We start from the raw sequence: 56,061 nt of genomic DNA, 5'->3' as shown, positions 1-56,061 counted from the left end.
CGGGGCCAGGGGCGCCGGGCTGCATTCCGGCAGGGCCCCGCCCCCGGGCGCTTCGGGCGGGGCGGCGCCGGACTCGGAAGGTGCCAGGTGAGGGGGCGGCTCAGCGCAGGTCGTACCGGTCCAGGTTCATGACCTTGTCCCAGGCGGCCACGAAGTCGCGCACGAAGCGCGCGCCGCCGTCCTTGGCGGCGTAGATCTCCGAGATCGCCCGGAGCTGGGAGTGCGAACCGAAGACGAGGTCGACCGCCGTGGCCGTCCACCTGACCGTGTTCGTGGCGCGGTCCCGGCCCTCGTACACGTTCTCGGCGGTCGTGGAGGGCTTCCACTCCGTGCCCATGTCGAGGAGGTGGACGAAGAAGTCGTTCGTCAACGTGCCCGGCCGGTCGGTGAGCTGCCCGTGGGAGGACTGCCGGAACCCGGTGCCCAGCGCGCGCATGCCGCCGATCAGCACCGTCATCTCCGAAGCGGTGAGCGTCAGCAGGTTGGCGCGGTCCAGCAGCAGCGTCTCCGGGGAGAGCTTCTCGCCGGGCCGCAGGTAGTTGCGGAACCCGTCCGCGCGGGGTTCCAGGACGGAGAACGAATCCACGTCCGTCTGCTCCTGCGAGGCGTCCGTACGACCCGGCGCGAACGGGACCGCGACGTCGTGCCCGGCGTTCCTCGCGGCCTGTTCGACCGCCGCGCATCCGCCGAGGACGATCAGGTCGGCGAGCGAGACCTTCTTGCCGCCGGTCTGCCCGTCGTCGAACTCCTGGCGGATCCGGTCGAGGACCCGGAGCGTGTCGGCGACCTCGGGCAGGTCGTTGAGCTCCCAGTCCTTCTGCGGCGCGAGCCGGATGCGTGCCCCGTTGGCCCCGCCGCGCTTGTCGGTGCCGCGGAAGCTCGCCGCCGCGGCCCAAGCGGTGGTGGCCAACTGGGAGACCGAGAGGCCCGCGTCGAGGATCGCCGCTTTCAGGGCGTTGACCTCGGCGTCCCCCACCAGTTCGTGGTCGACCGCGGGGACGGGGTCCTGCCACAGCTGCGGCTCCGGGACCCACGGGCCCAAGTAGCGCGACAAGGGCCCCATGTCGCGGTGCAGCAGCTTGTACCAGGCCTTCGCGAAGGCCTCCGCGAGCTTTGCCGGGTTCTCGTGGAAGGACTTGGAGATCGGCCCGTAGACCGGGTCCAGCTTCAGAGCCAGGTCGGTCGTCAGCATCATCGGCGCGTGCCGCTTCGCCGGGTCGTGGGCGTCCGGCACTGTGCCCTGGGCCGACGGGTCCGTGGGGGTCCACTGCTGGGCGCCCGCGGGGCTGGTGGTCAACGTCCACTCGTAGCGGAACAGGTTGTCGAGGTAGCCGTTGTCCCACTTCGTCGGTTCGGAGGTCCAGGCGCCCTCCAGGCCGCTGGTCATCGCGTGGACGCCGCTGCCCGTTCCGCACGTATTCCGCCAGCCGAGGCCCTGCTGTTCGAGCGGAGCGGCTTCGGGTTCCGGGCCGACGCAGGAGGGGTCGACGGCGCCGTGGCATTTGCCGAAGGTATGGCCGCCGATGATGAGGGCGACGGTTTCCTCGTCGTCCATCGCCATGCGGGCGAATGTCTCGCGGATGTCCCGTGCCGCGGCGAGCGGGTCCGGGTTCCCGTTGGGGCCTTCGGGATTGACGTAGATCAATCCCATCTGGACGGCGCCGAAAGGACCGGCGAGTTCGCGGTCGCCGCTGTAGCGCTCGTCTCCCAGCCAGGTGTCCTCGGGCCCCCAGAAGATCTCTTCCGGCTCCCATACGTCCGGGCGGCCGAAACCGAATCCGAACGTGGTGAATCCCATGGATTCCATGGCGCAGTTGCCGGCGAAGACCAGCAGGTCGGCCCAGGAGATCTGCTGTCCGTATTTCTCTTTCACCGGCCACAGGAGGCGGCGCGCCTTGTCCAGGCTCGCGTTGTCCGGCCAGCTGTTGAGGGGCGCAAAGCGCTGTGCGCCGGCGCCGCCCCCGCCCCGGCCGTCGGCGATCCGGTACGTGCCCGCGGCATGCCAGCTCATGCGGATGAAAAGCGGTCCGTAGTGGCCGTAGTCCGCGGGCCACCAGTCCTGGGACGTCGTCATCACCGCGAACACGTCCGCTTTGAGCGCGTCCACGTCGAGGTTCGCGAACTCTTTCCGGTAGTCGAAATCCCCGCCCAAGGGCTCGGACCGGGCGGAATGCTGGCGGAGGACTTGGAGATCCAGCTGCTGCGGCCACCAGTCCCGGTTCGTTCGGGGGCGGGTCGCCACGGGGGTCGGGGAGGGGATCGCGGGATTTTCGCTTTCGCTGCCGGACACTTCCGCCTTCTTCCTCACTCGGTTGTTTCCGTGCGCAGGCGGCGTCCACGCCTGCCGGGCACTCGCTTTCCACCCGGGGCGGACACATGCCTGCCGAGCCCGATATTCGCGCACGGCGAGCCGTACGCCCCTAAAGACACGCGGATCCCCGCATGGTCCCTGCCGCGCGCATCGATTTATGGGAAAGCCGCGGACCGGCACGGCCCGCCCCGGGAAGGCCGTTCGGCGTCAGCCGGGTGTGACGCGTCCGCGCCAGCCGCCCCAGGCCGTGCCGCGCAACTCGATGAACTCCTTGAAGCGCTTCAGGTCGCCCTTGATGCGCAGGTCCAGGACGCGCAGCGCGGCGGCCGCCTTCTCCACGGCGCCCTCCGGGGCCACCTCCATGGTCAGGTCGATCCTGGTGCACGTGTCGTCGACGGGGCGGAACACCACCATGCCGCGCTGGTCAGGGGATCCGCCGATGGTCCGCCAGGTGATGCGCTCGTCGGGCATCTGGTCGACGATCTCGGTGTCGAACTCGCGGTGGACACCGCCGATCGAGGTCTTCCAGTGGTTGTGCCGGGCGTCGAGCTGGCGGACCTCGTCGACGCCTTCCATGAAGTCGGGGAACTCCTCGAACTGCGTCCATTGGTCGTAGGCGGTGCGCACGGGCACGTCGACCTGGATGGACTGGGTCACCTTGGTCATGGCGATCTCCGTTCTCGTCTTGAGCGGACCTGCCCGGCGCCGAGTGCCGCGACGCGCTTCGTGCCGTTCATGCGCGGCGGCTACCCGGCAACGCAGAACAGACACAGGCCACCTGGCCGCAGGTGCTGCGGTCGGGCGAGCAGTGCGCGTACGGCGTCCTCGGCCGCACCGCGTGTGGCGGGCGTGCCGTCCGGTGTGCCGGCGCCGAGGTCGCCGAGTACCGGGGCGATGGTGACGCCGTCTTCGAACAGCTCGATCACCCGCGGACTGATGTACGACGCCCGGCAGGTGTCCTCGTCGGCGATCTCGACGGCCTGCGTCCGGCTGGATTTGCCCGGATAGGTGACCGCGATCTCGCCGCGCCGCATGGTGACGTGCTCGCGCACCAGCGTGGTCAGGCCGTACGAGGCGTTGTCCCGGGTGTAACCCGCGTTGCCGATGCGGAACAGGCCGAGGTCGATGAGCCGCGCCGCGCATCCGACCAGGCCGGCGGGATTGCCGGCGCCTTGATCCGGTCACGTTCGTCAGCGCCGAGCGGCCTGCCGCCCCGGTCGACGTACCGGAACCCGCGCCCGTGGCGCAGCCGCCGGATTCCGGGCGTGTGGATGTCGCTGTGCCGCAGCCGCATGCCGCGCCGCTACCCGGGGCCTCAGGATGCGATGCGGCCGGGCCGTCGGGCGTGTGCTTCGTGCGGGCGCGGGTAGCCGCCGCAGGACGGTGAAGATCGACTCAAGGTGTGTGGTGGAGATGCCCCGCGGTTCCAGCCCGAAGCGGAAGCGGCAGTACGAGCACATCAAGGACAGCGCCAAGAAGCGCGGCGCCAGCACCGGCCGGGCGAAGGAGATCGCGGCGCGGACCGTGAACAAGGAACGCGCCCGCTCCGGAGAGTCCAAGACGGCGAGCCGTTCGTCGACGCACGACACGTCGTCGTCGCGGCGCGGCGGACAGCGCTCGCACTCGGGCTCCGGCGGCCCCACCTACGACCAGCTCTACAACGAGGCGAAGCGCCGCGGCATCAAGGGGCGCTCCTCGATGCGCAAGGCGGAGCTGCAGCGCGCGCTGGGCCGGTGACCAAGCGGACGCAGTCGACCGCGACCGACGACACCCATGCGGTTGCGTACTGATCCGCGGGACACGGCTTAGAGTCGGTTGCATGCCCGACCCGCCGGAAGCACCGCGCCCCGATCTCCGCGGTCTCGCCGCTGCCTACGGACTGGCTCCGCTGCCGGTGGAGGGCGGTCTCTTCCGGCGTACCTGGGCCGGCCCCGCCGACGCCGAAGGGCGCCCGGCAGGCAGCGCGATCATGGTGCTGTTCACGGACGCCGAGGACGGCTTCTCGGCCATGCACCGGCTGCCCATCGACGAGGTCTGGCACTTCTACCGCGGCGACGCCGTCGAGTTGCTGCTGCTCGCCCCGGACGGCACCGGCCGTGTCGAGACCCTGGGCGGGCCTGACACCTACCCGACCGTGCAGTCCGTCGTCCCCGCCGGAACGTGGATGGGCGCGCGGCTGGCCGACGGCGGTACGTGGGCGCTGTGCGGTACGACCATGGCCCCCGGCTTCATGCCCGCCGACTACGAGGGCGGGGACGCCGACGAACTGGCCGCCCGCTTCCCCGAGTACGCGGCGGCCATCCGCGCCCTGTGCCGCGCGGACGCGCCGCTTGCGATGACCGAGGACCCGCACTGAACCGAACGCATCACCGGACGGAACCGAGCCGCACCAAAGGAGCACGATGACCGACGCGAGCCGTCCGGACCCCCGCTACCCGTCCCTCGCCGGGACGGTCGCGCTCGTCGCGGGTGCCTCGGGCGGCATCGGCGCGGGTATCGCAGCGACGTTCGCCCAGGCCGGCGCGGCGGTAGTCGTCCATGGGCACCGCGACCGCAAAGCCGCCGAGCGCACCGCGCAGCTCATCACCGACGCAGGCGGCGACGCGCTCGTCGTCACCGGCGACCTCGCCGACGAGCAGGACTGCGCACGACTGGTCGGCGAGGCTGCTGCGTGGCGCGGCCGCCTTGATGCGGTCGTCAACGCCGCCGGGATCCAGCCCGTCCAGCCGCTTGCCGCGATGACCGCCGCCGACTGGGACGCGGTCCTCCGCGCAGACGCCACCGGAGCGTTCGTCTGCACCCAGGCCGCCGCGCGGCTCATGGCGGACCAGGACGGCGGAGGCAGTATCACGCACATCGCCTCGATCGAGGGCTCCCAGCCCGCGGCCGGGCACGCCCACTACAGCTCGGCCAAGGCCGCACTGATCATGTTCGCCCGCGCCGCAGCCCTCGAGTACGGGCCGCGCGGCGTACGCGTCAACACCGTCTCGCCCGGCCTCATCGACCGCCCGGGCCTTGCGGACCAGTGGCCCGAAGGCGTCGAACGCTGGCACCGCGCGGCCCCCCTCGGACGCCTGGGCACCCCCGAAGACATCGGCGCCGCCTGCGTGTTCCTCGCATCCCCGGGCGCCGCATGGCTCACCGGCCAGGACCTGGTCGTCGACGGCGGCATGAGCACCCACCCGACCTGGTAGAGGACCGGCAGCAGCACGGCAGGTCCCTGACCCCGCCCCAAGATCGCCACACACCTTGGGCGGGCAGAATAGGCGGCCTACGGGTGGTCGTCGGATCGTCCGGCCTTTTCCGGAGGGGGAGTCGGGTTGGCAAAGTTGTTCAGTACGGCCCCTGGAACCATCGGCGAGACCATCATCCGCTTCCTGGCGGTCCCGGCGCCGCTCACCGAAGGCGAGTTCGAGTCCCTCCTGGGATCCCTGGGCTGGCGCGTGCAGGAGCGTGAGGCCAGTCCTCCCGTCTACTGGGTGGAAGCCCATGCCCATCCGGAGTTGCTGGGCAGGGCCGAGGCAAGCGTGGAGAGTGGCGCGCTCGTCTATATCGACCTGCCCGTGACCGAATCGGTCGACGAGGACGACGAGGACGGCCAAGCGCAGTTGACCGAGCTTGCCCGTCGGCTCTTCGCCGAAGTCCCCCGCCTGATTCCCGGACCGCACCGGCAGCACGGGCAGAGGATCACGTGGCCGGGCGCCTGCTATGACGTCTCGCTGTCGAGGGCAGCGGATCAGGTAGGCGTTGTCGTCGAATCCAGGGGCGACTCCCCGACGCCGGCCGTGGATTCCGGCGCGGAGCGTGACCCATGGCGGGAGACCGCTCGCGGGCTCGGTCGCCTCATGAGCGTGCTGTCCGACCTTGATCGGATCGAGCTTCTGGTACGGGGAACCCCAGTCGTGGACATCAGTCGCGCGGCTGACGTCCTCTGGATTCTTGCCACCGGTCCGGATGACTCCATCACACCGGTGGAACTGTCGCCGGCGCAGCGCAGTGCGCTCCTGGAAATGGGCTTCTTCTCACCCGAGGGCGAGGAGTACCCGGGGCAGCCCAACACGCAGAACTACTGGTACGCGGGCGAACTGCCCTCGACCAACGGGTACTTCGACTGGATGGGCCAACTTGTCGTCAGCGCGCTCCGGGACGTCTACGGTGCCGGGGAGCCGGGGGCGGTGTCCTGGTGCGGCGTGGCTCTGAGCGACGACGCGTCCCGGACTCTCCGCTCCCTCGACCTGGCACAAGCGGGTGGTTGAACCCCCCGGTCCACCGGTTGCCGCTCCGGAGATCGACAGCCGAGGTCATCGAGGAGGTGCTCAAGTCCGCCGGTCGAGGTCGGGAGCGGCGATGACGCCTGCCGCTTCGAGGGCGTCCAGGTCGTGCGGGGGCAGGCGAAGGAGCTCGGTGAGGACGGTGCGGGTGTCCTGGCCGACCAGCGGCGGTGCGGTTTCCGGGAGTTCGGGGGCCTCGCTCAGCTTGACGGGGTTGCCGGCGACCAGGACCGGTTCCGCGGGGCCGTCGGTGCGGGGGATGGGCACGAGCATGTTGCGCTGCGCGAGATGGGGGTCGCCGACGACGTCCTCGGCGGAGTTGCAGGGCGCGGCCGTGATGCCCGCCTCGGCGAGGTGCCCGGCGGCGGTGAGGGCCGACATGTCCTTGGACCACTGCTCGAGCGCGGGGCGGATCACGTCGGGCCAGTGGTCGTGCCAGCCGAAGCGGTCCGCGAAACGCGGGTCGGACAGCCAGCTTTCGCGATCGAGGAGGCGGGCCAGGCGTTCGAACTGGTGCTCGCGGCTGACCTGGATGTAGCACCAGCGTCCGCCGACCTGGAACGCGGAGAGGATGTACGGCATCCGCAGGCCGGCATCGGACCCGGTCTCGCCGTCCGGGTCGGCGTCGCGGCGTACGCCCAGCGACCAGAAGTTCGGGACGATGTCGCAGATGGCGACCATCGCGTCGAACATCGCGACGTCGACCAGCTGCCCCCGGCCGGTGTGCTCGCGCTGGCGTAGCGCGGCCAGGACGCCGATCACCCCGAACAGCCCGGAACCGGTGTCGCCGAGGCCGCCCATCGGGTTGATGACGGGCGGCTGCCCCGGGCGGCGGGCATGCTCGTAGATGCCCGACATCGCCTCGGCGACCCCGGCGTAGGCAGGCCAGTCGGCGTACGGCGATGCGCCGTCGGCGCCGAAGCCGGTGATGGACAGGTAGACGACGGACGGGTGTTCGGCGGAGACATGCGGATACCCGAGGCCCAGACGGGCGGCGCGGCCCGGGCCGAGGTTCTCCACGACGACGTCGCAGGAGCGGGACAGCCCGTGGACCAGGTCGCGGCCGCGTTCGGACTTCAGGTCGACGGCGATGCTGCGCTTGCCGAGGTTGTACCGCAGGAACGTGGCGCCGGCCGGGCGCCCGGACGCGTCGAGCACCGCGGGCCTGGCGGCGCGCCCCGACTCCCCGGACGGGGACTCGACCTTGATGACCTCCGCGCCGAGCCGGGCCAGCATCAGCGTCGCGAAGGGTGCCGCCTGCATCTGCTCCAGGGCGAGGACGCGGATGCCGTCCAGCGGCCGGGGCGCGGGGGCCGGAACGGGGCCAGGGTCGGGGGCGGTGTCGTGCGGGGCGGAGGCCATCGGCTGCACGCTCCTGGGGAGGGTCGGTGCCTGTCGGGTCGGACGTCGTACGGGGCCGCGCCGAACTTGCCGAAGATGACCATCGGATTGCGGACAATATACAAGATGCACAGCCGAGGGGAGGGGGCTCGGCGCGGTGCGCGGAGAGTGGTAACTCAGTTTTCGGTGGGGAGGGGCGGTGCTGCCGGGTGGGGGGCTCCTGGTGATGGCGGAGTGAGTACCTGCATGCGGTTTACGGGAGATTGGCCGGCCGGCTGCCGGCGGGCGGCCCCGGAGGCGGCGGGCGGTCCATTGACCAAAACAAGAATCAGGTTTTAGTTTGGGCGCATGTTGCCTCCCGGTTTCCGTGCGTTCGACGCCGACAACCACTACTACGAAGCGCTCGATGCCTTCACCCGGCACATCGAGCCCGAGTTCCGCAAGCGATGCATGCAGTGGGCACAGGTGGACGGCAAGACCCGGCTGCTGGTCGGGGGCAAGGTCAACAAGTTCATCCCGGACCCCACGTTCTCGCGCCTCGCCAAGCCGGGGGTGCTGGAGAAGTGGTTCCGGGGCACCGCCAAGGGCTCGCTCATCGAGCAGTTCGGCGAGTTGGAGCCGACCCGGGCGGAGTACCGGGAACGCGACGCGCGTCTGGAGGCGATGGACGAACTCGGCCTGGACGGTGCGATGTTCTTCCCGACCCTCGGGGTCGGCATGGAGCAGGCCCTGCTCCCCGACATTCCTGCGCTGACCGCCGCGTTCCGCGCGTTCAACCGCTGGCTGGCGGAGGACTGGGGCTTCGCCTACCAGGAGCGCATCTACGCCGCGCCGTACATCACCCTCGCCGACCCGCGGAACGCCGTCGCGGAACTGGAGTGGGCGCTCGGCCAGGACGCCCGGCTCGTCGTCATGCAGTACGGCCCGATCAGCACCGCCTCCGGGTGGACCTCGCCCGGCGACCCGGTGTTCGAGCCGTTCTGGGCACTGGCCGCCGAGGCCGGCATCACCGTCGTCTACCACGGCGGCAACAGCGCATACGGCCGGCTGATCTCGTGGTGGGGCGAGTCGCACGAGATGGAGGCGTTCCGCGCGACCCCGATGCGCGGCCTCATCAGCCCCGAGCCGATCGCGGACACCATGGCCGCGCTGCTCTCGTACGGCGTCCTCGCGCGCCACCCGCGCCTGCGCTTCGCCGCCATCGAGACCGGCGCCGACTGGGTCGCGCCGCTGTTCGCGCGCCTGAAGAAGTCGTACGCCCAGCAGCCGCACGCCTGGGCGGAGGACCCGCGCGAGACGCTCCGCCGGCAGCTCTGGGTCTCGCCCTTCCACGAGAACGACCTCACCGAACTGCGTGAAGTGATCGGCGTGGACCGCATCATGATGGGCTCGGACTGGCCGCACACCGAGGGCATCGCCCAGCCGCTCAACTTCGCGAAGGACCTCGAGCAGGCCGGCTTCTCCGACGCCGAGCAGGTCCAGGTCATGAAGACCAACGCCGAGGCCCTCGTCCAGCGTCTCGATTGACAGGCATCGCACCGTACTTGGACCGGACGAAAGGCCAGCACCGCATGCCGTTCCCCACGGACGTCCCCGTCGTCGACACGATGATCGGCTTCCCGCACGAGGGCTGGGACCAGTACGACTTCATCCGCCGGCAGACCAAGGACCGCCAGTCGCGCGAGGAGTTCGAGTTCCCCGCCGAGTACATGTTCAAAGGCGTGCCGAAGGACCTGCCGACCGACGACCCGGTCGCGTTCACGCTGCACGAGATGGACCGCTTCGGCATCCGCCACGGCATGATCGGGGTCGGCGACGAGACATCGCGCACCGCACTGCGCAAGCATCCGGACCGGTTCGTCGCCTCGTCGAACATCGATCCCAACACCGGGATGGACGGCGTACGCCAACTCGTCGGGGAGCATGAGGAGTTCGGAGTCCGGGCGGCCGGGGTCTTCCCGGCGGGTGCCTTCCCGCAGGTGCCGATCGACGACAAGAAGATGTACCCGTTCTACGCCAAGTGCGTGGAACTCGACATCCCCGTCTTCGTCTGCGCCGGCGTCCCCGGACCGCGCCTGAAGGCCGCTGCCCAGCACGTCGAGCTCATCGACGAGGTCATGTACGACTTCCCTGAACTCCTGATGGTGACCCGGCACGGGTGCGAACCGTGGGTGGATCTCGCCGTCAAGCTGATGCTCAAGTGGCCCAACCTGTACTACTCGACGTCCGCGTTCGCACCGCGCTACTACCCGCAGGCGATCGTCGACTACGCCAACACCCGCGGCGCCCACAAGATCCTGTACGCGGGCTACTTCCCGATGGGCCTCACCCTCGACCGCATTTTCGGTGAGCTGCCCGGCGTCGGTTTCAAGGACGAGGTCTGGCCGCAGTTCCTGTCCGGGAACGCGGCGCGCCTGCTCAAGCTGGACCTCGCCTGACCCTCGTCATCCCTACGGCCCGCACGGCCCGCACGGCCCGCACGACCCCTCTGGCACGCAACAAGTAAGGAATCCCGTGGAGTTCGGCATCTTCCTGCAGGGCTACAACCCCGGCTACCGGCGGCAGGGCAACCCTGACGCCGAGCACGAGGCCCTGATGAACGACATGGCGTACGCGATCGCCGCCGACAAGGCCGGCTTCAAGTACGTCTGGCTGAGCGAGCACCACTTCCTCGACGAGTACTCGCACCTGTCCGCCAACGACGTCATGTGCGGCTACCTCGCGCACGCGACCGAGCGGATCCACATCGGCTCCGGCATCTTCAACCCGCTGCCGCAGGTCAACCACCCGGCCAAGGTCGCCGAGCGCGTCGCGATGCTCGACCACCTCTCCCAAGGGCGGTTCGAGTTCGGCACCGGCCGCGGCGCAGGCAGCCACGAGATCCTCGGCTTCCTGCCCGGCATCGAGGACATGAACCAGACCAAAGAGATCTGGGAAGACGTCATCCGCGAGTTCCCCAAGATGTGGCTCCAGGACGAATACGAGGGCTACAACGGCAAGTTCTGGTCGCTGCCGCCGCGCCGCATCCTGCCCAAGCCGTACGGGCAGGCCCACCCGGCGATGTGGTACGCCGCGGGCAGCCCGCCGTCGTACGAGATGGCTGCGCGCCTGGGCCTCGGCGTCCTCGGCTTCTCGATCGGCGACCTCGAGTCCGCGGAGAAGCTGACCGCGAAGTACAAGCAGGCCATCGCGAGTGCCGAGCCGATCGGGGCGTTCGTCAACGACAACGTGCTGTGCGTCTCGACCGGCTTCGTCGCGAACGAGCGGCGGGACGCGGTCGAGCGGGCGGTCGCGTCGCGCCCGTCGTACCTGATCAGCAACGTGTACCGGTACCACGACACCTTCCCGCACCCGGAAGGGCTGCCGCACTGGCCCGAACTGGTGCCCGACATCAACGCGGACATGGTGGAGTTCGCCGCCGGCGAAGGCGCCATGATCGTCGGCGACCCGGACGCCGCGCTCGCCGCCGTGAAGCGGTACGAGGCGGCCGGCGTCGACCAGCTCGTCCTCGGGCTGGGGCCGGACACGCGCGAGGGCACGCTGGAGACCATCCGGCTCTTCGGGGAGCACATCATCCCGAAGCTGGACACCGAGGCCGAGCACCGCACGACGGTGTTCCGCCGGGCTGCGACCAACGGGACCACCGGGACCACCGGGTCCACCGGAGTCACGGGGAACTGACGCACACGGTTCCTTGCCCCGGCGTGATGCCGACGCATCACGCCTGCCCGGCCGGGGGGGGGCGCCCCCCCCCCGCGCGCACGCCCCCGCCCCCCCCCCGGGGGGGATGCCGACGCAACACGCCGGCCCGGCCGGCGGCGGCCGCCCGCACCAGGGAGGACGGCCGCCGCCGAGCCGGGGCGTTCGCAGGCCCGCGATCCGTGCACGTGCCTTGCGTATGTCTGCGGCGCGGTCAGCGCAGCGCGGAGAAGACCAGGCGCGTGACGCGCTCGACGTCCGCCAGGATCTCCGGCCACGCCTTCCGTCCCGTCATCCAGGCGATCAGGCTGGAGAGCACGACACCCTGCACGGCGATCTGGATGGTCTCCGCGGTCTCCGGCGGCAGGTCCGCCATCAGCGCGTGCATCGCCTGGCGCGACGACGTCTGCATGCGCGCGATCGTCTCGCTCGCGTACGGGTCCGACGAGGCGATCAGCGACACCGCCAAGTGCCCGAAGTTCGGCTGGCGTTGGAACGCCCGCAGCTCGCGCTGCGCGAACCGCAGCACCCGCTCCTCGGCGGTCGCCTCCGCGGGCAGGCGCGTACGGCCCAGGCTCATCTCGCCCAGCACGCGCTCGGTCAGCCGGGCCTGCCAATCCGCGACCGCGGCCGCGAGCAGGTGGTCCTTGGACGAGAAGTAGCGGTAGATCGTCGCGAGCGAGACGCCGGACCGCTCCGCGACGTCGCGCATCTGCAGACTGGCCGGATCCATCTCGCCGATCAGGTCGATGACGGCGTCCGTGACGCGGCGGTGGCGTGCGAGCTGCGAGCGCGTCATCGTGTCCACGGCTCGTGGAGGCAGCTCATGTGTCGGCACGGCCGCATTCTATCCGCGGGCCGCGGCCCGATCCCGGGCGCTGCTCGAGCCTCGACCTCGGGTTACAGATTGTATATTTTGTACGCTGACCGTTCGCGCCCCGCGGATCCCGACCGGACCCGAACTGACCCGCTCGGACCCGCTCGGACTCGACGGCCGCTCACCTGAACCGCGTTCCACTCCGCACTGCACGGCACCTGACCGCACCGCAGAGGAGAACCGCGTTGTCCGACCGCACTAGTGCGCAGCCGCCCGACCCCGGCAGCATGCTGCCGGACCGCCGCCTCCTCCTGCCGAACGCGCTACGGCACTGGGCCGCGGCCACGCCCGACGCGGTCTTCCTCGAACATGTCGACGGGCGCCGCCTGACCTACCGGGCCGCGTCGGCCGCGGCGGAGCGCTGGGCGGCGGCGCTGCGCAGCGCGGGCGTGGCGCCGGGCGAGCACGTCGCGTACCTGATCGCGGACCCGCTCGACAGCGCACTCGTGTGGCTCGGTGCCGCAGCCGCGGGGAACGTCGCGGTGCCGGTGAACAGCGCGTACTTCGGGCGCATGCTCGCGCACGTCCTGGACGACTCCGACGCGGTGGCGGTGGTGGTCGCGGCGGGGTTCCTGGACCGGCTGGCCGAGGTGGCGGACGGGCTGCCGGGCCTGCGGAACGTCGTGATCGTCGGGGAATCGGACGCATCCGGCACACTCGGGCAGGCAGTTGTGTCCTCGGGCGGCCGGTTGCCCGACTCCGTTCCCGAGGTCGCCGACGCGGCGTGCGGCGTAGAGGGGGACGAAGGAGAGGGACACGAAGTAGAGGGGTACGACACTGCGGCGATCCTCTACACGTCCGGGACGACCGGCCCGTCCAAGGGGGTCGTCACGCCCTGGGCGGCCATGCACGGCTACTGGTCCTGGGTTCCGGACGACACGCTCACCACTGGTGAGGCGCTTTACTGCCCGATGCCGCTGTTCCACATATCCGGTCTCGGAGCGCTGCACTACACGCTGTCGCGCGGCGGACGCTTCGTCACCCGCGACAAGTTCAGCGGCACCGCCTTCTGGGACGACGTACGCGCCGCCGGAGCCGTCGCGGCCGGGCTGGTCGGACCCATGACCGCGCTGCTGCACTCGCTCCCCGCGCGGCCCGACGACGCCGACAACCCGCTGCGCGGCATCGTCCTGGGCCCGATGATCGCCGAGATCGCCGCCTTCGAGGCGCGATTCGGGGTCCGAGTGGCCACGTCGTACGGCATGACCGAGGTGCCGCCGCTGGTCGTCACCGGCTGGGACCACGGCCCCTGGCAGACCAGCGGGCGGGTCCGCACCGGCTACCCCTGGGCGGAGGTGCGCGTCGTCGACGAACACGACGTGCCCGTCCCGGTCGGCGCCACCGGCGAACTGGTCGTCCGAGCCGGGGCCCCCTGGGCGCTGAACGCCGGCTACTACAAAATGCCCGAGGCAACCGCGCGGGCCTGGCGCAACGGGTGGTTCCACACCGGCGATGCGTTCCGCCAGGACGAGGACAGCCGCTTCTACTTCGTCGACCGCATGAAAGACGCAATCCGCCGCCGCGGGGAGAACATCTCCTCGTTCGAGGTGGAGGCCTTCGTGCTGGACGCCCCCTCGGTCGCCGAGTGCGCGGCGTTCGCGGTCCCGGGATCGTTCGGCGGCGACGAAGTGATGATCGCCGTCGTCCCGGCCGACGGCGACAAGGTCGACCCCGCCGTACTGGCACAGCACCTCGCCGACCGCATGCCGGGCTACATGGTGCCGCGCTACATCGACGTGGTCGAGCAACTTCCGCGCAACACCACGTCGTTGCGGATCCAGAAGCACGTGCTCCGCGAGCGCGGCGTCACGGCCGGGACGTGGGACCGCGCAGCGGAGAGCCAGGCGGCCCGGGTGGAGAACCCAGCGGACACCCGAGTCGAGAACCGAGCGGACACCCGAGCGGAGACCTCATGAGCACTGCCCCGTCCGACGCGAGCGAGGAGCCCACCGACGTGGCCGTACCGCCCCCCGTCGCCGCGGAGCACCTGCGCAAGGTGCTCGGCGGCGTCCTGCAAGCCCTCGGTGCACCGGCCGCCGACGCCGCGACCGTAGCGGAACTGCTCGTCGAGGCCGACCTGCGCGGCGTCGACTCGCACGGCGCGCACCTGCTCGGCCTGTACGTCGCCCGCATCCGCGCCGGCCATCTCGACCCGGCCGCCCAGCCGCGGCTCGTCGAAGACCGGGGGAGCACCCTGCTGCTCGACGGCGGCCTGGGCTTCGGGCAGATCACCGGTCTCGAAGCCGTCCGCCTGCTCGCCGAGCGGACCCGGCAGCACGGCATCGCCGCGGTCGCGGTCCGCGAGGGCACCCACCTGGGCGCGCTGGCCGCGTACACCGAGCGCGCCGCGCAGGCCGGGCTGATCTGCCTCTGCTTCCAGAACGGCCCGACCATCGTGCCTCCGTACGGCGGCATCACCCAGCTGTTCTCGACCAACCCGCTCTCGTACGCCGTGCCCGCGGGCGACAAGCCGCCGATCGTCTACGACGTCGCCACCACCGCGGTCGCCGGCAACAAGCTGCTGCTGGCCAAGAAGCGCGGCGACACCGCGATCCCCGACGGCTGGGCGAACGACGAGCAGGGCCGGCCGACGACCGACCCCGACGCCGCGTCGATCGCACACCTGCAGTGGTTCGGCGGCCACAAGGGCTTCGGCCTCGCCGTCCTGGTCGAACTGCTGGCCGGCGTCTTGACCGGCAGCAGCTTCGGGCGCACCGAGCACACCGCGTCCCCGGCACACGGCCGCGACCGGGTCGCCAAGGGCTTCGTCTTCCTCGGCCTCGACCCCGAACGTTTCCTCCCCGCCGGTGAGTTCGGCATCCGAACCAGCACCCTCATCGACGACATCACCGGCTCCGAGACCGCAGCCGGCGTCGACCGTGTCCTCGTCCCCGGCCAACTCGAAAACGAACGCCGCGCCCACCGAGAAGCCCACGGCATCCCCCTTCCGGCCGCACTCCGCGACGAAATAGACCGCCACGCCGCCGAACTCGGCGTACCTGGCCTCGACTGACCGCGTTCGTCCCCCCAGATCCGGAGGTGCCATGACCGCCGAAACGACCCAGCCCGCCGCCCCTGCGCCGGGGCTGAACGTCCAGCGGCTCTCCACCGCCCTCGGCGCCCTCGTCACCGGGATCGACCTCGCCGAGGACACCACCGAGGCGACCGTACGCTGCCTCCAAGACCTCTTCCTCGAACACCAAGTCCTGTGCATCCGCGGCCAGTCGGCCGTGACGCCGAGCCGCCAGCTCGCGTTCGCCGCGCAGTGGGGCGAGGTGTCCGTGCACCCGTACGTCCCGAGCATCGAGGGCTACCCGGGCCTGATGAAGATCCACGACCCCACCCCGGTCACCCAGCGCTGGCACGCCGACACCACCCACGCCCCCTGCCCGCCCGCGCTCACCATGCTCCTGGCCCGCGTCCTCCCGCCCCTCGGCGGCGACACCATGTGGGCCGACGCGTACGGCGCCTACGAACAACTCTCACCCGGCCTGCGGCACACCCTCGACGGCCTCCGTGCTGTCCACCGCGGCACCGAACTCGCCGGCCAGGCCGGCCTGGAGCGCGACGCCGTCACCCAGACCCACCCGGTCGTCCGCACCCATCCGCTGACCGGCCGCAAGGCCCTCTTCGTCAACGGCGACTACACCTCCCACTTCGAAGGCTGGACCATCGAGGAAAGCGCCCCGCTGCTGGAGTACCTGTACGCCCAGGTGGCCCGCCCCGAACTGGTCTACCGGCACCGCTGGCAGGTAGGCGACCTGGTCATCTGGGACAACCGCTGCACCCAGCACGCGGTGGTGGGGGACACAGGAGGCGCCGAACGAGTCCTCCACAGAGTGACCATCGCCGGAGACCGCCCGCGCTGACCGTCTTGGTGAAGCACGAGTACCTGGACACCATCGCGGACGCCGGACGCCGGACGCCGCGCCCGATCCGACCGTTGTGTCGTCGGCGCAAGGAAGAGTGGCCGGGTCAGGCCAGGAGGTCTCGTGACCGGAGTAGCGTCACGACGTTGTCGGCCTGGGTGCGGAGCATCGTGGCTAGTTCTGTTTGTGCTGCGTCGGCGTTGCGGGTGGTGACGGCCTTCGTGACGGCCTTGAGACTGCGCTTTTGGATGCGCATGACGCCGGGGACTTCTTCGAAGAAGTTGCCGGGGACGAGGTTGGTCGTGAAGACGCGCGTCATGGTCTCGATGCGGCGGGACTGGGCCATGGCGACGAGCTGACGCAGGTAGGCGGTGTTGCGGTGGAAGAACTCGCCGGGGTCGGTGGCGGCCTGCAACATGCGGTGCAGAGACTGGAGTTCGGCGAAGGACTCGTCGCTGCCGCGCTCTGCGGCGCGCGCGGCGGCGTAGCCGTAGAGCTGGCCGAGCATGCCGTAGTGGTCGCGCGTGGAGTTCTCGTCCAGGCCGTTGGCGAAGGCGCCGCGGTGCGGCTCCAGGGTCACCCAGCCTTCGCGGTCCAGGGCGATCACGGCCTCGCGGACCGGGACGCGGCTGACGCGCAGGTCGGCGGCGATCTCGTCCTGGGGGATGCGGTCGCCGGTGCGGAGCGTCTTGTCGAAGATCAGCCGCCGGATGTACTCCGCCACCTGCTGCGAACTCGTCGGCCGCGACAGGCCTTCGGGGCCCGTGACCAGAGCGGCGGTACCGGGGCCGGAAGCGTGGAACCGGCTGGCGATGGTGGCCTCCCCGGCGACGGCAGCATCGGGTGCTGGGCAGAAGTAGAAAGTATATAACCTCAACTTCGTCTGCCTGGAGCGCTGATGTACGAGCTGCGCGGCTCGCGGTCGCCGGGGAGGGGGACGGTGGTGGAGGCGAGCGTCAGGCCTGGTCGGGGCGCGGGCGGGGGAGGTTGAGGAGGGTGGCGGTTTCGTCGGGGGTGGCTACGGGGCGGCCGGCTTTTTCGCAGAGGCGGACGGCCTCGGTGACGAGTTCGGCGTTGGTCGGTTGCCGGTCGCCCGCGTAGAACTCCAGGCCCAGGTGCAGGTGGCCGCCGCGGGCGAGGGCGAGGCGGGCGACCTCCTCGGCGATGACGTCGCCCCCGACCACGGAGACTGCCCAGGGGATGTCGCAGCCGTCGAGGATCTCCAGGTACGCATCCAGCGCGGCGGCGGTCGGGGGGAGGCCGAACGGGGCGCCCATGTAGCCGCGTTCGGTGGAGAAGTAGAGCTTGACCATGGAGCCGGCGGGCAGGCGGCCGGCGCGCCACCACGCGACCACGGTGCGCAGGAAGCCCGGTTCGTAGATGGCCATGCTGGGGCCGAGGCGGTGGTCGGCGCAGATCTCGAACGCCCGGGCGATCTTGTCGTACGAGTTGGCGTAGACGAACGAGCCGGCCGGGACACCGTCCTTGTCGACGCCGCCCAGGTTGACCGACCCCGGGTCGACGATCCCGATGCGGGCCAAGCCGCTTTCGGCGAGGAGCACTTGGTGCTCGTAGCCCGGCGTGGGGGAGGCGTGGACCGTCGGGTAGACGAGTGCGTCCGGGCGGGCCGCGAGGATCGGGCGCCAGCCTTCCAGGTAGCGCTCGGCGGCTTCGGCTTCGGTACGGCCGTAGCGGTCGATGTGGTTGTGCACGACCGCCGCGCCGGCCGCGAAGCAGGCGAGTGCGTCCTCGGCTATCTCGGCGGGGGTGATCGGGACGTGCGGGTTGCGGTCGCGGGACGTCACACCGTTGATCGCGGCCTCGATGATGACGGGTGTGGAGATGGGTGCGTCGGACATGGGAGTTCGGCTCCGCGGGGTCGAGGGCGTCAGAGGCGCGGGGGCAAAGGCGTCAGGGGCGTTTGGCGAAGGGCGTCAGGGCCGCGAGTTCCAGGGCATCGGGGACGCGTGGTGAAGGGCGGCGGGGTCAGCGGCGGGCGGCAGGGTTGCGCACGAAGCGGCCCGGCAGGGCGCCGGTCGGTTCGCCGTCCCGGTAGGTGACCGTGCCGTTGACCATGGTCAGCGCGTATCCGTCGGCCTTCTGGATCAGGCGCCGCCCGCCGGCCGGCAGGTCCCAGGCCGTGGTCGGGCGGTGCAGCCTGAGGTTGTCGTAGTCGACGATGTTGAGGTCGGCCCGCAGGCCCGGCGCGAGGAGCCCGCGGTCGAGGAGGCCGACGGTCTCGGCGTTGGGGCGCGTGAGCATGCGCACCGCCTGCGGCACGGAGATACGCGGGCCGCGGGTGCGGTCGCGCGTCCAGTGCGCGAGCAGCGTCGTCGGGTAACTGCCGTCGCTGATGGTGCCGTAGTGCGCCCCGCCGTCGCCGAGGCCGACGACGGTGTGCGGGTGCTCCAGGAGGCGGCGTACCGGTTCCAGGCTGCCGTCCTGGTAGTTGATCGCCGCGAGCAGGAAGACCGCGAGGCCGCCGCTGTCGACCATCAGGTCGTAGATCAGCTCGCGCGGGGTGGTCCCGCGGGCGGCCGCCAGCGCGCCGATCTTGGTGTCCGCGGTCGGCTCGTAGTCGGGGTGCGCGTCCAGGAGGTAGAGCTCGGCGTCCTGCGAGGCGAAGTAGAGGAAGTTGCGGTTCGGGTGGTCCGGGCGTTCGGCCAGGATCCGGGCGCGGCGCTCCGGTTCGCGCATGGCCGCGACGCGCGCGGCGAGCGGCAGGTGCTCGATCTCGCGGTACGCCGGGTTCAGGACGAACGGATGGAACGAGCAGTCCAGGCCCAGGATCACCCCGACCGGGCGCGGGAACACCTGGCCGCGGATGCGCGGCAGCCCGTCCCGGTTCTCCGCGTCGAGGGCGTCCAGGTAGCGCTGCGCCTGGTCCGGGAAGCGTCCCGTCGCCATGAGCGTGAAGGACAGCGGGCCGCCGGACGTCTCGGTCAGGCGCCGGAACAGCGCCACTTCCTCGCGCGGGTCGTGGTCCTCCTGGTTGCCGATGAGCTGCAGGACGCCCGAGCCGGCGCGGCGCAGGCCGTCCGCCAGCGCGTGCAGCTCCGCCTCCTCGGCGCCCACGGTGGGGGCGAGTCCGCCGTCCGGGGTGCGGTGCGCGATGCTGCGCGAGGTGCTGACGCCCAGCGCTCCGGCGGCCACCGCCTCGGCGACGATCTGCGTCATGGCCGCGAGGTCCTCGGCCGTGGCCGCCTCGCGGTCGGCGCCGCGCTGCCCCATGACGTGCACGCGTACGGCGGCATGCGGCACCTGCGCGGCGAAGTCGATGTCGGTGCGGCGCCCCGCGAGCACGGCCAGGTACTCGGGATAGGACTCCCACGTCCACGGCAGCCCTTCGGCCATGACGATCTCGGGGATGTCCTCGACGCCTTCGAGTACCTTGACCAGCAGTTCGCGGTGCTCCGGCCGGCACGGCGCGAAGCCGACGCCGCAGTTGCCCATCACCGTGGTGGTGACCCCGTGGCCGGACGACGGCGCCAGCCGGTCCTCCCAGGTGACCTGGCCGTCGTAGTGCGTGTGGATGTCGACGAATCCGGGGGTGACCAGGCGCCCGCGGGCATCGATCTCCTCCCGCCCGGTCCCGGCCACGCGGCCGACCGCGGCGATCGTGCCGCCGATGATGCCGACGTCGCCGTCGAACAGTTCGGCACCGCTGCCGTCCGCCACGACCCCGTTGCGTACGACCACGTCGAAGGCCGGGCCCATGCGCCACCTCCCGCGAAGTTTTCCCCAGTCATATAGGAGAAAGATCGCCATTCAAAGAGGCGGAGGGCGCCGGTCCGGTTCGTCCGGGCGGCTGTGCGGTGCCGCGCGGCAGTGGGCTCGGAAGCGCCCAGGGGTCGCCTCGCCGCGCGGCGGTCCCGGCCGCCGGGTGGCGGCCGGGACCGTGCGTTCACCTGCCGGATCCGACCGTCCGACCGTTCGACCGTCCGGCGGTCGGGCGAGCCGGCGTTCGGGTGAGCAGGGTGTCAGCTGAGCAGGGTGTCAGGTGAGCAGGGTGTCCAGGGGGATCAGGCGGCGGTGCGCGGGCTGACGGCCGGCCAGTCGTTCGCGACCTCCGCGAGGATGTTGAAGTAGTTGGTCAGGACGTTGAGGGCGACGTGGCCGACGACTTCGCCGATCTCGGCGTCGGTGGCCCCGGCTTCGCGGGCCTCGCGCACGACGCTGCCGTCGACCGTGCCGCGTCCTCGGGCCAAGGCGTCCGACAGCGCCAGCAGCGCCGCCGCGTGCGGGTCCGACGACTTGGCGTCGCGGGCCGCGTCCAGCTCATCGGCGTCGACCTTGGCTATGTTCGCGCCGATGTAGGTGTGCGCGGACAGGCAGTACTCGCAGCCGTTGTACTCCGCGGTGGCCAGGGCGAGCCGCTCGCGGACCGCGGCGGGCAGGGCGCCGCGGCCGAGCGCGCCGGACAGCGCCAGGTAACCCTCCAGCAGTGCTGGGCTGTTCGCCATCGCCTTGGTCATGTTGGGCGTGACGCCGAGCGCCTTCTGGACGTCGGCGAGCAGCTGCGCGGCCTTGCCGGTGGCCGTGGCGGGGTCGACGAGGGGGAAACCGGACATGGGGACAGAGCTCCTTCATCAGTTGCGGTGCTTGCGGTAGTTCTAACGGTTGAGTGCGTGTTCAACCGTCAGAATCATGACCCGTCGCTTCTCGGATGTCAACGCTTGGAACGGACTGCAACCGTTAGAAGCGAGATACAGTGAATCCATGGAGACCACCGCGCAACTACTGGGCGAACCCCTGCCCGTCGAATTGATGAACACCATCTGGGCGGACCGCGACGGCGTCCACGACGCGCTCGCCGACCCCGACGGCACCCGCGCCTGGCTGCGCGCCGTGGCCCCGCGTATCGCGCTGCTCGCCGACCACGACCTGGCAGGCATCACCGCGGCCGACACTGCGGACCTCGCCGGACGCCTGGTGCTTCTGCGCGACGCCTTGCGCCGGCTCGCCGCCGAGGCCACCGGCGACCCGCGCACCGCGGCGGCCTCGGCCATCCGCGAACGGGACGCCGCCATCGCCGCCGTCAACCAGGCTGCCGGCGCGGTCCCGACCTGGTCCGCGCTCACCTGGGTCGCGGGGGAGGCGCCGGTCCGGCACGTCCGCACCCAGGGCCATGCCGCCGGGGCGGCCGTCTCGGCCATTGCCGAGGAGGCCATCGGCATGTTCAGCAGGGGCGACGAGGCGGGGCTGCGGGCCTGCCTGGCGCCGGGCTGCGTCCTCTACTTCGTCAAGGACCACCCGCGCCGCGAATGGTGCTCGCCGTCCTGCGGCAACCGGGCCCGCTCCGCACGCCATTACCGTCGCCACCGGACCGGCGGCTCCGACTGATGCCGAGGTCGGCGTGGGGGTGCGGCCATTTGGGTTATCTGGTGGCGAAGAAATGAAAATGACCCGAAATCCGGTAGAGGTCATCAATGTTCAATTTGAGTAACTTGACCCCACTGGCGACGTTAACGTCTTCGCGGGAACAGGTCCCGCCCTCTGCGAACGAAGGGACCGGCGTTCCGTGCAGCGCATTTCGAGTAAGAGCCTGTTGGTTGCTGTCGCCGCGTCGGGCGCGCTGGCCGCCTGTGCCGGGGGCGTCGCGCACGCCGACAGCAATGCCGACGGAGCTGCCGCGGACTCGCCCGGCGTGCTGAGCGGCAACGCCGCGCAGCTCCCCGTCCAGGTCCCGGTGAACCTGTGCGACAACGGCGTCAGTGTGGTGGGCCTGCTGAACCCGGTCTTCGGCGGCGTGTGCGCCAACGCGGCCCCGGTCGAGGCTCCGCCGGAGACCCCCTGCCCGCCGTCGTGGACGCCGACGCCGCGCGTGAAGCCGGAGGCGCCTGAGGTGCAGGCCGCGTACGTGCCGCCCGCCGCGCCGGTGGTCGAGGAGCCCGCCCCGGTGCAGAAGTGGAACGCGCCCGTCCCGCAGGCCCGGCTCGCGGAGACCGGCGCCGGTGCGCAGACCGCCGGGCTGGCCGTGGTCGGCGTCGCGTTCCTGCTCGGCGGCACGATCCTCTACCGCCGGGCGAGCCCGGTGCCGGTGCAGGCCTGACGGTCTTGGGGTCGAGCGCGGTACGGGCTGCCTGAGGCCTGCCGGCGCGGGCTTCGGGCTCGCGTCGGGAGCCTTTCGGTGGCGTGACTCCCCGGGTTTCGGGCTCGGGCCGGGGCGTCCGGCGGCGGGTGCAAGGCGGCGTGGGCAGGTTGTGGCAGCGGCGTATGTCAAAACCTACCGATCACTCGGTATTCTCACCCTGCCTTGCCGCCGTCGCGGACCCGTGCCGTTTGAAAGGGACCACCATGTCTTCCATCGAGCTCGGCCAGGACACCCGGCCCTCGGAGCCGCACGGCGAGGCGCCCGTCGTCCGGACCCCGGCCGGAGACGTCCGCGGGATCATGCTCGGCGACTCGAACGCCGCGTACCTCGGCATACCGTTCGCCGAGGCGCCGGTCGGCGACCTGCGCTTTGCGGCGCCGGTCAAGCGCGCGCCGTGGGAGGGCGTACGGGACGCGGTCGCCTATGGGGCCACGCCCCTGCGCGACTACATGATGGGCGTGACGCTGATCCCCGAGCCGTCGTACCCCGGCGACGACACGCTGCTGGTCAACGTCTTCACGCCCAAGCCGGGCGACACCACGGCCAAGCTGCCGGTGTTCGTGTGGATCCACGGCGGCGGCTTCATGAGCGGGTCGCCGTCGTCACCCTGGTACGAGGGCGGGGCGTTCCCGCGCGACGGCGTCGTGGTCGTGTCGGTGTCGTACCGGCTCGGCGTCGACGGCTTCGGCCGCCTCGAGTGCGCGCCCGACAACCGGGCGGTGCTGGACTGGCTGATGGCCCTGGAATGGGTGCAGGAGAGCATCACCGCCTTCGGCGGCGACCCGGACCAGGTCACCATCGGCGGCCAGAGCGCAGGCGGCACCGCGGTGCTGACGCTGCTGTCGATGCCCAAGGCCCAGCACCTGTTCCGGGCCGTGATCGCGGAGTCCCCGGGCGCGTTCGCCAGTGACCCCGCGACGGCCGCCGCACGGTCCGCGGCGTTCGCGAAGCGCCTCGGGATCGCGCCCACGCGCGCGGCATTCGCGGCGCTCGAGGAGAAGGCCGTCTTCACCGAGCAGGCCAAGCTCAGCGACGAGGAACTCGGCCCGCAGATGATGAAGAGCCTGACGCGCCAGGGCACCGGGCTGTCGGGGTGGGCGCCGTTCGTCGACGGCGACCTGCTGCCGTACGGCCTGGACGAGGCCCTCGAACGCGGCATCGGCGCCGACAAGGCACTGCTGATCGGCGCGACCGCCGGCGAGTTCGAGATGGCGTCGACGATGATGCCCGCCGCCCTGGACTGGCTGCCGCGCCGCCTGGCGCTGCGCCTCGCCGGGTTCTCCGGCGCGCGGGGACGTATCTACGGCGCGGCGACTGTAGGCAAGCCCCGCCTGCTGTTCGGCAAGATCATGACCGACTTCGTGTTCCGCTTCTTCGTCGCCGACACGCTCGCGGCGCGCGCCAAGAAGGAGGAAGCCGGCACCTTCGCCTACGACTTCCGCTTCACCAGCGCCGAGAACGGCCTCGCCGGGCACTGCATCGAGCTGCCGTTCGCCTGGGACTGCCTGGACAGCGAGAACGTCCTGGCCAATACCGGTGCCAACCCGCCGCAGGACCTGGCCGACACGACACACGCCGCGTGGGTCGCGTTCATCCGCGACGGCGACCCGGGCTGGGCGGCGTACGACACGAAGGGACGCCAGGGCATGGTGTTCGACCGCACGTCGCGCGCGGGGGCGGTCTTCGCCCGCGAATCGGAGCTGAGCGCCGCGATGTCCGCATAGCGCGGGCCTACGAAGACGCGCTGGACGCGCCAGCTTGCGCGGGACGCGAACTGTTTCGCCGGGCGCGCGAGATGCGCCGGATGCGCGAGACGCACGAGGGCGGGCCGGGCTGCAGGCGCCGGGCCCGCCCTCGCGTGCACCCAGTTACTCGGTCGCCCAGGTACTCAGGCGGTGCTGAGTACCTGCGCTCTGCGGCGGAGACGGTGTGCTCCGCGACGCTGAGTCCATGAGCAAGCTGCCGCGGATATTCGACAACCAACTGTTCACCACCGCCGTGCTGGCCGCGGTGTCGGCAGGCGCCTGGGCTGCGTGGCTCGGCTGGGACCAGCCGCGGGATCTGGCCGACGGCAGGGAAGCGGTTTCCTACGCGCAGTGGCAGGTCATCGGACTCGTGCTGACCTTGGCACTGCCGGTGTTCGCGGCGGCGTCGCGGCAGTACGTCGCGGCCGCGGTGGTCGGCACGAGCGCGGGGCTGTCGGTCGCCGCGTACTACGACTGGTCGGCGGACGACGGGAGCGGGCTCTTCGTCATCGGCGTAGGCATGATCATGTTCGGCTGCGCAGCCGCGACCGGCGTGTTCGCCACCGCAATCGCCCGCTGGCAGACCCGGCGGCACCGCGCGCCCGGCCCGACCGGATAGCCCGGACGGGTCCGCATGCGGGCAGGGCGGTTCAGAGATCGGAAGCGCGGATCCTGCTTGGTGGCTTCGGCCGCTCGCCCACACCGGCCCCGAAGGACCGGCGGCGGGATTCGAACCCGCGAGACCTTTGAGGTCAGAAGTATGGAGCCGCTTCGCACCTGAACCGGGTCCGAATGTAGCCCACGCGCCCTGCGCGGCCGTAATGGTTTGGCGGCCCTCGCCCTGGTCTTCGCCCCGCCGCCGCGACGGTTGCGGCCGACCCGGTTCACCAGCGGCCTCGGGGGCTCCGCATGTGCGTCCCGTTTGGTCCTGACGCTGCCCTTACTAACCGTTTCCTCACGCTTCGCCCTCAATGATCAGAGCATGGAAACGCACCCGCAGAACCCGCAGGACTTGCCGGACCCGCAGGACCCCCGGTCGCCGCAGCAGCCGCCACGGCCGCCGCAACCCCCGCATCCGCCGCAGCCGCCGCGACCTGGCAACGAGCCGCTCTACAGCTTCCGCCCCGGGAGCCCCGGAGAAGGCTCCGTCCCGCCTCCGCCTCCGATGCCCACGATCCCGCCCGCACCGCCGCAGCCTCCGGGGTACGCCCCGGCTCAGCCGGAGACGTCCGGCCAGGGCCCGATGGCCTGGGGCGCACCGGCCGAGCAGGTCCCGGCCCCGGAGTCCGCCGGCTTCGGAACCGGGCACGGGGAAGCGCCGAGCGCCGGCGACGGCTCCGGCGGAGAACCGCCGCACTCCACACCGTCCCCGTCCGGCCCGGCCGACGCGTCCGGCCCCGGGCACGGGCGTACCAAGCCGCGCGTGCCGCGCCTCGTGACCGTCGCCGTCGCGGCCGCCGTGGCGGCAGGTCTGACGGGCGGTGTCGCGGGCGGCCTGATCAGCGGACGGATCGACAACTCGGCGTCCGGATCGCAATCCGGGGCACCCGTCCAGAACGCCGCCGACAAGAAGGGCCTCTCCGGCATCCCCGCAGTCGCGGACGCCGCAAGCCCCAGTGTCGTCGAGATCTCCGTCCAGACGCCGAACGGCAAGGGCACCGGCTCCGGCGTCGTCTACACCGCGGACGGCAAGATCATCACCAACGCGCACGTCGTGTCCGGCGCCGTGGGCGGCAAGGTGACCGTCAAGCTCGCCGACGGCCGCGAGGTCACCGGCCGCGTGATCGGCAGCGACAAGGCCAGCGACATCGCCCTCGTCAAGATCGACGGCGTGGACGGGCTCAAGCCGGCCGTCCTCGGCGACTCGTCCCAGGTGAAGGTCGGCGACCAGGTCGTCGCGATCGGCTCGCCCGAAGGCCTGACCGGAACGGTCACCTCAGGCATCATCAGCGCACTGAACCGCGAGGTGAAGGTCGCCGGAGAGCAGCAGGGGCAGGGCCAGGGACAACTCCCGCCCGGCTACGGCGGCGGCTCGCCCTTCGGCGATTCCCCGTACGGCGGCTCCCCGTTCGGCAACTCCGCCGACGGCACGAACAGCGGCCAGGACACGGGCGCCACCAAGTACCAGGCCCTCCAGACCGACGCGTCCATCAACCCCGGCAACTCCGGCGGCCCGCTGCTCGACATGAACGGCCGCGTCATCGGCATCAACTCGGCCATCTACTCGCCGACTTCGGGCGGCGAGGCAGGAAGCGTAGGCCTCGGCTTCTCGATCCCGATCAACAAGGTCAAGGAGATCGTGAAGACCCTGGAAGCCAACGCAGGCGGCCTCGCCGCATGACCCGCCGACCCCCACCGCCCGGGCGGGGCCGAACCCCGGCCCCGCCCGCACCCGAGTGCACGCGTGCGCCCGCGCAACTCCGAGCGCCAAGGCAGCGACCGTCATGGCTGCTGCTTGCGGACCGGGTCAGTTCCAGGTCAGGTGTTCGGGTCGGTGGCCTATTGCTGGTGGGGGTCGAGGAACGGGGTCTGGGGTGACACGCGGGCTGCCGTCTCGCGCAGTCGGTGGAGTTCTTCCTCGGGGCCTGTCCAGCGCACGACGGTCCCCATGACCGGCATGCCGATGCTCTCGTTGAACGCCTTGTTGAGCCGGGACTTGTCCAGGCCAGCCTGCCTACGGAACGCGGCAGACGCCGAGACGCCCACCCAATAGGAGTTGTTGCCGTTGCCGGCCTTCCAGCAGACCACTGCCTCGATGTCCTGCCACGTGATGACACGGCCCACGCCGCGGCCGGGCCGGCTGCCGGGGTTTACCGTCACGCCGAACTGGTTCAGCCGCAGGAGCGGGTGCTTGTGCTCGCGCCAGAATGTCCAGGTCCCGAGGCCGAGCACGAGGACGCCCCCGGAGCCCCACCCGGCCACCGCGAGCGGTCGGCCCCAAAAGGCCACGGCGACGACGATCAACCCGACGCCGAACAGCGGAACGAACAGGTCGGAGGCGGAACGCCGCTGCCACAGTTCGAAGGAAGGAGTCATGAATTGCACGGCGGCATCATGGCATCACGCCAAAAGTCCTGACCAGGGCCTATCTTCCGATACCCCGAACAATCCGTCCGACGCCGTGCCGGGTACGCAAAACGGCTGAGCGGTCACAGCGGGCCTGGTCGTCCGCGCGGTGCTTCAGACGCTGTGCGCAGCCGGTCCGGTGCCTGGCGGAGCATCGTCAAACGCGCACGGAGCTTGTACTGTCCGCACGACACGGTGCTACTCGGGGGAGGCCACAGTGTCGCAGTCGTCGAACATGCCGGAGGAGCTCGCCGGACAGATGCCGCGCCAGCACCATTACGGCGTCGCGCACGTCATCCTGCCGAAGTTCGTCCTGGAGCACGGCATGGTGTTCGCGACGTTCGCGCTCAGCGGGCGGCTCGAAAGCGTTCTGCACGAGATGTGGGCGGAGGCCGCCTCCGTCGTCCCGCGCGGGAAGCGCGTCGCGCCGGACGGGCTCGGATTCCGGCTCTTCTGGGGACGCAAGAAGCAGCAGCTGGTTCTCATCACCTTCCCGCCTCCGCAGAAGGCCACCGAAGCGCACTTCGCTGCCGTGTTCTTCGACCGGAGCTTCAAGGCCCGGTACTTCACGCTCGAACGGACCGTCAGCGAGGCCAGCGCCGACGCGACCGTTCTGGGGGAGTGGACGGCGGCCGGCCACGCCAACCTCGGCGGCGGGCCGGTGGCGGACCCTGAAGCGTTCGTGAAGGCGGTAGGCCGCTTGGTGCGCGTCCGGCGCTGGAAGTGGCTTCGCCCCGACCAGTACGCCGACCAGCGCAGTGCCGCGCGGATCATGCTCGGGATGGACCCCGAATAGCCTGGGACGCCCTCGGCGACGCCGGCCCCGGGGCGTGAAGCGGGGGACGACGAGGCGAGGAGGCCCGCGTGGCGGAAGACGGCGGTGCCGTCGGGTTGGTGACGGAGCGTCTGCTGCTGCGGAATTGGCAGGCATCCGATGCGGAGCCGTTCGCCCGCCTCAACGCCGACCCGGAGGTCATGGAGTACTTCCCGGCATGCCTTAGCCGTACGGAAAGCGACGCGCTGGCCGCGCGGTGCGCGGACATGATCGCCACCGAAGGCTGGGGCCCATGGGCCGTCGAGGTACGGGCCACCGGCGAGTTCATCGGCTTCACCGGCCTCGCGCGGCCCAGCTTCGCGGCGGCATTCCTGCCCGCGGTCGAGATCGGTTGGCGGCTGACCCGGTCCGCCTGGGGATACGGCTACGCCACCGAAGCGGCCACCGCCGCAGCAGGGTTCGCCTTCGACGAACTGGAGCTGCCCGGCATCGTCGCCTTCACCGCCGTCGGCAACCTTCGCTCCCGCGCGGTCATGGACCGCCTCGGCATGACGCACGACCCGGGCGAGGACTTCGACCATCCCCGCGTGCCGGAAGGCCACCCGGTCCGCCGCCACGCCCTGTACCGCCTGGCTGCCGGACCCCGTTCCTGACAGGTACGGATCCGACGCCGTGGCGACGCGGGGAGTCGGTCGCGGACCGCGGGCACGGCCACCGGGATGCGGACGAAGCCGTCCGCGACGAAGGATCCGCGGCTACGCGACGGAAAGCCGCCGACCGTGCTCGGCCACTTCCGGGCTCACCGGGACGACAGCGTCGCCCGGTTCGTCAGGCTGCCCGGCAGTGGCCGAGCCGTCCTCGGTCCTCGCTGCGTCGCCGGCCTCCCGCAGGCGGGCCGACAAACGCCACGTGCCCAGGATGCGGGCCGCGACGGCGAGGGTGAACAGCAGGGTCAGGAAGGCGGTCGTGGTCACGGTCCGGTCCTCTGGGGAGGGGCGGAGCCCGCGGTTCCGGGCTCCTCTTGCGCGACGCTATGCCGCGTACCGGCCGGGCCGGCCCGCCTTGACGCGGCGTTGACGCCGGCTCCTGCACCCCTGACGCATCCCTGTCACGGGACGCGCTCCCCGCGCCGTACCGACCCGAGCGGCGGTCGCTGCCCGCCGCTCGGGTCGGTGACGGCGGGCAGCGGCCGCGACGGGCCGGGCGGGCTGCGGGTCAGACCTTGATTTCGGCCTCCACCCGCCGGAGTTGGTGTCGGGCCATGGCCAGATTCGCGCGGTTCTTGCTGAGGACGAGGTACAGGAACAGCCCCTGGCCCGCGCGTCCGCCGAGCGGGCGGATCAGGTGGTACTGGGAGTCGAGCGTGATGAGGATGTCCTCGATCCGCTCGTTGATCTCGAGCATCTCCATGGTGCGGGCCTTCGCACGCAGCACGTCGGTGTTCCCGGCGGCCGCCACGGTCAGGTCCAGATCCTTGGAGGTGCCCTGGGCGGCCAGCGCCATGCCGCTGGTGTAGTCGACGATCGCGGCCCCCACGGCCCCGTCGATCGCCATCGCCTCCTTGAGAGCCTGCTCCAGGCCTGTCGTCATGGGCCGATTCCCCTCGGTCTTCGACTGCTGTCTCGGTCGGTTGCGGAACGTGCGCACGGCATAGGTCTCGCACATCCGCGGCGAGGGATGCGCGAAGAAATCCGAACCCGCCCTGCGGAGCCGATTGACGGCTAGGCTCCGTGACCGACTGCGCCATCCTTCATGTAGCGAATTGAAGGATTCTTCATTTCGCCCGATGGCGGGCTTTGGCGGGAACTTCCGGACGCCGCGCGGCGGGCAGGCGAGAATGTCCTGCGGATGCGCCGGCATCCCGCGGCCCGCGGCTCCGATGCCGGACGGGGGAGGCACGTCGAGCGAGGTCGGGACGAACGGATGGGCAGGTGACGTGTGGTGCCGGTTCCGCTGTACCAGGCGAAGGCGGAGTTCTTCCGCATGCTCGGGCACCCCGTGCGCATCCGGGTGCTCGAACTCCTCCAGGACGGCCCGATGCCGGTCCGCGATCTGCTCGCGGCGATCGACGTCGAGCGGTCCAACCTGTCGCAGCAGCTCGCGGTCCTGCGCCGCTCCGGGATCGTCACGTCCAGCCGTGAGGCGGACACCGTCGTGTACGCGCTGGCCGGCCCGGACGTCGCCGAACTCCTCCGCGCCGCGCGCCGCATCCTGACCGAACTGCTGGCCGGTCAGCAGGACTTGCTGATCCAGCTCCGCGAGGCCGACGTACCGGCCGAGGCGGGTGGTACGGCCGACGAGGACGCCCTGGCCGAACGGGAGCCGGCGGGGCGCGTGGTCGCCTCGTAGGCGGCGAGGTAGGCGGCGAGGTAGGCGTCGACGCAGGCGGCGACCGGACAGCGCGCCAGGCCAGGCCCTCGGGTCACGGCTTCGGGTAGAGCGCCTGCCAGGTCAGCAGCGTCCCGCTGTCGGCCGAGGCGCTGCCGACCGTGAAGGATCCGGCCAGTTCCGCGGCGCGGGTCTCGAGGTTCGCCAGGCCGCTGCTGCGGGTGCGTTCGGCGGGGATTCCGGTGCCGTTGTCGGTCACGCGTACCGTCACCTGGTCCGCGGTGGCCTCGACGGACACCTCGACGCGGGTGGCCTGCGCGTGCCGGGCCGTGTTGGACAGGGCCTCGCCCAGCACCGACATGACGTGATCCGCGAGTTCCTCCGGTACGCGGGTGTCCAGCAGGCCCTCCAAGCGCAGCGTCGGCGCGAAGCCGAGCGATCCGACCGCCTCGTCGGCGAGTTGGAGTATGCGGGCGCGCAGCCCCGTGCCCGCGGTGCGTTCGCGGGCTTTGAGGGAGAAGATCGTGGACCGGATGAGGCGGATGGTCTCGTCGAGGTCGTCGACGGTCTTCATGATCATTTCGGCGGCGTCGGCGCGGCCGACGATGCGGGTGACGCCTTGCAGGGTCATGCCGGATGCGAACAGGCGCTGGATGGCGACGTCGTGCAGGTCGCGGGCGATGCGGTCGCGGTCCTGGAAGACCGTCAGCAGTTCTGCGTCGCGGCGGCGTTCCGCGATCTCCAGCGCCAGGCCGGCGTGCCCCGCGAAGCCCGTGACCATGGCCACGATGCCGTCCGGAAAAGGTGCTCGCCCCTGCCGCGACATGACCTGCAGCACGCCGCGCACGTTTTCCGTCGTGCCGAGTGGCAGCATGAACGCCGGACCGAACTCCCCGTAGATCTCGCTGATCCCCTGGTCCTGCACGCGCGGGTCCACGGCCAGGTTGTCGCACACCGCCGTCTCGCCCGAGACGTATACCTTTCCGGCCAGTGTGGCGCCGCCGGTGAGGACCAGACCGCGGACGTTGTCGGCGGTCTCGCCGTCCGCCGCGTCCACGACCAGCTCGTCGGTGCCGGGTACCGGGACCGCGATCGCGACCAGGTCGGCGCCCGCCATTTCGCGGACCGTCGCGGCGAAATTCTCCAGCACATCGGACGGGGCCGCCCCGGACAGCAGGCTGCGGGTCAGTTCGGACGCGGCCGACAGCCACTGCTCGCGGCGCCGGGCCTCGTCGTACAGGCGTGCGTTGTCGATGGCGACGCCCGCAGCCGCGGCAAGGGTGCGGAGTACTGCTTCGTCGTCCTCGTCGAAGTCCGCGCCACCGCGCTTTTCGGTCAAGTAGAGGTTGCCGAAGACCTCGTCGCGGATCCGGACCGGCACACCGAGGAACGTGTGCATCGGGGGATGGTTGGACGGGAAGCCGTACGAGTCGGCGTGCTGAGCGAGTTCGTGCAGCCGCACCGGGTGCGGGTCGCGGATGACCAGGCCCAGGATGCCCCGCCCGGCGGGGAACGGGCCGATGTTGGTGATGGTCTGCGGGTCCATGCCCACCGGCAGGAACCGCGACAGGCTCTCCTCGTCGCCGATGACACCGAGCGCCCCGTACTGCGCGTCGACGAGGGACACCGCGGACTCGACGATGCGCCGCAGAACGGTCTCCAGGTCGAGATCGCTGCCGACGGCCAGGACGGCTTCCAGGAGGGTGTGGACCCGGTCCCGCGAGGAGCGCACCACACCGATGTGCGCCTGCAGTTCGTCCAGTAACTCGTCCAGGCGCATCCGCGGAATCGGTGCATGTGCGCGCGGTACGGCCGGTCCGGCCGGTTCGGCTTTGTCCGGCATGACCCCTCCCCAGGGGACGGAGACGGCATCGCAGTCCCGCCATGATCGGCTGCCGCCATTCTGCCGTGGCGACACGCTGCCGTGCGAGCCGGACACCCAAAGTGACGAAGGCAGTTCCCTGTCCACCTGCGACCAGGCCGGCCGGCTCCGGTTCCGACTCCCGCCCGCGCAGGGTGACCGGCACCACGCCGCCCGCGGGCCGTTCGGCCCGGCCGGAGGGCCACTCGGCCCTGGGGGCACCCGGGCGTACGGACCGATGCTGGAAGGGCACGGCGCACGGCCGTGGCCCCGCCCGCGACGCTCATCGGAGATGCGACATGACCACGTCCGCCCTGACCCCGGAGCAGCGCGATCGGATCCTGCAGGCCGCGATCTCGGCTCCGTCCAAGCACAACACCCAGCCGTGGTGGTTCCGCTGGTCCGGCGGCGACCTCGACGTGCACGTCGACCCCGAGCGGGTCCTCGCGCACGGCGACCCGGACGGCCGCGAGGCGCACATCGCCTGCGGCGCGGCCGCGTTCGCCGCCCGGCTGGGGTACGCCTCGCTGGGCCTCGGAACGGCCGTCGACCTGCTGCCGGACGCCGGCGACCCCGGGTTCGCCGCGCGCGTGCGGCTCGTCCCCGAGGCCGCCCCCGAGGCCCCGTTCGAGACGCTCTACTGGAGCCTGCCGAGTCGGCGTACCAACCGCGCGCCGTTCCGCGACATCGCCGTACCGGGCCTGGTCGTCGAGCAACTGCGCGACGCAGCCCGCGACGAGGGGACGTGGCTGCGCGTGGTCGACGCCGAGCCCGCCTACGAGCACCTGCTCACCCTCGTCCGGGAGGCCACCGGCCTCGAAGACGAGCAACTCCGCGAGGAACGCGCCCGCTGGGTCGACGCCCCCGACGCCGTCCACCGGCGCGACGGGGTACCGGCCGGCAGCGTCGGCCCCGTACCCGCGGAGCCCACCGGCGCGGTCCGGGACCTGGCCGTGGGCCGCGTCATCCCCGGCCGCGGCACGATCGCCTTCGAACGCCGCCCGCTGCTCGCCGTCCTGGAGACCCGCGACGACACCCCCGAGGCCTGGCTGACCGCGGGGCAGGGCCTCATGCGGGTCCTGGTCACCGCGGCCCGGCACGGTGTCTCCGCCTCGTTCGCGAACCAGCCCCTGGAGGACCGCGAGCTGCGCGACGAGGTCGGCTCGGAGGCCGCGCACTACGGCACCGCCCAGATGGTGCTGCGCATGGGCGTGGGCCGGGACGTCCCGGCCGCGCCGCGCCGCCCCCTGCCGGCCGTGCTGCGCGCCGAGGACGCGGGAGTACGGGCTTAGGGCGGCGTACGCCGGCGGTCCGGGAGCCGACCGGCCGCGGCGGCCCCGGGCCCGGGGAGCCCCTGGGGTACGCGGGAAAGGGGCGTCACCTCGGTGATGCCCCTTGCCGCGGTACGCCCGATCGGGCCGGCCGGGACGGATCCGCAAGCCGTCCCGGTCTCCGCCACCCCAGGTTCGCCATCACCCGAACGGTCGACCACCGGCGGGCCGTTCGGCCCTGTGCCGGGACTCCTCGACATGGCCACTGTGGTGCCGAGCGGCCGGTCGACCGAGGAGGGGCACGTGCAGTACCACGAACTCAAGGTCCTGGTCACGGAAGCCCGGCCCGGCGACAGCGACGCCGCCGCGGCCCGCCTGGTCGAGGCGGGCCATCAGGTGTACCGGTGCCACCCGAGGACCGCGGGCGAAGGGGACGCCGCGGAGGTCTTCGCCACCGAGGCGGGGGAGCAGGCCGCCGGGAGGGACGGCGACGGGCGGCCGATAGGCGGGCGGCCGGCATCCGACGGAACCGGCCGGGCGGACCAGGGGAACTGCACGGACCGGCCGGACCGGGTGGACCAGGCCGGCCGGCCGGACAGGCCCGCCTCCTGCGTCGCCTGGGAGCCCGGCAGCCGCTGCCCGCTCACCATCGCCGACATCGACCTCGTCCTCGACGTCCGCACCGCGCACGGCCCCGAGACCACGCGCGAGCAGGGCGCGATGTGCGCGCAGCTCGCCGGCGTGCCGCTCGTGGTCTGCGGGCCGACCGACACGTCCAACAGCATGCTCCTGCGCGCCGACGTGGTCTGCCATCCCGACCGCCTGCAACTGGCCTGCGTCTCGGCCCTGTCGCCGGTCGGCGCCACCGCGCGCCGGAGCGTCGAGCAGGCGCTGCGCGCCGCGCTGGCCGGGCTCGGCGACCCGCCGCCGGTCGCGGTCAGCCTCGAGTTACGCGACCACACCGTCGTCGCCGACGTCACCGTCGCCGCGGCCCCGTCCGCCACCACCTACACCCGGGTGCGCACCGTCGTCCGCGCCGCGCTCGCCCGTTTCACCCCTGCCTGGCCGTACGTGCCCGTCACCGTCCACCACGCCCCGGCCCACCCCGACACTCCCGCGTCCCGGTTGCGTCCGGGCGCCGCCCAGCCCGGCAACCGGCCTGCCCCGCCCACCCGGCCCGAGGTCCCTTAGGCGTACCCGAGTCGAAAGGGACGCCACCTCGGCCGCGTCCCGCAAGGCCGGATCTCCGCCCGCCGCCTAGCCTGAAGGCGGAGACCGACCCGCACGCCGACAAACCCGGAGGTGGCGATGGCCGAGGCCGTCGATGCAGCGCGCACGGTGATCCTGACCGTGGACGACGACCCGGCCGTGTCCCGGGCCGTGGCGCGCGACCTGCGACGGCGCTACGGCGACCGCTACCGCGTGGTGCGCGCGGAGTCCGGCGAGTCGGCGCTGGAGGCGCTGCGCGAACTCAAGCTCCGCGGCAGCCACGTCGCCGTCCTGCTGGCCGACTACCGCATGCCGCGCATGAACGGCGTCGAATTCCTGGAGCAGGCCCTCGACCTGTTCCCCGGCGCCCGGCGCGTGCTGCTGACCGCCTACTCCGACACCGGTGCCGCGATCGACGCCATCAATGTCGTCGACCTCGACCACTACCTCCTCAAGCCCTGGTCGCCGCCCGAGGAGAAGCTCTACCCGGTCGTCGACGACCTGCTCGACGCCTGGCGGGTCACCGACGGCAAGGACGCGGGCATCGCCAAGGTCGTCGGGCACCGCTGGTCGGCGCGGTCCTCGCAGATCCGCGAGTTCCTGGCCCGCAACCAGGTGCCGTACCGCTGGTACTCGTCCGACGAGCCCGAAGGCGCCCGGCTGCTTGCCGCCGCGGGCGAGGACGGCCTCCGGCTGCCGCTCGTCGTCACCGCCGACGGCGGCACGCTGGTCGAACCGGACGAACGCGAACTGGCCGACCGGGTCGGCCTGTCCACCACCCCCGAGGCCGACTTCTACGACCTCGTGGTGGTCGGTGGGGGCCCGGCCGGCCTCGGGGCGGCGGTGTACGGCGCGTCCGAGGGCCTGCGCACCGTGCTGGTCGAGCGCGAGGCGACCGGCGGCCAGGCCGGGCAGAGCTCGCGCATCGAGAACTACCTCGGCTTCCCGGACGGCGTCTCCGGCGCCCAGCTCACCGACCGGGCTCGCCGCCAGGCCACCAAGTTCGGCGCCGAACTCCTCACCGCACGCCAGGTCACCGGGCTGGAAGTGCGCGGCGCCGCCCGTACCGTGCGGTTCTCCGACGGCACCGAGGTGTCGGCGCACTGCGTGATCCTCGCGACCGGCGTGTCGTACCGCAGGCTCGATGTCGCGGGCGTCGACGACCTGACCGGGCGCGGCGTCTACTACGGCTCGGCACTCACCGAGACCCCGTCCTGCCAGGGCCAGGACGTCTACATCGTGGGCGGCGCCAACTCGGCCGGGCAGGCCGCGATGTTCCTGTCCCGCAGCGCCCGCTCGGTCACCCTCCTGGTCCGCGGACCGTCGGCGCCCGCCACCAGGTCGCACTCCCTGCTGCAGCGCATCGAGGAGCCGCCGGTGGTGTGGGTGCGCACCGACACCGTCGTGGACGCCGTGCACGGCACCGACCACCTCGAAAAGCTGACGCTGCGCAACACGGCCACCGGCGAGACCGAGACCGTCGAGACGCAGTGGATGTTCGTCTTCATCGGGGCGGCCCCGCTCACCGACTGGCTCGACGGCACCGTGCAGCGCGACGCCCGCGGCTTCGTGTGCACCGGCCCCGACCTTTCGCCCGACGGGCGCCCGCCCGCCGGATGGACGCTCGACCGGCTGCCGTACCACCTGGAGACCAGCGTGCCCGGCGTGTTCGCGGCCGGCGACGTACGCGCCGAATCGGCCAAGCGCGTCGCCTCCGCGGTCGGCGAGGGCGCGATGGCCGTCATGCTCGTGCACCGCTACCTGGAGCAGTCGTGAGCGTCCCCTGGATCCGCTGCGAGGCGGACGAACTGCGCACGCTGTTCCTCTTCGAGAAGCTCACCGACGACCAACTCGCCTGCCTGTGCCGGGACGGGCGCGTGGAATGGTTCGACGCCGGGCCCGTCTACCGCGAAGGCGAACCGGCCACCTGCTTCTACGTCCTCTTCGAAGGCACCGTCGTACTGTCGCGGCGGGTGGGCGGCGAGGACGTCGACGTCAACCGGACGTCCATGCGCGGCGTGTACGCGGGCGCCTTCCAGGCCTACCTCGGCGACCAGGTGCCGCAGGTCTACAACAACTCGATGCGCGTCACCGAACGCTCCCGGTTCTTCATCCTGCCCGCGGAGACCTTCGCGGGCATCATGCACGAGTGGTTCCCGCTCGCCGTGCACCTGCTCGAAGGCCTGTTCTTCGGCACCAAGAGCACCCAGCAGGCCATCGGCCAGCGCGAACGCCTCCTCGCCCTCGGCTCGCTGACCGCCGGCCTGACCCACGAACTCAACAACCCGGCGGCCGCGGCGGTGCGGGCCGCCGCCGAACTGCGCGAGCGCGTCGCGGCCATGCGCCACAAGCTCGGCGTCATCGCGGCCGACCCGCTGCGCCGCGACTACGTCGACGCGCTCGCCAAGTTCCAGGACGAGGCCGCCGAACTTGCCTCGCACGCCCCTTCCTTGAGCCCCCTGGAAGCCTCCGACCGGGAGGACGCCGCCGCCGACTGGCTCGACGACCGCGGCGTCGAGGACGGCTGGCGCATGGCCCCGGCGTTCGTCCAGGCCGGAGTCGGGACCGAGTGGCTGGACCGGGTCGCCGACGCGCTGCCCGCGGACGTCCTGGGCCCCGCCCTGCGCTGGCTCGACTCGACGGTCGAGACCGAACTCCTGCTCAGCGAGATCGAGGACGCGACACGCCGCATCTCCGCGCTGGTCGACGCCGCGAAGAGCTACGCGCAGCTGGACCGGGCGCCGTACCGGCAGGTGGACGTGCACGATCTGCTCGACAGCACGCTTGTGATGCTGGCGAAGAAGATCGGACCGGACGTCCGCGTGGTCAAGGAGTACGACCGGGACCTGCCGGATATCCCGGCGTACCCGAGCGAGCTCAACCAGGTGTGGACCAACCTGATCGACAACGCGCTCGGCGCGATGGCCGGGCCGGGGGCGGGGGCGGGTGGCACGCTCACGCTGCGCACATATCGCGACGACGGGCACCTGATCGTCGAGGTGGCCGACACCGGCCCCGGCGTGCCGGCCGAGATCCGGGACCGCATCTTCGACCCGTTCTTCACCACCAAGGCGGTGGGCGAAGGCACCGGGCTGGGCCTGGACATCTCGTGGCGCATCGTGGTCGGCAAGCACGGGGGAGACCTGACGGTGCAGTCCGAGCCGGGCGACACGCGGTTCCGGGTACGCCTGCCGCTCGACGGGGCCGAGTCGGCCCCCGTCCCCGAGCCGGCTTCCCCTGTTCCCGAACTTGCTCCCGAACCCGAACCCGGATCCGAACCCGCTTCCGCACCCGCACCCGCTTCCGAACCCGAATTCGCCCCCGATTTCGTCCCCGAACCCGGCACCCCGGAGGAACGACCGTGAACACCGAGAACGCGATCGACCCCAACGTCCCCCCGAGCGGCACCGGCTGCGTCGAATGCGAGGCGAGCAGCGGCTGGTGGTTCCACCTGCGCCGCTGCACCCTGTGCGGGCACATCGGGTGCTGCGACGACTCGCTCTCCAAGCACGCCACCGCGCACGCCGAGGAGACGGGCCACCCGGTCATCCGCAGCTTCGAGCCGGGCGAGGCGTGGTTCTGGGACTACTCGACGTCCCAGATGTACGAGTCCGGCCCCGAACTCGCGCCGCCCGTCGCCCACCCGGCCGACCAGACCGCCCCGGGCCCGGCCGAGCGCGTACCGGCGGACTGGGTCCAGCAACTGCGCGCCGGCCGCTGACTTTTGCCTCCGGTCATCGCCTGCTCGGTCACACCCGGACGAGCTGCGCCGCCCCGAAGGACACGTCGAAGCGGTCGCACCAGATGGTGACGCTCGTCAGCTTCGCCGGATCCACCTGCGCGGGGATTCACCGGCCCGGCATGTGGCTACCATGCGGACAAGTGCCGATGCACGTCGCCATGGCGCACGGGGGTGCCGACGATGCGCGATCCCAGCGATGTCCTGCTCGTGATCGTCGGCGGCGGAACCCTGGCGGGGACGATCATCGCCGTCGTCGGGTGGTTGTCGCTGCTGCTCACCTTGATCCGGTGGGGCGGTACCGGTCGCGGCTGGTGGCGCCGCCGACGTGCTGCCGCCACTGCGGTGCCACCTGCTCTGGGCCGGCCCGGCCGGAGAGACTACTTCCCGCTCGTCGTCGCCCTCGCGACAGCGGCCTGGTTGACCGCCTCGGTATTCGCTGCGGCATGGTTCGCGGCGCTGCGCTACTGGGCGACGGAGTCCGACGACCACATCGGCCACGACCGCCACGATGAAGTCGGCGAACTGATCGCCACGGACCCCGCGCAGGGATACCTCGCTCTGTGCGTCGCCGCTGTCCTGGCGGCGTTCATCCTGGCCTGGGGATCGTCGGATGCGGCCTTCGCGGTCAGCGGATGCCTGGGCTTCATCGTGGCCCTGCCGTTCCTGCTGATCGAATTCCTTCTCGGAGTCATGGTCGGGTTGGGCTTGGCGCTGTGGATCGCCCTCCTTCCCTTCGGCCTTTTCTTCGGCGCCGACGTCGAACACGGGAAGTTCTTCAAGGGCCTGGGGCCGGGAGTTGCCCTGTTCATCACGATCGGCCTGTACCTGGTAGGCCTCCGGTTCGTGGTCGAAGGCATCGTCGCCGTCGTCCAGGATTGGCGTACCCGGCGCAGCCCGTCCTCCGGACCCCGGCCCTGAACGTGCCACCCCACGGGGAATCCGCTGAATGCAGAATGCTTGGCGTAGGCGCGAGCGAAGTGAGGGTGGCGTGACGGAGGCCGAAGCTCTGAGCAGGGTCCGTGCGTACGTGGATTCGCGTTTCGGTGACCACGACTTCGTCGTGATCGAAGATCGCGTCCGCCGGGTCGGGCGCACGCTCTACGTGCCTTTGAACACCCGGCGATTCCATGAAACACGGAACCCCAGGCATAGCGCAGTCGGCCTTCCTCCAGTGGCCGTGAATCTCCGTACCGGCGCCATCCGGCAGATACCTTGGAACGAGGATTTTCCAGCGGAACGAGGATCTTCCGGTGGAACCTGGTTCGGTCGGCTGAGGTGCCGGCTCCCGACTCGGTTCCGCTGATCCCGGGCGGCAGGCAACTTCATTCCTGCCGCCCGGTCTTGTGAGGTCAGGTGCGGAACGGACCCGTCACGCAGTAGGTGATGCCGCCGGTCGAGGAGCCGCTCGTACCCCGCTGGGAGGAGAAGTAGAGGCGGTTGCCGGCCGGGCTGAAGGCCGGGCCGGTGATCTCGGAGGAGCTCTGGCCGCTGATGCGCAGGAAGACCGAGATCTTGTCGTCCGGGGTGATCATGCAGATCTCCATGTTGCCGCCGTCTTCGGCGACGTAGAGGTCGCCGGACGTGGCACCGGTGATGTTGTCGACGCCGGTCAGCGGGGCCGGGCCCGGGCTGACCAGGCCGTCGTCGTAGGCGAGTTCGTACGTGTTGGCGGCCAGGTTCAGCTGCCACACGCGGTTGTCGCCCTTGGTGGTGAACCACAGGGTGTTGTCGGCGTAGTGGCAGCCCTCGCCGCCGTTGAAGCGCTTCGCGCCCGAGACCTGGCTGCGGGTCGCGGTGGGGGAGCCGTCCGGGTCGGGGACGTTTGCCCAGGTGAACGAGCCGGAGGTGGCGGTGCCGGCCTTCAGGACCTGGAGCGTGCCGGACGCGAGGTTGCCCCAGGTCGTCAGGACGAACCGGTAGAGGCAGCCGTTGCTCTCGTCCTCGGTCAGGTAGATGACCTGCCGCACCGGGTCGGCGGCCGCGGCCTCGTGCTTGAAGCGGCCCATCGCGGGGCGCGCGACCGCGGTGCCGCCGAACGGGTAGGTCTCCCAGACCCGCCCGGTCGACGTCTCCTCGCAGGACAGCCAGGTGTTCCAGGGCGTCTTGCCGCCCGCGCAGTTGGAGTTGGTGCCGGAGAGGATCCGGGACGCTGCGGTGGGCGTCCCTGCGGAGTCGAAGCGGATCATGGACGCGCCGCCGCCGGAGCCGCTGGAGGTCTCCGCGTTGGACACGTAGATCCACCCCGTGCCGTCGGCGAAGCACGCGCCGCCGTCGGGTGCGCTGTGCCAGGTGTACGAAGTGCCGGGCACCGTCTGCCCCGAGCGCGCCACGACCTGGCTGGTGAAGCCGGCCGGCAGCTGGATGCCGTTGGCGTCCGCGGCGAGGAGGGCCCCGTACGGGCCGGGGGCGAGCTGCGCGGGCGCAGCGGAGGCGGCCTGCTGCCACAGCGAACCGGAGAAGGCGAGTGCCCCGGCACCGAGCACGGACGAGCGGAGGAAGTTGCGGCGTTCCATCGACGAACTCCTGAGGGAGGAGAAGCGGGTGGACTCGGTCGTGACGCGTCGCCGAAACGCCAGGTGCGGCCGGGGAAACAGCGATCCCTGCGCGACATGAACGCGCGGTGTCGGGCGAGGGGCACTCGCTGCCGGGTGCGAGGACGTCCTACTTGACGGCGGGTCCGCGGCCCACGGCGGCGCGGAGCACGACTGCGAGACCGACCAGCACGATGCCGAACCACACCACGCTGCCGACACCCGTGTGGTCGGCGAACAGGCCGCCGATCAGGGCCCCGAGTGCGATGCAGGTGTTGTACGCCATGGTGTTGAGCGACATCGCGGCCTCGAAGGTCTCGGGGGCGGCCGCGAGCGTCATGTTGATCTGGCTGAGCTGGACGACCCCGAACGCGACACCCCACAGCGCCATCGCCGCCACGACACCGGCCTTGTTCGTGCCCACCGCAAGCAGCAGGACGAGCGCCGCGACCAGGGCCAGGCCGCCGGCCACGAAGCTGCCGTTCAGGTTCCGGCTCACCGTCTGGCCGCCGACGAAGTTGCCCAGCGCGCCGCCGATGCCGAACACGATCAGGACGACCGTGACGAAGCCGACGCCCGCAGAGGCGTTCTCCTCGAGGTACGGGCGTACAAAGGTGTACGCCCCGAAGTGGCCCAGGACGAACAGCACGACCATCGCCAGCACGATACGCAACGAGCTGTTCCGAAGCGGGAGTTCGAAGACCTCGCGGACCGAAACGGCGTTCGAGGACGGCAGCGACGGGATCGCCGCCGCGACCGCCACGAGGACCACCGCGCTGAGCCCGGACCAGATCAGGAACGTCGTACGCCAGCCGCCCGCGTCCTCGAGCAGCGTGCCGATCGGAATGCCGACGACGGTGGCGATCGAGATGCCCGACATCACCACCGCGGCGGCCCGGTTGGCGTGCTTCTCCGGGACGATGCGCATGGCCATGCTCACCCCGATAGCCCAGAAGACACCGCTGGCGAAGCCCATGAGCATGCGGGTACCCAGGATCAGCGGGTAGTTCGGGGCGACCGCGGTCACCAGATTGCCGACCGCCAGGACCGCGAGCAGCGCGGTCAGCAGGCGGCGCCGGTCGACGCGCCGCGTCCACGCCACGATGAACGGCACCCCGAGGCCGGCCGCGACCCCCTGCGCGGTGACCATGAGGCCGGCCGCGCCGACGGAGACGTCCAGGCTCTCGCTGAGCGGGGTGAGCAGGCCGATGGGCATCAGCTCGGTGGTGAGGAAGACGAACAGGCTCGCGGTGATGGCCGCCACGCCCAGCCAGCCGCGGGTGGGGGATATGCGCTCGGCGGGGGTTGTGGACGGCTGGGTCTCTTCTTGCAGCGTCATGTCAACTCTCGGTACGGATATGGATGTTCGGGGATATCAGGCGGGTTCTCCGCGGCTCACTCGAACTGCGGGCCGCGGTCGCGGCCGCGCTTGAGCTCGAAGAAGCCGTCTACGTTTGCGGCCGCCAGCACGGCGTCCCAGAGCCGCCCGGCCTCCTCGCCGCGCGGCGCGGGCGTGAGGACGGGACCGAAGAAGGCCAACCGCCTCCCGTCCGGGCCCGGTACGTGGATGACGGGAGTGCCGACCTCCGAACCGACGGGGTCCATGCCCGCGTGGTGCTCGGCGCGCAGCGGGGCGTCCCATGCGGTGTCGTCCGCGGCCGCGATCAGATCCGCGGGCAGGCCCGCCTCGGTCAGCGCGTCCCGGATCATGGCGTCGCCGAGCCCGGCCTTCTCGTGGTGGATGAGGCGGCCCATGGCGAGATAGAGGGGCCGTACTGCGTCGTCCCCGAGCCGCTGCCGGGCCGCGACGCACACGCGTACACAGGCCCAGCCGTCGATCATGCCCTGGCGGTATTGCTCCGGGACCTCGCGGCCCTCGTTCAGGACGGACAGGCTCATGATGTGGAACCGGGCGTTCAGCGCCCGGACTTGCTCGGCCTCCAGCAGCCAGCGGGAGGTGATCCAGGCCCAGGGGCAGCGCGGGTCGACCCAGATGTCGACGGGGGTGAGGCCGGTGGTGCTCGGCGCGATGCTCATGACGGCGGCACGCCCTTCCGTATGTCGTATGTCGTATGTCGTGTTCAGGCAGGAGGGCAGGAGTCACGGGCGTACGCAGACGCACGCAGACGCACGCCGAAGCCGCGGCCGGACCGGCCGCGGACTGCAGGGAAGCGGGGGACGGAGACGAAACGCACGCACAGGGCGAGAAGGAAGCGGAAGGCCGGCAGGCACCGGGCAGAGGCCACCGGCCTTCCGTCCGCGACCAGTCTCGGCGCCACTCCATCAATGAGTCCAACACATGCTTGTCACTCCATCGATCGTGTAGAACGATCGATCCATGGAGCTCCAGCAGATGCGCTACGTGATCGCCGTGGCCGAGACGAACAGCTTCACGCGGGCGGCCCAGCGCTGCCTCGTCGTGCAATCCGCCCTCAGCCACCAGATCGCCCGGCTGGAAAAGGAGCTGGGCGCGCGGCTCTTCGACCGCACCAGCCGCCGGGTCCGCCTGACCCCGGCCGGGGCGGCCTTCCTCCCTGCCGCCCGAGCCTGTCTCAACGCTGCGGAACTCGCCGCCGCCGAAGTCGCGGCGACGATCGGCGAGGTACGCGGACGCCTGAACGTGGGACTGATCCCCACCGTCGCCGCGGTCGACGTCCCCGCGACCCTGCGCGAGTTCCACCACCGCCACCCACACGCGAGGGTCAGCCTCAGCGTGGGCGCGAGCGACGAACTCACCGAGCAGGTACGCCAAGGCGAGATCGAAGTCGCCTTCCTGGGCGTCCCCACGACCTCCCGCCCGCGCGGCGTCATGGCCCGCGAACTCGCACGGGAACGCCTGGTCGCGGTGGTCGCCCCCGACCACCCGCTCGCCGCCGAACCCTCGGCCGACCTACGCCGCCTGGCCACCGAGGAGTTCATCGACCTCCCGGCCAAGACGGCCGGCCGGAGCCAATCCGACCTGGCATTCGCTGCGGCCGGCCTGACCCGCGACGTGGTCTTCGAGGTGAGCAACGCCGACTACCTGGCCCGCCTCGTCGCCGCCGGCCTGGGCGTGGCCCTCCTCCCGCCCAGCTACGCCGCGGGGCTCGGCGGAGTCACCACGATCGAGGTCACGGACGCCCCGACCCGCGCCGAGTACGTCATCTGGAGCCGCGACACCTGCCACCCGGCAGCCAACGCGTTCCTCGCCCTGTTCGGTATCGAGGCCAAGAGCGAGGGCCGGGACCGAGAACCCGCCGAAGCACTATGACTGTCCGTACCGCCGCCCCGAACCCGTCACGAAAGACGCCGAAGCCGGCCGGATCGGTCCACCACCGCCGCCAGTTCCGAGGAGCGACCCGGTCGCGTCGGATGGTGATCCCGCGGAGCGGTTCAGCCGGTGGCCGGTGCAGGACCGAAAGTCAGTGGCGGAGCGTACCCTGCGGCGCGGCTGGTCCTCGTACCCGAAAGGTCTCACGTGAGCGTCCGCTACTACTGGCAGCGTGTACCGGGCGACTGGCTGGGCTCGAAGTCGCCTCGGCAACTGTGGGACGTGCTCATGGGGCGCGTCACGGATGACGCGGTGCCGCGAGCCATCAGCGTGCAGAGCAGTTGCTCGCTGATGCACTACCTGCTCGCTACGGCCGCCCCCGACGATCCCGCGGCCGAGTTGCCGCTCTTCGGCGGCGGCCTGCTCCGCGAAGGAGCCGAGCACCCCGAGTACGGATTCGTCGGTGTGGAACTGTTCGCGCTGACTCCGGACGACGTCCGAAGCGCGGCCGACTTCCTGGAGCGGGCGCCGTTGGAGCAGTGGGTGGCCGAGCACGACCCCTTGCTCCGTGAGCGGGCGAGGGAGCTCGGGTTCTCCGGCGCCTTCAACCAGGACTGGGCGGATTACCTGGTGGAGAACCTGCTCGCGGTCAGCAGTTACTTCCGGGAAGCGGCGAAGGCCGGCCACGCGGTCGTCTCCTGGCAAAACGCCTGATCGCTGCCGACCGGCGTCGGCCGCGATCCGCATGTACGGCCGTCCGCACTGGTCAGGCGCTGCGGTGTTGGTGCTGCTCGGGGAGGCAGCTCTCCGGGTGTGCCCAAAGCATCACGTTCGGGGGTATTCCATCCACCAGTCCGGCGAAGAAGTCCAGGATCTCGCGGTCCGAGTGGCGCAGGCTGAAGTGGGTCAGGATGAACTGCGTCTCCGGGTGGGACTCGATCACCGGTGCGAGGCGGCTCCAGACTGTGTGGCCGATGCGTTCGGCCCGCTCCAGTTCCGCGTCGTCGAGGAACGTGCACTCGGTGATGACGACCGGGTACGTGAACAGCCACGGGTTCCGTTCGAACACGTCGACGCGGGTGTCGCCCAGGAAGGCGAACAACGGGCGCCGGACCTCCTCGTCCACCTCGACGCCCTGCTTGCGCTGCTCCGCCATGACGCGGCCGAACTCGGCGCCGCGGCCCTGGTCCGCCAACTCGCGGCGGAGCTGCTCGAACTGGGGGCGCAGGGCCTTGCGGCGCTCGGAGAAGGCGTAGCCCACGCACGGGACCTTGTGCGCGCAGTCGACCACCCGAACGTGGTGCCCCTGGCGGCCGAAGGTGAACTCGTCGTCCTGGCCGACCCCGTGCAGCCGGTGCCCGGCCAGCGCGGGATCGAACGCGGCGCCGTGGTTGAGCTCGGCGCTGGCCCGCAGGTAGGACTCGGCGTACGGCACCGCCGCGGTGGGCAGGTAGATGTCCGTGCCCCCGGCTTTCGCGGCCAGGAAGTCCAGGTCCTTGGCGTGGTCGTGGTGCGTATGGGTGAGGAACACCGTGTCGACCTGCCGCCCCTCGCACAGCCCCGCGTCGAGGCTGCAGCGCAGTTCGGGGATGTGGAAGAACGTCTTGTCGTTGGCCCGCGAATAGCCCGAAAGCGTCAGGTCGGTGCCGGGGATCCGGCACGTCTTCCACTGCCGGAACGGGTGCTTGCTGCCGAGGAGTTCGGGGTACGCCGGAAGCCCGGGCCGGGCGGTTGGCGGTGGTGTCGCGGTCGACATGGCGGTGCACTCCTATCCCCGAAAGCACGGCATCCTTGCATGCTGCCGCTTCCCGGCTCACCTCATTTCGACGGGAGCAAGGTGCCGGGTGGACGTCGGCGAGAGGCCCTGCCCGGGACTATCCGTGCAAGGGCCTGCCCGGACGTCTCGTGCAGTGGGGGACACCGCGATGCGGACGCGCGGCGCGTGTACGTGGCCCGGTAACGTCTGGGTTGATGTCCGGCGCAGCGCCGGTCGTACGCGGACGGGTGAGACGGAGGCGGCGGTGGGTGAGGCACCGCGGGTGCAGGGCGAGCTCCAGGCCGAGATCATGACGGTGCTGTGGCGGATCGGCGCGGGCACGGTGGAGCAGGTCCGCAGCGGCCTTCCCGAGGGGTCCGCCGGCGCGTACACCACGATCCAGACGGTGCTGAACCGGCTCGCGGAGCGGGGCCTGCTGACCCGGGAGCGGGAGCGCAACACCATCGTCTACCGCCCGGCGATGAGCGAGGCCGACTACGTCGGCGGTGCGCTGACCGCGACGCTGGACTCCGCGTCCAGTTCCGCGCGGCGGCTTGCGCTGGCGCGGCTCGTGGACCGCATGGACCCCGCCGAGGTCGAGGAGTTGCGGGCGCTGGCCCAGCAGGCCCGGGAAGAACGCGGTACGCCGTGACGTGGTTCGGGGCTCAGGCGGTGTTCTGGGCGGCCCTGGTGGGCGCGGGCGCGATGGCGCCGCATGCTGCCGCCCGGTGCTTCCAGCTCGACCGGGTCCGGCCGATGGCCGCGGTCGCGGTCTGGGCCGCCGGCATGGTGCTGCGGGCGGTCGCCGCGGTGGCGATCGTGCTGCTGGCGGTGGTCTGCCTGCCGCACACGCCCCGGATCCCGCGTGGACTGCACGACCTGCCGACCGGGTTCGGCTCGGACCTCGCGGCCACCTCCACCATGCTGCTCGCCCTCACCGGCGCGGCGCTGGTCGTGCTCGCCCGGCGGTTCCGGGCCGCGGACCGCGAAATGGGCGCCCGGATGCGGCCGCTGCCCATCAAGGGGCCGGGCGGCTCGGTCGTGGTCGCCGACTCGCGGATCCTGCTGGCCGCGGTCGGCCTCCGCCGGCCGCGCGTCGTGGTCAGCGCCGGGGCACTCGGCGCGCTCGACGACGCCGAGCTGGACGCCGCGCTCGCCCACGAGCAGGGCCACATCCGCCGCGCGCATCGCTGGGTGGTCGCCGGGGCCGAGGTCTGCCTGCTGCTCGCGCGGTGGCTGCCGGGCACCCGGTACGCGCACCGCGAGCTCGGCTTCCACCTCGAACGCGACGCCGACTGGTGGGCGGTACGCCGCTGCCACGACCCGAACGCGCTTGCCGCGGCGGTCTGCAAGGCCGCCCTGGACGATGCCGAGCACGGCACCGGCGGTGCCCGGGGCGCGGCGCGGGCGCTGGCCGGGGCGGGCGCGGGGCACGTGACCCGCCGCGTACGGCTGCTCCTGGACGGCTGCCCGACCGGCACCGCCAGGCGCAATGCCGCGGTGCGCCTGGTCGCGTCCGCGCTGCTGGCCCTGACGGTGGCCGCGGGTGCTGCCACGCTCAGCCACGTCGGCGCGGGACTGGCCGAGTGCGCCGCGCCGCACGCGTGCACGGCGTCGGCACAGGAAGCAGCCCGGCCGGCCCCTTAGGCGCGGCGGGTTCGCGAGACCCTGCCCGTTTCCGGCCGCCAAGGATGATTGCCGGGGAGCAGCATCGCCAAGAAGCAGGATCGCCGGGAAGCAGCTTCCGGATCAGGTGCGGTGCCACGCACCCCGAAGGAAGCGCCCTGACCGGTCCGTTGACCGCGGCGGCTTCGCGAGACCCGGTCGGGCCCCCCGAGCCCGGCTGCCAGGCGGGACGGCCCGGCAGCACCCTCCGGATTCGGTGGCGCACCCCGCACCCCATGAACTCCTACGATCTGTAGGAGCTAGGGTGAAGCACGGCATGCGGGCCTGCGCCTTCCCGTACACGCCTGCCTCCGGCCTGCGCGAACACCGGCGGACCGGGCCGGATCGGCTCCTGGGCGCCCGTCGCGCAAAGGACTTCGCCTCGTGGCACACGATCCGGGCACCGGCTCCGAGCCGCCCACGCGCACCGCCGACTCCGGCGACAGCGCGGCCCGACTGAGGACCGAAACCGCGGACGAGGCAAGGAAGTTCCTCGTCGACAGCATCGTGCACCTGGCCGGGACACCGGACCGCGGCCCGGCATGGGCCGAGGCCCTGCTGCGGGACGCCGGGCTCTGGTCCACGCGCGCCGCCCGGGCCCTCGCCGCGCACCTGGCCGACTACCCCGACGCGTTCACCGCCCCGCGCCCCGACTGCCCGCTCGCACTCGTACGCCTCGCCCGGCACCTCGAACACCGCGGCCTCGGCGCCCTGGTCACCCAGCCCGCATGTGCCCGTTGCGGCCGCGACGACGTCGCGCTGCCGCGGACCACCGAGGACGGCCGCTGCTGCCAGTGGTGCCTTTCCCAGCCGTACGCCCGGCCCTGCGCACGCTGCGGCCGCCGCTTGCCGCTCGCCGCCGGACGCCACACCGGCGGGCCCGTGTGCCGCGGCTGCCATGCCGACGCTCCGCGGCGCTGCCGCGTGTGCGGCCGGGCGGAGGCGCCCCGCGAGCGCACCGAGTGCGATGCGTGCCGCGCCCCGCACAACGTTCGGGAAGGCCCGGCTCGGCCCGCCGCGCCGCCCGCCGGCACGTGCCAGGGCTGCGACACGATGCAGGACGTCTACGCGGACGGCCTGTGCGTCCGCTGCCTCACCCGCCGCTGCATCCGCGAACTCCTCACCTCCACCGGACGCGACCCCCGCGACCCGGCTGACCCCGACCCTCGCGACCCGGCTGACCCCGACCCTCGCGACCCGGCCGCTGCCGACCCCCGCGACCCGGCCGCCCCCGGAGTCCACCCGGACCTCGTCCCGCTCGCCGCCGCGCTCGAGAACGCGGTCCAGCCCCACTCCGTCCTCACCTGGCTGCGCCGCGGAGCGAGCGCCGCGCTCCTCGCGTCCCTGGCGGCCGACCCCGCCCCGCTCACCCACGAGCGGCTCGACGCGTTCCCGAACGACCACAGCACCCGCTGCGTCCGGGAAATGCTCGTCGCCACGGGCACGTTGCCGCGGCGCGACGAATACCTCGCGCGCAGCGCGCAGTGGCTGCGGGCAGCCAGCCGGTGCTGGCCGCGCCACCACCGGGACACCCTGCTCGCCTTCGCCGACGACGCCCTCGACCGCGGCGCCGGACGCCACACCGCCGAACGCGCCACCCGAGACCGCGCCGCCATCCGCGCCGCGGCCGACCTGCTCGCCTGGCTCGACGCCGCAGGCCTCGACCTCGCCGACCTCGACCCCGCGTTCATGGCCGCCTGGAGCGCGGGCACCACCCCGGGACGCCGCCGCGCGGTACCGGCCTTCCTGCGCTGGACCGCGGACACCGGCCGCAGCAAGACCGTCCGCGTGCCGCAGCAGGCGGCCGCGGACCCCGTACCGCGCCCGGCCCGCCTCGCCGCGGCCACCGGCCGGACCGCGGAGGACCCCGGCCTGCCGGTCGACGTGCGGATCATCGCCGGACTGGCCCAGGCGTGCGGCCTCACCGCCGCGCAGATCTGCCGGCTCACGCACGACGACTTCCGGCACGGGCCGCACGGCATGAGCCTGGCGGCCGACGGCGACGAAGCGACGGTCCTGCCCGCGCCGCTCGCCGCCCTCATACGCGGCCGGATCGAACGCGCGCCCCGCACATCGATCCTCGCGATGCCGGGCGTCGCGCCGGACTACCTGCTGCCGGGCCGACCGCCCAGCCGTCCGCGGAACGTCGCGTCCCTGCAGCAACTCCTGCGCCGCCATGGCATATCGCTGCACCGCACGGCCGCCGCGACACCCCGCGGCCAGGCCGCCGCGCCGCCCCCGCCGCACCACCGCACCGCGAACGACGGAGGAACCCCCTGATGGGACACGGACACCCGGTGCGTCGGACAGCCTCGACGTCACGGGCGCCTACCTCGAATTGGTCGCCGACACCGCCGGATCCGTCGGCGTCGTCGCCGCGGGCGGGTGGTCGCGCCCGACGTCGAGCCCGAGCCCGGTCGGCGGTCAGACGAGGGTGACCCAGTACGACCAGAAGCGCTCCAGGATGAGCAGCGCGATGGCCAGGTACCACGCGGTCAGGACCACGCCGTGGTACGCGGTGGCCGCCCGTACGGCACGGGCGGCACCGGCGGGCAGCGGCTCGCGCGCCAGGACGTACAGCGCGGTGTACCAGAAGACCGGGATCATCACGGCCCACACCGCCATGCAGTACGGGCACAGCGCGTCGATCCGGTACAGGCTCTGGAACATCAGCCAGTGCACGAAACCGATGCCGAACGCCGTGCCGCCCAGCAGCGACAGCCGGAACCGGCGCGGCAGCCGCGCCCCGGTCAGCATCAGTGCGCCGATCGCCGCGGTCGCGGCGAACCCGGCGATGCCGATGAGCGGATTGGGGAACCCGAACGCCTCGGCCTGGCCGGTGGTCATCACCGAGCCGCAGCTCAGCACCGGGTTGATGCTGCACGACGGCACGTAGTCCGGGTCCTCCAGGATCCGGATCTTCTCCACCATGAGGACGAACGCCGCGGCGAGGCCGACGAGCCCGCCGGCCAGAAGGACCCACGGCGACAGCCGCCGCAGCGGCTCGGGGGCGATGCTCACGGGGCCGCCAGCGCATTGTCGAGGGCCGCCTTGAACTGCTCGTACGAGCCGACCTTGAGGCGCTCGCCGTTGAGGAAGAACGTCGGCGTCCCCTGCACACCGAGCGCGAGGCCGTCCCGGCGGTCCCGGTCGACGCGTTCGGCGGTGGCCGGCGACTTCCAGTCCTGCTCGAACTTCGGCATGTCCAGGCCGAGTTCGCGGGCGAAGGCGCGGAACGTCTCCTCGTGCGAGACCTGCTGGTCGCCCCACTCCTTCTGGGTCTCGTACATCTTCGTGTACATCGGCTCCAGCTTGCCCTGGGCGCCCGCGGCCTCGACCGCCTTGGCGGCGAGTTCGGCGTTGCGGTGGCTGGGGATGGGGAAGTACCGCATGACGAACGTGACGCGGCCCTCGTACTCCTTCCGCAGCCGCTCCACGACGGGGAACGCGGCCCCGCAGGCCTCGCATTCGAGGTCCAGGAACTCGACGACGGTGACCTTGCCGTCCGGCGCCGAGGACAGCTTGTGGCTGTCCGCGCGCATGAGCATCTCGGACTGCGCGGTCGCCGATTCGGGCTTGTCGTCCTTGGTGCCCTTGACCGCGAGCAGGGTGCCGACGACGGCCAGTACGACGAGGGCCAGCGCGAGGGAGATCTTCAGGTTCTTGGACATGCCTGCCTTCTCGGTCGTGGAGACGGCCTCCGCAGACTCCTACGGCTTGTAGGAGTCTGCGGAGTCTAACCCGGTCCGCGGTCCGGCAAGAGCGCCTCCCCGGCGCCGGATGCGGCTTGCCCAGCAGACTCCTACGGACTGTAGGATCGGCGGCGTCGGCGCGTCAGGCGGCGCAGCCACGCGCGGCCGTCGGCCTGGCGGCCGTTACCTCTGCCCAGGGAGTGACGCGTCCATGGCCTCTCGCCGTCATGCCGCCCGGCACCGCCGGACCACGGCGAAACCGGGGTCCTTCGCCCGACCCGGCGGCGCTGCGACGCTGGCCACCGCGGCCGCGACGCTCACCGGCCTCATCGCGTTCGGCTCTGCGGCGGACGCCGAGCCCACCCCCTCGAAGGCCGAGGTGCAGGCGCAGATCAACCAGCTCCACCGCGAGGTCACCAAGGCCACCGACGTCTACAACGGCGTGCAGGAAAAGATCGACACCCTGCAGAAGGAGGCCAACGCGACGCAGACCCGCGTCGTCGAGGAGCAGGCCTCGATGAACCGCCTGCGCGAGCAGATAGGTGCCTTCGCCGCCGAGCAGTACCGGACCGGCGGCATGCCGCCGGAGCTGCGCCTCGCGCTGAGCGGCGACCCGGCCGAGTACCTGCAAAAGGCGCAGATGCTCGACCAGTTGGACAGTCAGCAGGCAGCCAGGGTGCAGCAGATCGCGGCCGCCGCCCGGGTGCTCCAGCAGGACCGCGCCGAAGCCTCCGCGCAGCTCGCCGCGCTCGAACTGCTGCGCAAGGACCTCACGGCGCAGAAGACCGCGATCCAGGAGAAGCTCAACAAGGCCCAGGCGCTGCTCAACACCCTCTCCGAGGCGGAACGCCAGGCCGTCCTGCAGTCCGACGACCATGACACCGGCGAGGGTGCCGACACGCGCCCCGGCGACCGGCCGTCGCGCGACAAGCCCGCGGAACCCAAGCCCGGCGCCGAGCTGCCGAACGTCCCCGCGTCCGAACGCGCCGCCCAGGCCATTGCCTTCGCCCGCGCCCAGCTCGGCAAGCCGTACGGCTGGGGCAAGGCCGGGCCGAGCTCGTACGACTGCTCCGGCCTCACCCAGTCCGCGTGGGCCGCGGCCGGCGTCAAGCTGCCCCGCACCACCTGGGACCAGATCAAGGGCACCCGCGTCGACAAGTCCCAACTCCAGCCCGGCGACCTGGTGTTCTTCTACAGCGACATCAGCCACGTCGGCCTGTACATCGGCGGCGGCCAGATGATCCACGCGCCGCGCCCGGGCACCGTGGTCAACATCGCCCCGATCAGCCAGATGCCGTTCTACGGCGCGGTCCGCCCGGGCTGAGTTGATCGCCAAGGCGTGGTGACCGTCCTGCCGCGCACCAGGTTGCCAGGCATGACCGCCGTCGAGCTGCCGGAAAGGCGCGTCGGAGGCTGGTGCTACGGTCCCGCGCATGGTTGCCGAAGGTGCCGGGATAGCCGTGCATGGGGTGGGATTGGTCGAGCGGGTCATCGCCGAGGTGCGGCGGGATCCGGGGGCGTCGGCGCTGTCCTATCGGGACGTGCCCTGGGTGGACGGCGGAGTCGCCCGGCCGATGGACGCCGAGGTGCTGGCCGCGGCGGTGTTCCCTTCCGGTCGGCCGCTGCCGCCGAGCGTGCGGACGTGGCTGGCGTATGACGCCAGTCTGTTCGAACGGCACGAATGGTTCGACGACGACGGCGACTTCGCACCGCGCGCACTCGACGAACTGGTCGCCGACGAGCTCGGCGACATGTGGGGCGAGCTGTTCGAGCCGGTCGCGGCCCGCCTGGGGGAGTGCTTCCTGCTGCCCGGCGGCTCCGACTCGCGGCGGATCCTCGCGGTCACCGAGCCGGACCAGGAAGGCGAGTACCCGGTGCTCGCCGTGGACGTCGACGACCTGCCGTTCGTGGGCCTGATGTACCCGGGGTTCGACGTCTACCTCGGGAATACGGCAGGCCTCGTGGCCCATGAGTTCGAGACGTACACCGGAATGATGGACGACCCGGTCTACGCCCGCCGCATGCACCGCCACGCCGCGCGCACCTTCGGCGGCGAAAGCTGCTTCGAGTACCCGTTCTGAGCCCGGCGGGGCTGCTCGACGCCGGGCGGCTCCGAGTGTCAAAGGGTGTGAGCTGCGCCGCAACGCGCACTTTTATACCCGGAATATCCCATTTCAATCAGGTATTCCGCGACAACAAAGGAGGCATTCGGCGACTTATCCGGCCCTTACCTGCGTGTGACCGTGGAGGGATACGCACAGTTGGCTAGGAGGCCAGGGCGATGATGGACGGTGCTGCCGCATACGGCGCGGGACTCGGGGACTCGGGTGTGCAGACGCCGAGTCGAAGGTCTCTGCGCCTCATGGGGGCACTGCTGGCCATGGTCGCCGCGCTCTATGTGGCGGTGCCAGGCGGGAACGCGCTTGTCGAACCCCTCCTGCGCGAACAGCTCGGGCTGGACGGCGAGGACGCGCTGGGCCTGCGGGTCGTCCTCCTGTCGGCCGCGGTGCTCGCCCTCGCCGTGGTGACCCGGGCCGTCGCCGCCTGGGGCCACCACGCGATCCTGACCGGCAGCCTCGCGCTGTTCTGCGCCGGAGCGGTGTTCCTCGCCGGGCACGTGCAGCTGTGGTCGTACCTCGCCGGACGCCTGCTCGTCACGGTCGCGCTCATCGCGCTCACCGTCACCGGGCTGTCCATGGTCCCCGCACTCCACATGCCGGGCCGCATCAGGGCGACCACCGCCGGGTGGATGATCGCGATGTCGGGCGGCTTCGTCGTGTCGATCGTGGTGGCTTCCCGGATGACCTCGGTCGCCCGCTGGCAGCTGCTCATGGCCGTCCTCGCGGCAGGTACCGGAGCCGTGCTGCTCCTGGTGCACCGCTGCCTGCCGGACACGGAGCAGCATCTGACGTACGCCAAGCCCGACCGCGTCCGGGCGCTGTGCCGCCTCGCCGTGCTCCTGCTCGCCGCCGCCGGGCTCCAACTGGCGCCGCTGTGGGGATGGGAGGACGACCGCGTCGGGCTGCTGCTCATCGCTGCGGCGTTCGCCGCGCTGCTCGCCCGGTACCGGGCCCGGGTCGCGGCCCGTTCGCCCAAGCGCCGGCCGGACGTCGCGGACCGCGTGTGGGCGCCCATGGCGGTGGCCGGGGCCATGACCGGGTTCACGCTCGTGGTGCTCATCATCGCCGTCCCGACGCTCGTCATGGCCCAGGGCGGGGGCCGGCCCGAAGCCACGTTTGCGCTGGCGGCGTTCGGGGCCGGCGGCGTCCTGGGGGCGGTGGTGGCCCGGCGCGCGTCCGTGACCCTGGTCGCGGCATCGTCTCTCGGGCTGCCGCTCACGGCACTCGGCCTCGCCCTCACGCACATCGTCCCGAACGGTGCGGCATCCGCAGCCCTGTCCGCTTCGGCGACGCTGGCACTGTGCGGCTTCGGTCTGATGCTGGCGCTCGCCCCGCTCGTCGCGCGCTTCCTCGCCGAGATCCCGCATCGGCAACTGGGGTCGTCCGTCGGCTTGTTGCCCGGCTCGATCCTGCTCGGCTCGACCGCGGCCCACGCCATACCGTCCGCCTCGGGCCTGTTCGGCCCGCCGACCGCCGCCGACGCGCACGAACTGCTCTGGGTGGGCACCATCGTGGTCGCCGTCGCGGCCCTCCTGCTCGGGCGTCCCGTCGTCGCCCTCTCTGTCGCCACCGCCGCCGGCTTGCAATACCTGCTGGTCCGGGCGGACGCCGGTCCGGCCATGGCCGTCGCGGTCGCCCTGGCCATGGGCGCCCTGGTCGGCGGCGTGGTGTGGCTGCGCAGCGAGCAGACCGGGCGCCTCAACCGGGCGCAGGAATCGGCCGCGGCACTCCAACGTGCCGTCGTACGCCCGATTCCCCGGACCCTCGGCTTGCTGCGACTCGCCGGCATGTACGCCCCGGCCGGCGCCGACACCGGTGTGGGCGGCGACTTCCTCGAAGCCGTGCGCACGCCGTTCGGCACCCGAATCCTGATCGGCGACGTCCGCGGCAAGGGCCTCGGCACCGTCCAGACCGTCACCGACCTGCTCGGCTGCTTCCGCAGCCAGGCCCACGAAACCGCGGAACTCGGCGAACTCGCCGCCCGCCTGGACCGGCAGGTCGCGCGCGCCGCGGCCGGGTGCGACGAGGAACTCTTCGCCACCGCCCTGCTCGTCCAGCAGGCCGACCACCCGGACCTGCTCGAAGTGGTCAACTGCGGCCACGTCGCCCCGATCGCGCTCGGCCCGGGCGGCCTCCGGGAGATCGACGTACCGTCCCTGCTGCCGCTCGGCTTCGCCACCCTCGACGCGACCTGTGAAGCCCCGCGGCCCGCCCCGCTCCGCCTGGACGGCGACACGACCCTGCTGCTCTACACCGACGGCCTCAGCGAAGCCCGCAACGCCAGCGGCGAGTTCTACCCGATCGCCGCCCGCCTGACCCGGTCCGCACCGTCCGCTCCGGACCCCGACGACCTGATCCGCCGCCTCGACGACGACGTCCGCAACTGGACGCACCGCTTGAACGACGACATCACCTTGATCGCCCTCTCCCAGGCGACCCCGACCCCGGCGCCCTGCGCCTAAGTGGTCCTAACAAAGGCGTTGTACGTGCCTGAGCGTGATGAGGCAGGTGGCGAGGGCGAGGAAGGCTTCGTGGATGTCGTCGCGGCGTTCCCAGCGGATCCGTAGGCGGCGGAAGCCGTGGAGCCA

The 56,061-nt window shown here is 71.7% G+C and carries 52 protein-coding genes and 2 pseudogenes; 32 read left to right on the top strand and 22 right to left on the bottom strand.

What is annotated here, in order from left to right:
* Positions 1-100: 100 nt before the first annotated feature.
* From katG to LZ495_RS45410, 4 genes are all read right to left on the bottom strand, one after another.
* A complete protein-coding gene (gene katG, locus LZ495_RS39840) occupies positions 101-2,290 on the bottom strand; it encodes a catalase/peroxidase HPI (RefSeq protein WP_235058113.1) in 2,190 nt (729 codons plus the stop codon).
* Between the two features lie 228 nt (positions 2,291-2,518).
* Positions 2,519-2,977, bottom strand: a complete 459-nt coding sequence (locus LZ495_RS39835; protein WP_235058112.1) for an SRPBCC family protein — start codon at positions 2,975-2,977, stop codon at positions 2,519-2,521.
* A gap of 80 nt (positions 2,978-3,057) precedes the next feature.
* Entirely contained in the window at positions 3,058-3,417 is a 360-nt protein-coding gene (locus LZ495_RS39830; RefSeq protein WP_308268824.1) for a hypothetical protein, read from the bottom strand.
* Positions 3,372-3,605 (bottom strand): DNA topoisomerase IB-related protein, encoded by a 234-nt coding sequence (locus LZ495_RS45410; RefSeq protein ID WP_372498712.1) that lies wholly within the window; start codon positions 3,603-3,605, stop codon positions 3,372-3,374. Before LZ495_RS45410 ends, LZ495_RS39830 begins: the two co-directional genes overlap by 46 nt.
* Before the next feature lie 119 nt (positions 3,606-3,724).
* Here LZ495_RS45410 and LZ495_RS39825 point away from each other — a divergent pair, with 119 nt between their 5' ends.
* The 4 genes from LZ495_RS39825 to LZ495_RS39810 all read left to right on the top strand — a co-directional run bounded on the left by LZ495_RS39825 (position 3,725) and on the right by LZ495_RS39810 (position 6,567).
* The gene (locus LZ495_RS39825) at positions 3,725-4,048 is read left to right on the top strand and encodes a plasmid stabilization protein (RefSeq protein ID WP_235058122.1); all 324 of its coding nucleotides are present in this window, start codon (positions 3,725-3,727) and stop codon (positions 4,046-4,048) included.
* Between the two features lie 82 nt (positions 4,049-4,130).
* Positions 4,131-4,667 carry a cupin domain-containing protein gene (locus LZ495_RS39820; protein WP_235058111.1) on the top strand — a complete coding sequence of 179 codons (537 nt, stop codon included), beginning with the start codon at positions 4,131-4,133 and terminating at the stop codon, positions 4,665-4,667.
* 46 nt (positions 4,668-4,713) lie between these two features.
* Positions 4,714-5,505 (top strand): SDR family NAD(P)-dependent oxidoreductase, encoded by a 792-nt coding sequence (locus LZ495_RS39815; protein WP_235058110.1) that lies wholly within the window; start codon positions 4,714-4,716, stop codon positions 5,503-5,505.
* Positions 5,506-5,631: 126 nt separating this feature from the next.
* Positions 5,632-6,567 carry a DUF6301 family protein gene (locus LZ495_RS39810; RefSeq protein WP_235058109.1) on the top strand — a complete coding sequence of 312 codons (936 nt, stop codon included), beginning with the start codon at positions 5,632-5,634 and terminating at the stop codon, positions 6,565-6,567.
* A 60-nt stretch (positions 6,568-6,627) separates the two neighbouring features.
* On the opposite strand, the gene LZ495_RS39805 is transcribed toward LZ495_RS39810, so the two are convergent.
* Entirely contained in the window at positions 6,628-7,944 is a 1,317-nt protein-coding gene (locus LZ495_RS39805; RefSeq protein WP_235058108.1) for a CaiB/BaiF CoA transferase family protein, read from the bottom strand.
* 327 nt (positions 7,945-8,271) lie between these two features.
* Between LZ495_RS39805 and LZ495_RS39800 the strand changes: the two genes are divergently transcribed.
* From LZ495_RS39800 to LZ495_RS39790, 3 genes are all read left to right on the top strand, one after another.
* The gene (locus tag LZ495_RS39800) at positions 8,272-9,450 is read left to right on the top strand and encodes an amidohydrolase family protein (protein ID WP_235058107.1); all 1,179 of its coding nucleotides are present in this window, start codon (positions 8,272-8,274) and stop codon (positions 9,448-9,450) included.
* Positions 9,451-9,494: 44 nt separating this feature from the next.
* Positions 9,495-10,361, top strand: coding sequence for an amidohydrolase family protein (locus LZ495_RS39795; protein WP_235058106.1), 867 nt, complete (start codon positions 9,495-9,497; stop codon positions 10,359-10,361).
* A gap of 76 nt (positions 10,362-10,437) precedes the next feature.
* Positions 10,438-11,604: an LLM class flavin-dependent oxidoreductase gene (locus LZ495_RS39790; RefSeq protein ID WP_235058105.1), complete on the top strand. Its 1,167-nt coding sequence runs from the start codon at positions 10,438-10,440 to the stop codon at positions 11,602-11,604.
* A 232-nt stretch (positions 11,605-11,836) separates the two neighbouring features.
* On the opposite strand, the gene LZ495_RS39785 is transcribed toward LZ495_RS39790, so the two are convergent.
* Positions 11,837-12,460, bottom strand: a complete 624-nt coding sequence (locus tag LZ495_RS39785) for a TetR family transcriptional regulator (protein ID WP_235058104.1) — start codon at positions 12,458-12,460, stop codon at positions 11,837-11,839.
* A 224-nt stretch (positions 12,461-12,684) separates the two neighbouring features.
* Between LZ495_RS39785 and LZ495_RS39780 the strand changes: the two genes are divergently transcribed.
* Genes LZ495_RS39780 through LZ495_RS39770 form a run of 3 tightly spaced genes read left to right on the top strand, consistent with a single transcriptional unit; the run spans position 12,685 to position 16,368 of the window.
* Positions 12,685-14,415 carry an AMP-binding protein gene (locus tag LZ495_RS39780; protein ID WP_235058103.1) on the top strand — a complete coding sequence of 577 codons (1,731 nt, stop codon included), beginning with the start codon at positions 12,685-12,687 and terminating at the stop codon, positions 14,413-14,415.
* The gene (locus tag LZ495_RS39775; RefSeq protein WP_235058102.1) at positions 14,412-15,512 is read left to right on the top strand and encodes an Ldh family oxidoreductase; all 1,101 of its coding nucleotides are present in this window, start codon (positions 14,412-14,414) and stop codon (positions 15,510-15,512) included. The genes LZ495_RS39780 and LZ495_RS39775 overlap by 4 nt, the downstream gene beginning before the upstream one ends.
* Positions 15,513-15,543: 31 nt before the next feature.
* Complete coding sequence (locus tag LZ495_RS39770; protein ID WP_235058101.1) at positions 15,544-16,368, top strand: TauD/TfdA dioxygenase family protein; 825 nt, start codon at positions 15,544-15,546, stop codon at positions 16,366-16,368.
* A 106-nt stretch (positions 16,369-16,474) separates the two neighbouring features.
* On the opposite strand, the gene LZ495_RS39765 is transcribed toward LZ495_RS39770, so the two are convergent.
* The 4 genes from LZ495_RS39765 to LZ495_RS39750 all read right to left on the bottom strand — a co-directional run bounded on the left by LZ495_RS39765 (position 16,475) and on the right by LZ495_RS39750 (position 20,939).
* Positions 16,475-17,245, bottom strand: a complete 771-nt coding sequence (locus LZ495_RS39765; RefSeq protein ID WP_235058100.1) for a GntR family transcriptional regulator — start codon at positions 17,243-17,245, stop codon at positions 16,475-16,477.
* A gap of 79 nt (positions 17,246-17,324) precedes the next feature.
* Complete coding sequence (locus LZ495_RS39760; RefSeq protein ID WP_235058099.1) at positions 17,325-18,227, bottom strand: beta-keto acid cleavage family enzyme; 903 nt, start codon at positions 18,225-18,227, stop codon at positions 17,325-17,327.
* Positions 18,228-18,354: 127 nt separating this feature from the next.
* Positions 18,355-20,085, bottom strand: a complete 1,731-nt coding sequence (locus LZ495_RS39755; RefSeq protein ID WP_235058098.1) for an N-acyl-D-amino-acid deacylase family protein — start codon at positions 20,083-20,085, stop codon at positions 18,355-18,357.
* A 305-nt stretch (positions 20,086-20,390) separates the two neighbouring features.
* On the bottom strand, positions 20,391-20,939 hold the full coding sequence (locus LZ495_RS39750) for a carboxymuconolactone decarboxylase family protein (protein ID WP_235058097.1): 549 nt from the start codon (positions 20,937-20,939) through the stop codon (positions 20,391-20,393).
* Between the two features lie 148 nt (positions 20,940-21,087).
* On the opposite strand from LZ495_RS39750, the gene LZ495_RS39745 reads away from it, so the two are divergent.
* The 5 genes from LZ495_RS39745 to LZ495_RS39725 all read left to right on the top strand — a co-directional run bounded on the left by LZ495_RS39745 (position 21,088) and on the right by LZ495_RS39725 (position 26,548).
* A complete protein-coding gene (locus LZ495_RS39745; protein ID WP_235058096.1) occupies positions 21,088-21,711 on the top strand; it encodes a CGNR zinc finger domain-containing protein in 624 nt (207 codons plus the stop codon).
* Between the two features lie 205 nt (positions 21,712-21,916).
* Complete coding sequence (locus LZ495_RS44590) at positions 21,917-22,420, top strand: chaplin family protein (RefSeq protein ID WP_235058095.1); 504 nt, start codon at positions 21,917-21,919, stop codon at positions 22,418-22,420.
* Between the two features lie 245 nt (positions 22,421-22,665).
* Positions 22,666-24,186 (top strand): carboxylesterase/lipase family protein, encoded by a 1,521-nt coding sequence (locus LZ495_RS39735; RefSeq protein WP_235058094.1) that lies wholly within the window; start codon positions 22,666-22,668, stop codon positions 24,184-24,186.
* Positions 24,187-24,412: 226 nt separating this feature from the next.
* Positions 24,413-24,826: a hypothetical protein gene (locus LZ495_RS39730; protein WP_235058093.1), complete on the top strand. Its 414-nt coding sequence runs from the start codon at positions 24,413-24,415 to the stop codon at positions 24,824-24,826.
* Positions 24,827-25,372: 546 nt separating this feature from the next.
* Positions 25,373-26,548, top strand: coding sequence for a S1C family serine protease (locus LZ495_RS39725; protein ID WP_284701876.1), 1,176 nt, complete (start codon positions 25,373-25,375; stop codon positions 26,546-26,548).
* A 158-nt stretch (positions 26,549-26,706) separates the two neighbouring features.
* Here LZ495_RS39725 and LZ495_RS39720 read toward each other — a convergent pair whose 3' ends face one another.
* Positions 26,707-27,243, bottom strand: a complete 537-nt coding sequence (locus tag LZ495_RS39720; protein WP_235058092.1) for a hypothetical protein — start codon at positions 27,241-27,243, stop codon at positions 26,707-26,709.
* A 247-nt stretch (positions 27,244-27,490) separates the two neighbouring features.
* Here LZ495_RS39720 and LZ495_RS39715 point away from each other — a divergent pair, with 247 nt between their 5' ends.
* Together LZ495_RS39715 and LZ495_RS39710 are read left to right on the top strand one after the other, a co-directional pair.
* The gene (locus tag LZ495_RS39715) at positions 27,491-28,069 is read left to right on the top strand and encodes a hypothetical protein (protein ID WP_235058091.1); all 579 of its coding nucleotides are present in this window, start codon (positions 27,491-27,493) and stop codon (positions 28,067-28,069) included.
* A gap of 68 nt (positions 28,070-28,137) precedes the next feature.
* Complete coding sequence (locus LZ495_RS39710) at positions 28,138-28,701, top strand: GNAT family N-acetyltransferase (RefSeq protein ID WP_235058090.1); 564 nt, start codon at positions 28,138-28,140, stop codon at positions 28,699-28,701.
* 102 nt (positions 28,702-28,803) lie between these two features.
* On the opposite strand, the gene LZ495_RS39705 is transcribed toward LZ495_RS39710, so the two are convergent.
* Both LZ495_RS39705 and LZ495_RS39700 read right to left on the bottom strand, forming a co-directional pair.
* On the bottom strand, positions 28,804-29,022 hold the full coding sequence (locus tag LZ495_RS39705) for a hypothetical protein (RefSeq protein WP_235058089.1): 219 nt from the start codon (positions 29,020-29,022) through the stop codon (positions 28,804-28,806).
* Between the two features lie 241 nt (positions 29,023-29,263).
* Positions 29,264-29,638: a roadblock/LC7 domain-containing protein gene (locus LZ495_RS39700; RefSeq protein WP_235058088.1), complete on the bottom strand. Its 375-nt coding sequence runs from the start codon at positions 29,636-29,638 to the stop codon at positions 29,264-29,266.
* Between the two features lie 351 nt (positions 29,639-29,989).
* On the opposite strand from LZ495_RS39700, the gene LZ495_RS39695 reads away from it, so the two are divergent.
* A complete protein-coding gene (locus tag LZ495_RS39695; RefSeq protein ID WP_235058087.1) occupies positions 29,990-30,397 on the top strand; it encodes an ArsR/SmtB family transcription factor in 408 nt (135 codons plus the stop codon).
* Positions 30,398-30,470: 73 nt separating this feature from the next.
* Here LZ495_RS39695 and LZ495_RS39690 read toward each other — a convergent pair whose 3' ends face one another.
* Positions 30,471-32,219, bottom strand: coding sequence for a GAF domain-containing sensor histidine kinase (locus tag LZ495_RS39690; RefSeq protein WP_235058086.1), 1,749 nt, complete (start codon positions 32,217-32,219; stop codon positions 30,471-30,473).
* Between the two features lie 317 nt (positions 32,220-32,536).
* On the opposite strand from LZ495_RS39690, the gene LZ495_RS39685 reads away from it, so the two are divergent.
* From LZ495_RS39685 to LZ495_RS39665, 5 genes are all read left to right on the top strand, one after another.
* On the top strand, positions 32,537-33,529 hold the full coding sequence (locus tag LZ495_RS39685; RefSeq protein ID WP_235058085.1) for an Acg family FMN-binding oxidoreductase: 993 nt from the start codon (positions 32,537-32,539) through the stop codon (positions 33,527-33,529).
* Between the two features lie 237 nt (positions 33,530-33,766).
* Complete coding sequence (locus tag LZ495_RS39680; RefSeq protein WP_235058084.1) at positions 33,767-34,699, top strand: hypothetical protein; 933 nt, start codon at positions 33,767-33,769, stop codon at positions 34,697-34,699.
* 117 nt (positions 34,700-34,816) lie between these two features.
* On the top strand, positions 34,817-36,493 hold the full coding sequence (locus LZ495_RS39675; RefSeq protein WP_235058083.1) for an NAD(P)/FAD-dependent oxidoreductase: 1,677 nt from the start codon (positions 34,817-34,819) through the stop codon (positions 36,491-36,493).
* Positions 36,490-38,082, top strand: coding sequence for an ATP-binding protein (locus LZ495_RS39670; protein WP_235058082.1), 1,593 nt, complete (start codon positions 36,490-36,492; stop codon positions 38,080-38,082). The genes LZ495_RS39675 and LZ495_RS39670 overlap by 4 nt, the downstream gene beginning before the upstream one ends.
* Complete coding sequence (locus LZ495_RS39665; protein WP_235058081.1) at positions 38,079-38,438, top strand: UBP-type zinc finger domain-containing protein; 360 nt, start codon at positions 38,079-38,081, stop codon at positions 38,436-38,438. Before LZ495_RS39670 ends, LZ495_RS39665 begins: the two co-directional genes overlap by 4 nt.
* A 28-nt stretch (positions 38,439-38,466) precedes the next feature.
* On the opposite strand, the pseudogene LZ495_RS39660 reads toward LZ495_RS39665, so the two are convergent.
* Positions 38,467-38,565, bottom strand: a pseudogene (locus tag LZ495_RS39660) (DM13 domain-containing protein); the annotation flags it as partial.
* 74 nt (positions 38,566-38,639) lie between these two features.
* On the opposite strand from LZ495_RS39660, the gene LZ495_RS39655 reads away from it, so the two are divergent.
* Complete coding sequence (locus LZ495_RS39655) at positions 38,640-39,377, top strand: hypothetical protein (protein WP_235058080.1); 738 nt, start codon at positions 38,640-38,642, stop codon at positions 39,375-39,377.
* 431 nt (positions 39,378-39,808) lie between these two features.
* On the opposite strand, the gene LZ495_RS39650 is transcribed toward LZ495_RS39655, so the two are convergent.
* From LZ495_RS39650 to LZ495_RS39640, 3 genes are all read right to left on the bottom strand, one after another.
* The gene (locus LZ495_RS39650; protein ID WP_235058079.1) at positions 39,809-40,972 is read right to left on the bottom strand and encodes an alkaline phosphatase PhoX; all 1,164 of its coding nucleotides are present in this window, start codon (positions 40,970-40,972) and stop codon (positions 39,809-39,811) included.
* Between the two features lie 148 nt (positions 40,973-41,120).
* Positions 41,121-42,329 (bottom strand): MFS transporter, encoded by a 1,209-nt coding sequence (locus LZ495_RS39645; protein ID WP_235058078.1) that lies wholly within the window; start codon positions 42,327-42,329, stop codon positions 41,121-41,123.
* A gap of 56 nt (positions 42,330-42,385) precedes the next feature.
* Positions 42,386-43,027, bottom strand: coding sequence for a mycothiol-dependent nitroreductase Rv2466c family protein (locus LZ495_RS39640; RefSeq protein ID WP_235058077.1), 642 nt, complete (start codon positions 43,025-43,027; stop codon positions 42,386-42,388).
* A gap of 301 nt (positions 43,028-43,328) precedes the next feature.
* Here LZ495_RS39640 and LZ495_RS39635 point away from each other — a divergent pair, with 301 nt between their 5' ends.
* On the top strand, positions 43,329-44,240 hold the full coding sequence (locus LZ495_RS39635; RefSeq protein ID WP_235058076.1) for a LysR family transcriptional regulator: 912 nt from the start codon (positions 43,329-43,331) through the stop codon (positions 44,238-44,240).
* A gap of 207 nt (positions 44,241-44,447) precedes the next feature.
* Entirely contained in the window at positions 44,448-44,954 is a 507-nt protein-coding gene (locus LZ495_RS39630; protein WP_235058075.1) for a DUF1877 family protein, read from the top strand.
* 52 nt (positions 44,955-45,006) lie between these two features.
* Here the strand turns inward: LZ495_RS39630 and LZ495_RS39625 are convergent, their stop codons facing one another.
* Complete coding sequence (locus tag LZ495_RS39625; protein WP_235058074.1) at positions 45,007-45,996, bottom strand: MBL fold metallo-hydrolase; 990 nt, start codon at positions 45,994-45,996, stop codon at positions 45,007-45,009.
* A gap of 265 nt (positions 45,997-46,261) precedes the next feature.
* Between LZ495_RS39625 and LZ495_RS39620 the strand changes: the two genes are divergently transcribed.
* The 3 genes from LZ495_RS39620 to LZ495_RS39610 all read left to right on the top strand — a co-directional run bounded on the left by LZ495_RS39620 (position 46,262) and on the right by LZ495_RS39610 (position 49,941).
* Complete coding sequence (locus tag LZ495_RS39620) at positions 46,262-46,648, top strand: BlaI/MecI/CopY family transcriptional regulator (protein WP_235058073.1); 387 nt, start codon at positions 46,262-46,264, stop codon at positions 46,646-46,648.
* On the top strand, positions 46,645-47,643 hold the full coding sequence (locus LZ495_RS45155) for a M56 family metallopeptidase (protein ID WP_235058072.1): 999 nt from the start codon (positions 46,645-46,647) through the stop codon (positions 47,641-47,643). Before LZ495_RS39620 ends, LZ495_RS45155 begins: the two co-directional genes overlap by 4 nt.
* Positions 47,644-48,045: 402 nt before the next feature.
* Positions 48,046-49,941 (top strand): hypothetical protein, encoded by a 1,896-nt coding sequence (locus tag LZ495_RS39610; protein ID WP_235058071.1) that lies wholly within the window; start codon positions 48,046-48,048, stop codon positions 49,939-49,941.
* A gap of 144 nt (positions 49,942-50,085) precedes the next feature.
* Here LZ495_RS39610 and LZ495_RS39605 read toward each other — a convergent pair whose 3' ends face one another.
* Together LZ495_RS39605 and LZ495_RS39600 are read right to left on the bottom strand one after the other, a co-directional pair.
* Positions 50,086-50,682 carry a vitamin K epoxide reductase family protein gene (locus LZ495_RS39605; RefSeq protein ID WP_235058070.1) on the bottom strand — a complete coding sequence of 199 codons (597 nt, stop codon included), beginning with the start codon at positions 50,680-50,682 and terminating at the stop codon, positions 50,086-50,088.
* Positions 50,679-51,332: a DsbA family protein gene (locus LZ495_RS39600; RefSeq protein ID WP_235058069.1), complete on the bottom strand. Its 654-nt coding sequence runs from the start codon at positions 51,330-51,332 to the stop codon at positions 50,679-50,681. Before LZ495_RS39600 ends, LZ495_RS39605 begins: the two co-directional genes overlap by 4 nt.
* A 232-nt stretch (positions 51,333-51,564) precedes the next feature.
* Here LZ495_RS39600 and LZ495_RS39595 point away from each other — a divergent pair, with 232 nt between their 5' ends.
* The 3 genes from LZ495_RS39595 (at position 51,565) to LZ495_RS39585 (ending at position 55,935) form a co-directional block, all read left to right on the top strand.
* On the top strand, positions 51,565-52,677 hold the full coding sequence (locus LZ495_RS39595) for a C40 family peptidase (RefSeq protein WP_235058068.1): 1,113 nt from the start codon (positions 51,565-51,567) through the stop codon (positions 52,675-52,677).
* Positions 52,678-52,786: 109 nt separating this feature from the next.
* Positions 52,787-53,434 carry a hypothetical protein gene (locus tag LZ495_RS39590; RefSeq protein WP_235058067.1) on the top strand — a complete coding sequence of 216 codons (648 nt, stop codon included), beginning with the start codon at positions 52,787-52,789 and terminating at the stop codon, positions 53,432-53,434.
* A 200-nt stretch (positions 53,435-53,634) separates the two neighbouring features.
* Positions 53,635-55,935 (top strand): SpoIIE family protein phosphatase, encoded by a 2,301-nt coding sequence (locus tag LZ495_RS39585; RefSeq protein WP_235058066.1) that lies wholly within the window; start codon positions 53,635-53,637, stop codon positions 55,933-55,935.
* 6 nt (positions 55,936-55,941) lie between these two features.
* Here the strand turns inward: LZ495_RS39585 and LZ495_RS39580 are convergent.
* Positions 55,942-56,061, bottom strand: a pseudogene (locus LZ495_RS39580) (IS5/IS1182 family transposase); the annotation flags it as partial.

It is taken from the genome of Yinghuangia soli (assembly GCF_021502675.1).
GTDB classification, from domain to species: Bacteria; Actinomycetota; Actinomycetes; order Streptomycetales; family Streptomycetaceae; genus Yinghuangia; species Yinghuangia soli.
The sequence above is the reverse complement of the archived record's forward strand: the minus strand, read 5'-3'. Positions and strand labels throughout refer to the sequence as shown.

What these genes read in the sequence shown, in the direction of transcription:
- LZ495_RS39640 (WP_235058077.1), bottom strand. Translation starts at nt 43,027, where the DNA reads ATGAGCATCGCGCCGAGCACCACCGGCCTCACCCCCGTCGACATCTGG.
- LZ495_RS39680 (WP_235058084.1), top strand. Translation starts at nt 33,767, where the DNA reads ATGGCCACTGTGGTGCCGAGCGGCCGGTCGACCGAGGAGGGGCACGTG.
- LZ495_RS39770 (WP_235058101.1), top strand. Translation starts at nt 15,544, where the DNA reads ATGACCGCCGAAACGACCCAGCCCGCCGCCCCTGCGCCGGGGCTGAAC.
- LZ495_RS39635 (WP_235058076.1), top strand. Translation starts at nt 43,329, where the DNA reads ATGGAGCTCCAGCAGATGCGCTACGTGATCGCCGTGGCCGAGACGAAC.
- LZ495_RS39835 (WP_235058112.1), bottom strand. Translation starts at nt 2,977, where the DNA reads ATGACCAAGGTGACCCAGTCCATCCAGGTCGACGTGCCCGTGCGCACC.
- LZ495_RS39775 (WP_235058102.1), top strand. Translation starts at nt 14,412, where the DNA reads ATGAGCACTGCCCCGTCCGACGCGAGCGAGGAGCCCACCGACGTGGCC.
- LZ495_RS39600 (WP_235058069.1), bottom strand. Translation starts at nt 51,332, where the DNA reads ATGTCCAAGAACCTGAAGATCTCCCTCGCGCTGGCCCTCGTCGTACTG.
- LZ495_RS39730 (WP_235058093.1), top strand. Translation starts at nt 24,413, where the DNA reads ATGAGCAAGCTGCCGCGGATATTCGACAACCAACTGTTCACCACCGCC.
- LZ495_RS39795 (WP_235058106.1), top strand. Translation starts at nt 9,495, where the DNA reads ATGCCGTTCCCCACGGACGTCCCCGTCGTCGACACGATGATCGGCTTC.
- LZ495_RS39825 (WP_235058122.1), top strand. Translation starts at nt 3,725, where the DNA reads ATGCCCCGCGGTTCCAGCCCGAAGCGGAAGCGGCAGTACGAGCACATC.
- LZ495_RS39735 (WP_235058094.1), top strand. Translation starts at nt 22,666, where the DNA reads ATGTCTTCCATCGAGCTCGGCCAGGACACCCGGCCCTCGGAGCCGCAC.
- LZ495_RS39800 (WP_235058107.1), top strand. Translation starts at nt 8,272, where the DNA reads ATGTTGCCTCCCGGTTTCCGTGCGTTCGACGCCGACAACCACTACTAC.
- LZ495_RS39650 (WP_235058079.1), bottom strand. Translation starts at nt 40,972, where the DNA reads ATGGAACGCCGCAACTTCCTCCGCTCGTCCGTGCTCGGTGCCGGGGCA.
- LZ495_RS39590 (WP_235058067.1), top strand. Translation starts at nt 52,787, where the DNA reads ATGGTTGCCGAAGGTGCCGGGATAGCCGTGCATGGGGTGGGATTGGTC.
- LZ495_RS39760 (WP_235058099.1), bottom strand. Translation starts at nt 18,227, where the DNA reads ATGTCCGACGCACCCATCTCCACACCCGTCATCATCGAGGCCGCGATC.
- LZ495_RS39675 (WP_235058083.1), top strand. Translation starts at nt 34,817, where the DNA reads ATGGCCGAGGCCGTCGATGCAGCGCGCACGGTGATCCTGACCGTGGAC.
- LZ495_RS39685 (WP_235058085.1), top strand. Translation starts at nt 32,537, where the DNA reads ATGACCACGTCCGCCCTGACCCCGGAGCAGCGCGATCGGATCCTGCAG.
- LZ495_RS39745 (WP_235058096.1), top strand. Translation starts at nt 21,088, where the DNA reads ATGGAGACCACCGCGCAACTACTGGGCGAACCCCTGCCCGTCGAATTG.
- LZ495_RS39625 (WP_235058074.1), bottom strand. Translation starts at nt 45,996, where the DNA reads ATGTCGACCGCGACACCACCGCCAACCGCCCGGCCCGGGCTTCCGGCG.
- LZ495_RS39645 (WP_235058078.1), bottom strand. Translation starts at nt 42,329, where the DNA reads ATGACGCTGCAAGAAGAGACCCAGCCGTCCACAACCCCCGCCGAGCGC.
- LZ495_RS39755 (WP_235058098.1), bottom strand. Translation starts at nt 20,085, where the DNA reads ATGGGCCCGGCCTTCGACGTGGTCGTACGCAACGGGGTCGTGGCGGAC.
- LZ495_RS39805 (WP_235058108.1), bottom strand. Translation starts at nt 7,944, where the DNA reads ATGGCCTCCGCCCCGCACGACACCGCCCCCGACCCTGGCCCCGTTCCG.
- LZ495_RS39655 (WP_235058080.1), top strand. Translation starts at nt 38,640, where the DNA reads ATGCGCGATCCCAGCGATGTCCTGCTCGTGATCGTCGGCGGCGGAACC.
- LZ495_RS39725 (WP_284701876.1), top strand. Translation starts at nt 25,373, where the DNA reads ATGCCCACGATCCCGCCCGCACCGCCGCAGCCTCCGGGGTACGCCCCG.
- LZ495_RS39720 (WP_235058092.1), bottom strand. Translation starts at nt 27,243, where the DNA reads ATGACTCCTTCCTTCGAACTGTGGCAGCGGCGTTCCGCCTCCGACCTG.
- LZ495_RS39820 (WP_235058111.1), top strand. Translation starts at nt 4,131, where the DNA reads ATGCCCGACCCGCCGGAAGCACCGCGCCCCGATCTCCGCGGTCTCGCC.
- LZ495_RS39750 (WP_235058097.1), bottom strand. Translation starts at nt 20,939, where the DNA reads ATGTCCGGTTTCCCCCTCGTCGACCCCGCCACGGCCACCGGCAAGGCC.
- LZ495_RS39700 (WP_235058088.1), bottom strand. Translation starts at nt 29,638, where the DNA reads ATGACGACAGGCCTGGAGCAGGCTCTCAAGGAGGCGATGGCGATCGAC.
- LZ495_RS39690 (WP_235058086.1), bottom strand. Translation starts at nt 32,219, where the DNA reads ATGCCGGACAAAGCCGAACCGGCCGGACCGGCCGTACCGCGCGCACAT.
- LZ495_RS39595 (WP_235058068.1), top strand. Translation starts at nt 51,565, where the DNA reads ATGGCCTCTCGCCGTCATGCCGCCCGGCACCGCCGGACCACGGCGAAA.
- LZ495_RS45410 (WP_372498712.1), bottom strand. Translation starts at nt 3,605, where the DNA reads ATGCGGCTGCGGCACAGCGACATCCACACGCCCGGAATCCGGCGGCTG.
- LZ495_RS39815 (WP_235058110.1), top strand. Translation starts at nt 4,714, where the DNA reads ATGACCGACGCGAGCCGTCCGGACCCCCGCTACCCGTCCCTCGCCGGG.
- LZ495_RS39585 (WP_235058066.1), top strand. Translation starts at nt 53,635, where the DNA reads ATGATGGACGGTGCTGCCGCATACGGCGCGGGACTCGGGGACTCGGGT.